The 49616-nt window shown below is 70.4% G+C and carries 41 protein-coding genes, 1 tRNA gene and 2 pseudogenes; 15 read left to right on the forward strand and 29 right to left on the reverse strand.

Annotated elements, in window-relative coordinates:
* Positions 1–169: DUF2510 domain-containing protein (locus tag ACVNF4_RS03785; protein WP_461801241.1), on the reverse strand; the 169-nt coding region annotated here is incomplete at its 3' end.
* A gap of 276 nt (positions 170–445) precedes the next feature.
* On the opposite strand from ACVNF4_RS03785, the gene ACVNF4_RS03790 reads away from it, so the two are divergent.
* Complete coding sequence (locus ACVNF4_RS03790; protein ID WP_461801206.1) at positions 446–922, forward strand: SsgA family sporulation/cell division regulator; 477 nt, start codon at positions 446–448, stop codon at positions 920–922.
* A gap of 206 nt (positions 923–1128) precedes the next feature.
* On the opposite strand, the gene ACVNF4_RS03795 is transcribed toward ACVNF4_RS03790, so the two are convergent.
* Positions 1129–2505 (reverse strand): FAD-binding oxidoreductase, encoded by a 1377-nt coding sequence (locus tag ACVNF4_RS03795; RefSeq protein ID WP_461801207.1) that lies wholly within the window; start codon positions 2503–2505, stop codon positions 1129–1131.
* Between the two features lie 96 nt (positions 2506–2601).
* On the opposite strand from ACVNF4_RS03795, the gene ACVNF4_RS03800 reads away from it, so the two are divergent.
* Positions 2602–4113 (forward strand): tetratricopeptide repeat protein, encoded by a 1512-nt coding sequence (locus ACVNF4_RS03800; protein WP_461801208.1) that lies wholly within the window; start codon positions 2602–2604, stop codon positions 4111–4113.
* 46 nt (positions 4114–4159) lie between these two features.
* Here ACVNF4_RS03800 and hppD read toward each other — a convergent pair whose 3' ends face one another.
* The gene (gene hppD / locus ACVNF4_RS03805) at positions 4160–5305 is read right to left on the reverse strand and encodes a 4-hydroxyphenylpyruvate dioxygenase (protein ID WP_461801209.1); all 1146 of its coding nucleotides are present in this window, start codon (positions 5303–5305) and stop codon (positions 4160–4162) included.
* A 125-nt stretch (positions 5306–5430) separates the two neighbouring features.
* On the opposite strand from hppD, the gene ACVNF4_RS03810 reads away from it, so the two are divergent.
* From ACVNF4_RS03810 to ACVNF4_RS03840, 7 genes are all read left to right on the forward strand, one after another.
* Complete coding sequence (locus ACVNF4_RS03810; protein WP_461801210.1) at positions 5431–5898, forward strand: Lrp/AsnC family transcriptional regulator; 468 nt, start codon at positions 5431–5433, stop codon at positions 5896–5898.
* A gap of 16 nt (positions 5899–5914) precedes the next feature.
* A complete protein-coding gene (locus ACVNF4_RS03815) occupies positions 5915–6562 on the forward strand; it encodes an ABC transporter permease (protein ID WP_461801211.1) in 648 nt (215 codons plus the stop codon).
* Positions 6555–7814 carry a betaine/proline/choline family ABC transporter ATP-binding protein gene (locus tag ACVNF4_RS03820; protein WP_461801212.1) on the forward strand — a complete coding sequence of 420 codons (1260 nt, stop codon included), beginning with the start codon at positions 6555–6557 and terminating at the stop codon, positions 7812–7814. Before ACVNF4_RS03815 ends, ACVNF4_RS03820 begins: the two co-directional genes overlap by 8 nt.
* 32 nt (positions 7815–7846) lie before the next feature.
* A complete protein-coding gene (locus ACVNF4_RS03825; RefSeq protein WP_461801242.1) occupies positions 7847–8638 on the forward strand; it encodes an ABC transporter permease in 792 nt (263 codons plus the stop codon).
* The gene (locus tag ACVNF4_RS03830; protein ID WP_461801213.1) at positions 8635–9588 is read left to right on the forward strand and encodes a glycine betaine ABC transporter substrate-binding protein; all 954 of its coding nucleotides are present in this window, start codon (positions 8635–8637) and stop codon (positions 9586–9588) included. Before ACVNF4_RS03825 ends, ACVNF4_RS03830 begins: the two co-directional genes overlap by 4 nt.
* 80 nt (positions 9589–9668) lie before the next feature.
* On the forward strand, positions 9669–10247 hold the full coding sequence (locus tag ACVNF4_RS03835) for an ArsR/SmtB family transcription factor (RefSeq protein ID WP_461801214.1): 579 nt from the start codon (positions 9669–9671) through the stop codon (positions 10245–10247).
* Positions 10248–10258: 11 nt separating this feature from the next.
* On the forward strand, positions 10259–10444 hold the full coding sequence (locus tag ACVNF4_RS03840) for a hypothetical protein (protein WP_461801215.1): 186 nt from the start codon (positions 10259–10261) through the stop codon (positions 10442–10444).
* Here ACVNF4_RS03840 and ACVNF4_RS03845 read toward each other — a convergent pair.
* The 5 genes from ACVNF4_RS03845 to ACVNF4_RS03865 all read right to left on the reverse strand — a co-directional run bounded on the left by ACVNF4_RS03845 (position 10434) and on the right by ACVNF4_RS03865 (position 15174).
* The gene (locus tag ACVNF4_RS03845) at positions 10434–11225 is read right to left on the reverse strand and encodes a S16 family serine protease (RefSeq protein ID WP_461801216.1); all 792 of its coding nucleotides are present in this window, start codon (positions 11223–11225) and stop codon (positions 10434–10436) included. The genes ACVNF4_RS03840 and ACVNF4_RS03845 overlap by 11 nt on opposite strands.
* 124 nt (positions 11226–11349) lie before the next feature.
* Complete coding sequence (locus tag ACVNF4_RS03850; RefSeq protein WP_461801217.1) at positions 11350–11991, reverse strand: IclR family transcriptional regulator; 642 nt, start codon at positions 11989–11991, stop codon at positions 11350–11352.
* Positions 11992–12178: 187 nt separating this feature from the next.
* Positions 12179–13975 carry a DEAD/DEAH box helicase gene (locus ACVNF4_RS03855; RefSeq protein ID WP_461801218.1) on the reverse strand — a complete coding sequence of 599 codons (1797 nt, stop codon included), beginning with the start codon at positions 13973–13975 and terminating at the stop codon, positions 12179–12181.
* Positions 13976–14601: 626 nt separating this feature from the next.
* A complete protein-coding gene (locus ACVNF4_RS03860; protein ID WP_461801219.1) occupies positions 14602–14976 on the reverse strand; it encodes a type II toxin-antitoxin system death-on-curing family toxin in 375 nt (124 codons plus the stop codon).
* Positions 14977–14979: 3 nt separating this feature from the next.
* The gene (locus tag ACVNF4_RS03865) at positions 14980–15174 is read right to left on the reverse strand and encodes a ribbon-helix-helix domain-containing protein (protein ID WP_461801220.1); all 195 of its coding nucleotides are present in this window, start codon (positions 15172–15174) and stop codon (positions 14980–14982) included.
* Positions 15175–15283: 109 nt separating this feature from the next.
* Between ACVNF4_RS03865 and ACVNF4_RS03870 the strand changes: the two genes are divergently transcribed.
* A tRNA-Cys gene (locus tag ACVNF4_RS03870) sits at positions 15284–15355 on the forward strand.
* A gap of 79 nt (positions 15356–15434) precedes the next feature.
* On the opposite strand, the gene ACVNF4_RS03875 is transcribed toward ACVNF4_RS03870, so the two are convergent.
* The 7 genes and pseudogenes from ACVNF4_RS03875 to ACVNF4_RS03905 all read right to left on the reverse strand — a co-directional run bounded on the left by ACVNF4_RS03875 (position 15435) and on the right by ACVNF4_RS03905 (position 23812).
* The gene (locus ACVNF4_RS03875) at positions 15435–16592 is read right to left on the reverse strand and encodes an SUKH-4 family immunity protein (RefSeq protein WP_461801221.1); all 1158 of its coding nucleotides are present in this window, start codon (positions 16590–16592) and stop codon (positions 15435–15437) included.
* 123 nt (positions 16593–16715) lie between these two features.
* A pseudogene (locus ACVNF4_RS03880) lies at positions 16716–17172 on the reverse strand (phosphotransferase).
* A gap of 48 nt (positions 17173–17220) precedes the next feature.
* Positions 17221–19527 (reverse strand): xanthine dehydrogenase family protein molybdopterin-binding subunit, encoded by a 2307-nt coding sequence (locus tag ACVNF4_RS03885; protein ID WP_461801222.1) that lies wholly within the window; start codon positions 19525–19527, stop codon positions 17221–17223.
* Positions 19528–19600: 73 nt separating this feature from the next.
* Positions 19601–21733, reverse strand: coding sequence for a 2Fe-2S iron-sulfur cluster-binding protein (locus ACVNF4_RS03890; RefSeq protein WP_461801223.1), 2133 nt, complete (start codon positions 21731–21733; stop codon positions 19601–19603).
* The gene (locus ACVNF4_RS03895) at positions 21730–22623 is read right to left on the reverse strand and encodes an FAD binding domain-containing protein (RefSeq protein ID WP_461801224.1); all 894 of its coding nucleotides are present in this window, start codon (positions 22621–22623) and stop codon (positions 21730–21732) included. The genes ACVNF4_RS03890 and ACVNF4_RS03895 overlap by 4 nt, the downstream gene beginning before the upstream one ends.
* 312 nt (positions 22624–22935) lie before the next feature.
* Positions 22936–23214: a DUF3039 domain-containing protein gene (locus tag ACVNF4_RS03900; RefSeq protein WP_461801225.1), complete on the reverse strand. Its 279-nt coding sequence runs from the start codon at positions 23212–23214 to the stop codon at positions 22936–22938.
* Positions 23215–23242: 28 nt separating this feature from the next.
* Complete coding sequence (locus tag ACVNF4_RS03905) at positions 23243–23812, reverse strand: YqgE/AlgH family protein (RefSeq protein ID WP_461801226.1); 570 nt, start codon at positions 23810–23812, stop codon at positions 23243–23245.
* Between the two features lie 257 nt (positions 23813–24069).
* On the opposite strand from ACVNF4_RS03905, the gene murA reads away from it, so the two are divergent.
* Positions 24070–25416 carry a UDP-N-acetylglucosamine 1-carboxyvinyltransferase gene (gene murA / locus ACVNF4_RS03910; protein WP_461801227.1) on the forward strand — a complete coding sequence of 449 codons (1347 nt, stop codon included), beginning with the start codon at positions 24070–24072 and terminating at the stop codon, positions 25414–25416.
* Positions 25417–25523: 107 nt separating this feature from the next.
* On the opposite strand, the gene ACVNF4_RS03915 is transcribed toward murA, so the two are convergent.
* From ACVNF4_RS03915 to ACVNF4_RS03945, 7 genes are all read right to left on the reverse strand, one after another.
* On the reverse strand, positions 25524–25805 hold the full coding sequence (locus tag ACVNF4_RS03915) for an HU family DNA-binding protein (protein ID WP_005486790.1): 282 nt from the start codon (positions 25803–25805) through the stop codon (positions 25524–25526).
* 303 nt (positions 25806–26108) lie between these two features.
* Positions 26109–27527 carry a malic enzyme-like NAD(P)-binding protein gene (locus ACVNF4_RS03920; RefSeq protein ID WP_461801228.1) on the reverse strand — a complete coding sequence of 473 codons (1419 nt, stop codon included), beginning with the start codon at positions 27525–27527 and terminating at the stop codon, positions 26109–26111.
* A gap of 320 nt (positions 27528–27847) precedes the next feature.
* Positions 27848–30271: a HelD family protein gene (locus tag ACVNF4_RS03925; protein ID WP_461801229.1), complete on the reverse strand. Its 2424-nt coding sequence runs from the start codon at positions 30269–30271 to the stop codon at positions 27848–27850.
* 74 nt (positions 30272–30345) lie between these two features.
* Positions 30346–31122, reverse strand: a complete 777-nt coding sequence (locus ACVNF4_RS03930) for an anti-sigma factor family protein (RefSeq protein WP_461801230.1) — start codon at positions 31120–31122, stop codon at positions 30346–30348.
* 62 nt (positions 31123–31184) lie between these two features.
* Complete coding sequence (locus ACVNF4_RS03935) at positions 31185–31706, reverse strand: sigma-70 family RNA polymerase sigma factor (RefSeq protein WP_010039908.1); 522 nt, start codon at positions 31704–31706, stop codon at positions 31185–31187.
* Between the two features lie 276 nt (positions 31707–31982).
* The gene (locus ACVNF4_RS03940) at positions 31983–32126 is read right to left on the reverse strand and encodes a hypothetical protein (protein ID WP_461801231.1); all 144 of its coding nucleotides are present in this window, start codon (positions 32124–32126) and stop codon (positions 31983–31985) included.
* Positions 32123–32821 carry a CGNR zinc finger domain-containing protein gene (locus ACVNF4_RS03945; protein WP_461801232.1) on the reverse strand — a complete coding sequence of 233 codons (699 nt, stop codon included), beginning with the start codon at positions 32819–32821 and terminating at the stop codon, positions 32123–32125. Before ACVNF4_RS03945 ends, ACVNF4_RS03940 begins: the two co-directional genes overlap by 4 nt.
* Before the next feature lie 251 nt (positions 32822–33072).
* Between ACVNF4_RS03945 and ACVNF4_RS03950 the strand changes: the two genes are divergently transcribed.
* The 3 genes from ACVNF4_RS03950 (at position 33073) to ACVNF4_RS03960 (ending at position 37063) form a co-directional block, all read left to right on the forward strand.
* Positions 33073–34443: a nitrate/nitrite transporter gene (locus ACVNF4_RS03950; protein WP_461801233.1), complete on the forward strand. Its 1371-nt coding sequence runs from the start codon at positions 33073–33075 to the stop codon at positions 34441–34443.
* 95 nt (positions 34444–34538) lie between these two features.
* A complete protein-coding gene (locus tag ACVNF4_RS03955) occupies positions 34539–35705 on the forward strand; it encodes a uroporphyrinogen-III synthase (RefSeq protein ID WP_461801234.1) in 1167 nt (388 codons plus the stop codon).
* Between the two features lie 590 nt (positions 35706–36295).
* Positions 36296–37063, forward strand: coding sequence for a hypothetical protein (locus ACVNF4_RS03960; RefSeq protein WP_461801235.1), 768 nt, complete (start codon positions 36296–36298; stop codon positions 37061–37063).
* 422 nt (positions 37064–37485) lie between these two features.
* On the opposite strand, the gene ACVNF4_RS03965 is transcribed toward ACVNF4_RS03960, so the two are convergent.
* From ACVNF4_RS03965 to ACVNF4_RS03995, 7 genes are all read right to left on the reverse strand, one after another.
* Complete coding sequence (locus ACVNF4_RS03965) at positions 37486–37881, reverse strand: hypothetical protein (RefSeq protein ID WP_461801236.1); 396 nt, start codon at positions 37879–37881, stop codon at positions 37486–37488.
* 722 nt (positions 37882–38603) lie between these two features.
* Positions 38604–39029, reverse strand: a complete 426-nt coding sequence (locus ACVNF4_RS03970) for a hypothetical protein (RefSeq protein ID WP_461801237.1) — start codon at positions 39027–39029, stop codon at positions 38604–38606.
* Positions 39029–43810, reverse strand: coding sequence for a putative T7SS-secreted protein (locus ACVNF4_RS03975; protein WP_461801238.1), 4782 nt, complete (start codon positions 43808–43810; stop codon positions 39029–39031). The genes ACVNF4_RS03970 and ACVNF4_RS03975 overlap by 1 nt, the downstream gene beginning before the upstream one ends.
* The gene (locus ACVNF4_RS03980; RefSeq protein WP_461801239.1) at positions 43810–44523 is read right to left on the reverse strand and encodes a hypothetical protein; all 714 of its coding nucleotides are present in this window, start codon (positions 44521–44523) and stop codon (positions 43810–43812) included. Before ACVNF4_RS03980 ends, ACVNF4_RS03975 begins: the two co-directional genes overlap by 1 nt.
* On the reverse strand, positions 44520–45164 hold the full coding sequence (locus ACVNF4_RS03985) for a hypothetical protein (RefSeq protein ID WP_461801240.1): 645 nt from the start codon (positions 45162–45164) through the stop codon (positions 44520–44522). Before ACVNF4_RS03985 ends, ACVNF4_RS03980 begins: the two co-directional genes overlap by 4 nt.
* 68 nt (positions 45165–45232) lie before the next feature.
* Positions 45233–46456, reverse strand: coding sequence for an acyltransferase family protein (locus ACVNF4_RS03990; RefSeq protein ID WP_461801243.1), 1224 nt, complete (start codon positions 46454–46456; stop codon positions 45233–45235).
* A gap of 164 nt (positions 46457–46620) precedes the next feature.
* The gene (locus ACVNF4_RS03995; protein WP_461801244.1) at positions 46621–48732 is read right to left on the reverse strand and encodes a polysaccharide deacetylase family protein; all 2112 of its coding nucleotides are present in this window, start codon (positions 48730–48732) and stop codon (positions 46621–46623) included.
* Positions 48733–49014: 282 nt separating this feature from the next.
* On the opposite strand from ACVNF4_RS03995, the pseudogene ACVNF4_RS04000 reads away from it, so the two are divergent.
* A pseudogene (locus ACVNF4_RS04000) lies at positions 49015–49616 on the forward strand (hypothetical protein); the annotation flags it as partial.

Below are 49616 nucleotides of genomic sequence, written 5' to 3' on the forward strand. Positions count from 1 at the left end.
CGGCGCCCGGCGGGGGCGTGAGCGGGCGGCCGTCGGACGGGGCCGGGCGGCTGGTGCCCGGTACCCAGGCGGCACCGTTCCAGTACCGGACGTATCCGGGGATGGACGGGTCCGGGTAGTAGCCCTCGCGGGGCCTGTCGTCGCCGGGGGCCGGGGTGGGGGCGCTCATGTCCGTCGTCCCGCTATCTGCTCGGAGGTGGGCTGGGGGCCGTCCAACCATCTTCCTGGACGGGTCGTCCGCGAAGACGGATGGGGGCGTCCACATCTACCAGACCCGCGCGCGGCCCAGTACCAGTCCGTCCGTACCGGTCCCATTCCGGCCGGGGTCGCGCAGCGTCTTCACCCGTTCGGAAAAAACTTCTCCGAACCCGCGTAATGCTCCGCCGGGAAGCCGCTCTCTCCTCGCGCGGGCCCACTCCGGGGCCGCACAGAGAGGAGTACGGACATGCACCCCACCGTGGTCGAGCGGGAGCTGGAACTCAAGCTGATCCTGTCGCCGGAGCGCAGCATCCCGGTACCGGCGCGGCTGAGCTACCGCTCGGACGACCCCTTCGCGATCCACGTCACCTTCCACATCAACTCCACCCAGCCGGTCAACTGGACCTTCGCCCGCGAGCTGCTGGTGGAGGGCGTCTTCCGGCCGTGCGGCCACGGGGACGTCCGGGTCTGGCCGACGAAGGTGGACGGCCGCAGCGTCGTCCTGATGGCGCTCAGCTCCCCCGACGGCGACGCCCTCCTCGAAGCGCCCGCCGCCCAGATCTCCGCCTGGCTGGAGCGCACCCTGCGGGTGGTCCCGCCGGGCTCTGAGGGCGAGCGGCTCGGCCTCGACGACGGCCTCGCCGAGCTGCTCGCCGTCACTCCGGCCGACGACCTGTGGCTGCGCGACCCGTGGCCGTCGGACGAGTCGAAGGACGGCGAGTGAGCGGAGGTACTACGGGTTGTACGGGATGTTCCGGGGCGGCCGGAGGTACTACGGGTATGACAGGGTCCCGCAGGTACTACGGGTACTACGGGTACTACGGGGTCCGGCAGGTACTACGGGTACGACGGGGACGACGACGTCCCGCAGGCCCCTACGGGTACTACGGGTACCGCCGCACCCCCGGGTACCCCCTCCCCGCCGCCCCCTCAGAACAGCTTGCCCGGGTTCAGGATGCCCAGCGGATCGAAGACCTCCTTGATCCGCCGCTGCATCTCCAGTCCTACGGGTCCCAGTTCCCGGGCCAGCCACTCCTTCTTCAGCACGCCCACCCCGTGCTCCCCGGTGATCGTCCCCCCGAGCTCCAGGCCGAGGGCCATGATCGCGTCGAAGGACTCACGGGCACGCCGGGACTCGTCGGGGTCGCCCGCGTCGAAGCAGACGGTGGGGTGGGTGTTGCCGTCGCCGGCGTGGGCGCAGACGCCGATGGTGAGCTTGTGCTCCTCGGCGATCCGCTCGACCCCTTCGAGCATGTCGCCGAGTCGGGAGCGCGGCACGCAGACGTCGTCGATCATCGTCGTGCCCTTGACGGCCTCCAGCGCGTTGAGCGACAACCGGCGTGCCTGGAGGAGGAGTTCGGACTCGGCGGCGTCGTCGGCGGGGACGACCTGGGTGGCCCCGGCGGCCTCGCAGAGCGCGCCCACGGCGGCGAGGTCGGCGACGGGGTCGGCGGTGTCGAAGGCGCACAGCAGCAGCGCCTCGGTGGTCTCCGGCAGGCCCATGTGGGCGAGGTCGTTGACGGCTTTGACGGTCGTACGGTCCATCAGTTCGAGGAGGGAGGGCAGGTGCCCGGCCTCCATGATCGCGCAGACGGCGTCGCAGGCGGCCCGCGCGGAGCCGAACTCGGCGGCGAGCACGAGCTGCTGCGGCGGCTGGGGTTTCAGCGCGAGGGTGGCGCCCACCACGATCCCGAGCGACCCCTCGGACCCGACGAACAGCCGCGTCAGGTCGTACCCCGCCACCCCCTTGGCGGTACGCCGTCCGGTGGACATCAGACGGCCGTCCGCGAGGACGACGTCGAGGCCGAGGACGTACTCTGCGGTGACCCCGTACTTCACGCAGCACAGGCCGCCGGAGGCCGTGCCGATGTTGCCGCCGATCGTGCACATCTCCCAGCTGGAGGGGTCCGGCGGGTAGTAGAGGCCGTGTTCGTTCACGGCGCGGGAGAGAGTCGCGTTGATGACGCCGGGTTCGACGACGGCGATGCGGTCGACCGGGTCGATCTCCAGGATGCGGTCCATCTTGACGAGGGAGAGCACCACGCAGCCCTCGGAGGCGTTGGCTCCGCCGGAGAGTCCGGTTCTGGCCCCCTGGGGTACTACGGGTACCCCCAGCTCGGTCGCGACCCGCATGACGTGCTGGACCTGTTCGACGGTCCGGGGCAAGGCGACGGCCGTCGGAGTGCCTGCCGGACAGAAGCTGGCCATGTCGTTGGCGTAGGAGATCGTGACGTCGGGGTCGGTGAGGAGCGCTTCGGCCGGGAGGCCGTCGCGGAGTCGGGCGAGGAGACCTTCGGAACGGCTCATGATCACAGCGTCGCACCCGGGGCCATCGGTGTGAACCCCGCCGCACAGGCCATCGGGTGACGTGATGTGTTCGTCGTATGGACGCACAGTAAGCGCATGCACAACCCTCGCGTCGCGGAAAACGTTGCGGAGAACCCCGTACCCCCCGTACCCCCTGCACCTCCCGCACCTCCCGTACTCCCCGAGCACGACCAGCAGCCCCCCTACCTCGGAGCCACCACTCCCAGCCGTCTCCGCCCCCGCCTCCTCAAGGCCCTCGCCGCCGGCCTGGCCCTCACCGGCGGAGTCCTCCTCTTCCTCCCAGGCGAGTCCGCGAAGGTCCACCGTGCCCCCGCCCCGGCCCCCGGCGCCCAGGCGCACGCGGCCGTGACGGCCGGGACGCCCGCCGCCCTCCCCGACCTGACGGCGCTCATCGGCGAGCGGGAGGCGTTCGTGCGACGGCACCCGCAGGACGCCCCCGCGTGGGCGGTGCTGGGGGCCGCGTACATCGAGCGGGGACGGCGGACGGGCGACGCGACCGTCTACTACCCGAAGGCCGAACACGCCCTGCGCACCTCCCTGCACGCGGCGCGCACAGCGGACGCCCTCACCGGACTCGCCCAACTCGCGGCGGCCCGACGGGACTTCCGGGGAGCGAAGGAATGGGGCGAGGCCGCGGTGCGGGCGGCGCCGAAGCGCTGGCCGGCGTACGGCCCGCTGATCGACGCCTACACGGGGCTCGGCGACTACAAGAAGGCCCGCGCCACCCTGGAGAAGCTGATGGAGCTGCACTCCGGTCCGGCCGTGCACGCGAAGGCGTCGGCGGTGTACCGGGACCGCGGCTGGCGCGAGGACGCGGCGGCCGTGCTGTACGACGCGTCGGCGAACGCCGACTCCCCCGCCGAACAGGCGGCGTTGCTGGAGCAGGCCGGTCAACTCGCCTGGGAGCGCGGCGATCTCCCGGAGGCGCTGCGCCACTTCCAGGAGGCTGTCCGCCTCGACCCCGACCAGCGTGCGGCGCAGGCCGGCCAGGGCAGGACGCTGGCCGCGCTGGGCCGCACCACCGAGGCGCCGGCCGCCTACAAGTCGGCGCTAGCCGGCCAGCCGCTGCCCGAATACGCCCTGGAGCTGGGCGAGTTGTACGAATCGCTGGGCCTCACCGAACCCGCCCGCGCCGAGTACGAGGTGCTACGCGCCCGCATCCGCCAGGACAGCGCGGCCGGGGTCGACAACGCGTTGCTGCTCGGCCGGTTCGAGGCCGACCACGGCGATCCGGAGGCCGCCGTGACGCTGCTGCGCGCCGAGTGGCGCCGCCAGCCGGGCATCGCGGTCGCGGACGCGCTGGGCTGGGCCCTGTACCGGGCGGGTGAGCACAAGGAGGCGCTCAGGTACGTGTCGATCGCGACGGACGGCACCAAGGGCGGCGGGGTGCGCAGCGCGTCGTACCTGTTCCACCGGGGCTTCGTGGAGCGGGAGTTGGGGAGGGATGCGTCCGCCCGGCGGCATCTGGGGGACGCGCTGCGGATCAACCCGCGGTTCTCCCCGCTGTGGGCCCCGCAGGCCCGCGCGGCGCTGGAGGCGCTGGGCGAGCCCGCGGACGTGCCTGTGCCGAAGTCCCGTAAGAGGTAGCCGACTTACAGGCTCCCTCAACGGCTTACAGGCTCCCCCGCACGGCTTACAGGTTCCCCCTCTTCTCCTGCTCCCTCTCGATGGCTTCGAAGAGCGCCTTGAAGTTCCCCTTGCCGAAGCCCATCGAGCCGTGGCGTTCGATGAGTTCGAAGAACACGGTCGGCCGGTCCTGGACCGGCTTGGTGAAGATCTGGAGCAGATAGCCGTCCTCGTCGCGGTCGGCGAGGATCTTCAGCTCCCGCAGGGTGTCGACGGGGACGCGGGTGTCGCCGACCCACTCGCCGAGGGTGTCGTAGTAGGAGTCGGGGGTGTCGAGGAACTGAACTCCCGCCGCCCGCATGGCTTTCACCGTCGCGACGATGTCGTTGGTGTTGAGCGCGATGTGCTGGACTCCGGCGCCGCCGTAGAACTCCAGGTACTCGTCGATCTGGGACTTCTTCTTGGCCAAGGCCGGTTCGTTGATGGGGAACTTGACCTTCAGGGTGCCGTCCGCGACGACCTTCGACATGAGGGCGCTGTACTCGGTGGCGATGTCGTCGCCGACGAACTCCTTCATGTTGGTGAAGCCCATGACGCGGTTGTAGAAGCCGACCCACTCGTTCATCCGGCCGAGTTCGACGTTCCCGACGCAGTGGTCGATCGCCTGGAACGTGCGCTGTGCGGGCGGCTGGACGAGCGGGGCGGCGGCTGTGTACCCCGGGAGGTAGGGCCCGTCGTAGTCCTGGCGTTCTACGAGGGTGTGCCGGGTCTCCCCGTAGGTGGCGATCGCGGCGAGGACGACGGTGCCGTGTTCGTCCTTCACCTCGTGCGGCTCGGCGAGGGAGCGGGCGCCGTGTGCGACCGCGTAGGCGTGGGCGCGGCGGACGTCGGGGACCTCGATGGCGAGGTCGACCACGCCGTCGCCGTGCGTGGCGACGTGGGCGGCGAGGAAGCGGCCCCACTCGGTCGCCGGGCGGATGACGGAGGTGAACACGAAGCGGGCGGAGCCGCTCTCCAGGACGTAGCTCGCGGTCTCGCGGCTGCCGTTCTCCGGTCCGGAGTAGGCGACCAGGCGCATGCCGAAGGCGGTGGAGTAGTAGTGCGCCGCCTGCTTGGCGTTGCCGACGGCGAAGACGACCGCGTCCATCCCCTTGACCGGGAAGGGGTCGGCCTGCCGGGCGGTGTCGGGGATGTGGTGTGTGGTCTGCGTCATACCGAAAGGGTCACTCCGGGTTCGCAAGGTGCGCAACGGTTCGCGTGCGGGCTGGGCAAGATGTACAGCGCGAGAGCGGTTTCCGCGGACTTTCTGTACAGGATGACCATCGAAGGGACCGGGCCATGGGGATCGACCGGCTGGACGGGCGGATCATCGTGCTGCTGGCGCGCGAGCCGCGGCTCGGGGTGCTGGAGATGTCCCGGCGGCTCGGGGTGGCGCGCGGGACGGTGCAGGCGCGGCTGGACCGGCTTACGTCGAATGGAGTCATCCGCGGGTTCGGCCCGGAGGTCGATCCGGCGGCCCTCGGCTACCCGGTGACGGCGTTTGCGACGCTCCAGATCCGCCAGGGCCAAGGGCCCGCGATCCGGGCGCACTTGAGCACTGTGCCGGAGGTCCTCGAACTGCACACCACGACCGGCAGCGGGGACATGCTGTGCCGGCTGGTCGCACGGTCGAACGCGGATCTCCAGCGGGTGATCGACCTGGTTGTCGGTTTTGATGGGATCGTCCGGGCCTCCACCGCGATCGTGATGGAGAACCCGGTGCCGCTGCGGATCATCCCGTTGGTGGAGGAGGCGTCGCGCGAGTGAGCTGAGGTGAACGTGTGTGAGCTTCTGGGAGTATCTCGACAACCGGCACCAGCAACTTCTCAGCGACGCGTTGCAGCATGCGAGCGCCGTCTTGCAGTGCATGCTGCTGGCGACCGTCTTCGGGGTCCTGATCGGGGTTCTCACCTACCGCAGTGACTGGGCGGGCAACCTCGCGACGACCGCGACCTCGACGATCCTGACGATCCCCTCGCTGGCCATGATCGGCCTGCTGGTACCCGTGGTCGGTCTCGGGGTTCCCCCTACGGTGATCGCTCTCACGTTGTACGGGTTGCTGCCCGTCGTGCGGAACGCGATCGTCGGGCTGCGCGGTGTCGACCCCGCGCTGGTGGACGCCGCGAAGGGCATCGGGATGTCCCGGTCGGCCCGGCTGGTGAAGGTCGAGCTGCCGCTGGCGTGGCCGCCGATCCTGACCGGCATCCGGGTCGCGACGCAGATGCTGATGGGGATCGCCGCCATCGCCGCGTACGCCTCGGGACCGGGTCTCGGGAACGAGATCTTCCGCGGGATCGCCTCCCTGGGCAGCAAGAACGCGCTCAACCAGGTGCTCGCCGGGACGCTCGGGATCGTCGTCCTGGCGCTGCTGTTCGACGCCGTGTACGTCCTGATCGGGCGGCTGACGATTCCGAGGGGGATCCGTGTCTGAGAATTCCGCGCAGACGGCACCGGCTGAATCGCTGGGTGCCTCCATCGAGCTGGAGAACCTCAGCAAACGTTATCCGGGCAACCCGAACCCGTCCGTCGACGACGTGAACATGGAGATCAAGGCGGGCGAGACGGTCATCTTCGTCGGCCCCTCCGGCTGCGGGAAGTCGACGACGCTGAAGATGATCAACCGGCTGATCGAGCCGTCCGGCGGCCGGATCAGGATCGGCGGCGAGGACGTCACCGACATCGACCCGGTGAAGCTGCGCCGCAAGGTCGGGTACGCGATCCAGTCGTCCGGCCTCTTCCCGCACATGACGGTCGCTCAGAACATCGCGCTGGTACCGAAGATGGTGGGCTGGCCGAAGAGCCGGATCAAGGGACGGGTGGAGGAGATGCTGGACCTCGTCGGGCTCGACCCGGGCGAGTTCCACGACCGCTATCCACGCCAGTTGTCCGGCGGCCAGCAGCAACGCGTGGGCGTGGCACGGGCGTTGGCCGCAGATCCGCCGGTGCTGCTGATGGACGAGCCGTTCGGTGCCGTCGACCCGATCACCCGGGACCACCTCCAGGACGAACTCATCAGGCTCCAGCACGAGTTGCACAAGACGATCGTCTTCGTCACGCACGACTTCGACGAGGCGATCAAGCTCGGTGACCGGATCGCGGTGCTGCGCGAGCGGTCCCGCATCGCGCAGTTCGACACCCCGGAGGCGATCCTCACCAACCCCGCCGACGACTTCGTGTCCGGGTTCGTCGGCGCGGGCGCGGCGCTGAAGCGGCTCAACCTGACGCGTGTGCGGGACGTGCCGATCACCGACTACCCGACGGTGACCGTCGACGATCCGCTCCAGGTCATCTTCAACAGGCTGCGCGACAGCGGGACCAACGAGATCCTGCTCCTCGACAAGCGGCGCCGGCCCTACAAGTGGCTGCGGCGCGGCGACTTGATGCGGGCGCGCGGTTCGCTGGCCCGCGCCGGGACGCTGGTGGGCGACACGGTGACGCGGGACGCGACGCTGCGGGACGCGCTGGAGGCCGTCCTCACCGACAGTTCGGGGCGGACGGCCGTCACCGGCAGGCGCGGGGAGTACACGGGTGTCGTCGACATGGAGACGCTGATGAACTCCGTGCACGAACTCCTGGAGGCCGACCGGCTCGAAGCGATGGAGCACCAGCACGAGTTGGAGGAGACGCAGGCGGCACGGACGCACGCGGAGCAGGAGGGCGACGGCGGGGAGGGGAAGACGTGAGCACTCCCGAAGTGGACTCCCCAGAAGCCGACTTGGCCGACAACTCGCCGGACGGACCGACCCCCGATTCCCCCACCAAGGCCCGACCCCGCATCGGCTGGCCGAAGTTGACCGTCCTGCCCGGCTTCCTCGTCGCCCTCCTGCTCGGCACCTGGCTCTGGTTCCAGCAGGCCGACCTGGACCCGATCTCCGAGAACGCCCTCTCCGGCGGCCAGGTCTCCAAGGCGCTGTGGCAGCACGTCGAACTCACCGCGATCTCCACGTTCTTCGTGCTGGTCATCGCGATCCCGCTCGGCGTCCTGCTCACCCGGGGCGTGGCCCGCAAGGCCGCGCCGGTCGTCATGGCGGTCGCCAACATCGGCCAAGCCACCCCGGCGATCGGCCTGTTGGCGCTGCTCGTGATCTGGCTCGGCATCGGGAAGAAGGCCGCGCTGATCGGCATCATCGCCTACGCCGTCCTGCCGGTCCTCTCCAACACGATCGCGGGCCTGCGCGCGAACGATCCGACGCTCCTGGAGGCCGCCCGGGGCATCGGCATGTCCCCTGTCGGCGTCCTGGCCCGCGTCGAACTCCCCCTCGCCGTACCGCTGATCCTCGCGGGTGTCCGCACGGCGCTCGTCCTCAACGTCGGGACGGCGGCGCTGGCGGCGTTCGGCGGGGGCGGCGGGCTCGGGGTGCTGATCACCGCCGGGATCACCAACCAGCGTATGCCCGTACTGGTGTTGGGCTCGATCCTCACGGTGGCGCTCGCGCTGCTCGTGGACTGGCTGGCGTCGATCGCCGAACTCCTGTTGCGGCCCGGGGGATTGGAGACCGGCCGATGAAACGCTGGATCACCCTCCTCACCGCCGTCTCCCTGCTGGCCGCCTGCGGGCTGACGTCCGGCTCCCCCATGGCCGACGACGTCGAGCCCGGCACCATCGGGCAGGGCAAGCCCCTCAAGGGGGCGGACCTCACGGTGACTTCGAAGTCCTTCACCGAGAACCTCGTCCTCGGCGCGATGATGGGCATCGCCTTCCAGGCGGCCGGCGCGAGTGTCGTCGACCGGACCGGCATCCAGGGGTCCATCGGGGCCCGGGAAGCGGTCAAGAAGGGTGACGCGGACGGGATGTACGAGTACACCGGGACCGCCTGGATCACCTACCTCGGCAACAGCGAGCCGATCGCCGATCCGCGGGCCCAGTGGGAGGCCGTCCGCAAGGCCGACGTCCGCAATGGGCTGGCCTGGCTGCCGCAGTCGCGGCTCGACAACACGTACGCGCTCGCCATGAACCGGGCCGCCTTCGAGAAGTACGGCACGAAGACGCTCTCCCAGGTGGCAGCCCTCGCGAAGTCCGACCCCAAGGCCGTATCGCTGTGCGTGGAGGGCGAGTTCGCGAACCGGGCGGACGGGTTGCCGGGGATGCAGAAGGCGTACGGGATGAGTGTGCCGTCGTCCCGGATCACGCAGATGGACTCCGGGATCATCTACACGCAGACGCAGAAGGGGAGTTGCACGTACGGCGAGGTGTACACCACCGACGGGCGCATCAAGGCGATGGACCTCGTCGTGATGGAGGACGACCGGCACTTCTTCCCCAACTACAACGCGGCACCCGAGATCAACGCCGAGACGATGCGCAAGTGGCCCGCGATCGCCGGGGTGTTGGACCCGATCTCGGCTCGGCTGGACAACTCGGTGGCGCGGGAGTTGAACGCGAAGGTGGATGTCGACGGGGAGGATCCGCACCAGGTGGCGCTGGAGTGGATGAAGGAGCAGGGGTTCGTGAAGTAGGGATGCGAAGGACCACTTACAAAGGTAGCGTTGCAAAGAAAAGCTTGCATAGATTTCTTTGCAACGCTACCTTTGTACACGTGACCGAGTCTCAGCACCCCCGGGTGCGCAAGATCGACGCCCGTTCCCTCCGGGGCCTGGCCCACCCGCTACGCATCCAACTGCTCGACGCCCTCCGCCTCACCGGTTCGGCGACCGCCTCCCAACTCGCCGAGAGACTCGGCGAGTCCAGCGGCGCCACGAGTTACCACCTGCGGCAGCTCGCCGAGTACGGCTTCATCGAGGACGACCCCGAGCAGGGCAAGGGACGCGAACGCTGGTGGAAGGCCACGTACACCGGCCTGGAGTTCGACGACGCCCTCCTCACCGACGCCGACCCGGCCGTACGGGGAGCCGCCGACCTCTACATGCACGAGATCGCGACCACCCACACCCGCGACCTGTCGACCTGGCTGGGCAACCGCGCCTCCTGGCCCGAGGAATGGAGCCGCACCTGGGACATGAGCAGTACGACCCTTCGGCTAACCCCGGAACAGACACGGGAGTTCATCGCCGACGTCCTCCGCGTCTACGAGGAGTACCGGAGCCGCTCCGCCGCCGAGGGCACCCCCGGAACCGAGCAGATCCGCGCCCACAGCCACGTCTTCCCCCTCACCTGAGAGGAACCCTCGTGCACCACCCCGACGTCCACCTCCGCCTCCACCACCAGCGCACCGCCGAACTCCAGGCCCAGGCCACCCCGCACCGCCTCGCCCGCACCCCCACCCCGCCCTTGAGGGTCCGCGCCGGCTGGACCCTCGTAGAGCTCGGCCTCCGTCTGGCCACCACCCCCCGCCGCCCGGCGATCAGCAGCTAGGGACGCTCCCCTTGCCGTCCTTCAGCGCCTTCAGCGCCCCCACGGCTCCCTTGAGGTCGGTCACCGGGATCAGCCGCAGCCCCGAGGGCAGTTCGGCCTTCGCGTCGGAGCACTCGTCCTTGGGGACGAGGAACACCGTCGCCCCGTCCCTGCGCGCCGCCTGAGTCTTCAGCGACACCCCGCCCACGGCCCCCACAGCGCCGTCCGCCCCGATCGTCCCGGTCCCGGCGACGACGCGCCCGCCCGTGAGGTCGCCCCCGCCCCCGTCGCCGTCCAGCTTGTCGATGATCCCCAGCGTGAACAGCAGACCCGCGCTGGGCCCGCCCACGTCCGACAGCTTCAGACTCACCTCGACGTCCTTCGACGACCGTCCCAGATACTTCAACGCCGCCTCGGTGGCGGCGTCCTGAGACTGTGTCATCTGCTCGGTGTTGTGCTTCTCGATCTCCTTGAGGGAGTCCCCGCTGGGGTAGACGGAGTCGCGCGGCATCACAGCGGAGTCCGTCCGGAACCACCCGTCGATCACGTCACCCAGGGACACGTCGGTGTCGGGGCCGGTCGCGACGATCGTCGTCATGCGCAGTTCCCCGGACGTCTTGCGGACAGGTGCCCCCGACACGGTGATCACCGGCGTCCCCTTGTTCTCCCCCAGCACATCGGCGGTCATCCCGGGCTGGGCGATGGCGAAGGGCAGGGGCGCGAAGGCGGCGACCCCGAGCAGCGCGACAAGGGGAACGCCGCAGACGGCAACGGCCTGGAAACGCGTGAGACGAGAGAGCACGCCCTCAATCTAACGTGACCGCATGCCGTCAAAGGGCGCGGGACCGTGTCCGATATGCGGCTCCGCCGCGTGGGCACGACCAGCCACAACGCACCCGCGCCCGCCGACGAACCCGAACCGCCCCCTACCGAAGCGCCTCCGCCACCTCCCGAGCCGCATCCACCACCCGCGGCCCCACCCTCTCCGGCACCGCGTCGGCCAGCATCACCACCCCCACGCTTCCCTCCACCCCGGTGACCCCCAGCAACGGCGCGGCAGCCCCACTGGCCCCCACCTCAAGCTCCCCCTGCATCAGGCAGAACCCGGGATCCCCCGCCCCCTTCCGCCGCCCGGCGAGTATCGCCATCCCCGCGGCCCCCCGGTCCAGCGGATGCCGGAACCCGGCCCGGTAGGCGACGTGATAATCCGTCCACGTCGGCTCCACCACGGCAACGGCCAGCGCCTCGGCCCCGTCCACCAGCGTCAGATGAGCGGTCGCCCCGATGTCCTCGGCCAGCGCTCGCAGCGCGGGCAACGCGGCCTCCCGTACCAGCGGATGCACCTGCCGCCCCAGCCGCAGCACCCCGAGCCCCACCCGGGCCCGCCCCCCGAGATCCCGCCGGACCAGCGCGTGCTGCTCCAGCGTCGCGAGCAACCGGTACACGACGGTCCGGTTGACGCCCAGCTTGGCGGACAACTCGGTCACGGTCAGCCCGTGGTCCGTGTCGGCCAGCAGCTTCAGAACCCTGAGTCCCCTGTCGAGCGTCTGGGAGGTCTCCGCGGTCACGACGCCCACTCCTTACGGTGAAGAGGCACAGCCCTGCACGGCTGCGCTCTGCGGCGGCACTGCCACAGGGCGTGTGCGTAGCGGGACAGTAACGGGGAGGGTCCGCTGAGCGGAAGACTCCGTCCAGAATCCGGTCAATGACCGGTATGGACTACTTGCAATTGTCCCGATACGCGCGCCTCACCGCTCACTTCATCCGCGTCGCCCACTCCTGGACCTTCGCGATGCGCTGCCGCAGCTGCCCCCCGGTCGCCTCGGCGCTGGGCGGCCCCCCGCACACCCGCCGCAGCTCGGTGTGGATCACCCCGTGCGGCTTCCCGCTCTGATGGACGTACGCGCTGACCATCGTGTTGAGCTGCTTCCGCAGCTCCATCAGCTCCTTGTGCGAGACGACGGGGCGCCGCTCGGCGGGGAGTTCGAGGAGGTCGGCCTCGGCGTCCGGCCGCTTCTTGCTGTGGGCGATCTGCTTGGCCTGGCGTTTCTGGAGGAGAAGCTGCACCTGATCGGGTTCGAGGAGACCCGGAATACCCAGGTAGTCCTGCTCCTCCTCACTCCCGGGGTGGGCCTGCATGCCGAACTCGGCGCCGTTGTACATGACCCGGTCGAAGACGGCCTCCGACTCCAGCGCCTCGAACTTGAACTGCTCCTGTTCGCCGGTGTCCTCGTCCTGCTGCTTCTCCGCCTCGGCGAGGAGCTTGTCCTCCTCGGCGTACGGGTCCTCCTCGCCGCCCTTCTTGGGCTTGTCGAGGGCGTGGTCGCGCTCGACCTCCATCTCGTTGGCGAAGGTCAGCAGGTCGGGGACCGTCGGCAGGAACACGGACGCGGTCTCGCCGCGCCGCCTCGACCGCACGAAGCGCCCGACGGCCTGGGCGAAGAACAGCGGCGTCGAGATCGTCGTCGCGTACACGCCGACCGCGAGGCGGGGGACGTCGACGCCCTCCGACACCATGCGGACGGCGACCATCCAGCGGTCGGTGCTCTCGCTGAAGTCGTCGATGCGTTTGGAGGCGCCGGTGTCGTCGGAGAGGACGACGGTCGCCTTCGTGCCGGTCAGTTCGCGGATCAGCTTCGCGTACGCGCGCGCCGAGTCCTGGTCGGTGGCGATGACGAGCGCGCCGGCGTCCGGGATGGCCTTCCTGACCTCGGTCAGCCGCTGATCCGCCGCCCGCAGCACGCTCGGCATCCACTCGCCGCGCGGATCCAGCGCCGTCCGCCACGCCTGGCTGACGGCGTCCTTCGTCATCGGCTCGCCGAGACGGGCCGCGATCTCGTCGCCCGCCTTCGTGCGCCAGCGCATGTTGCCGCTGTACGACAAGAAGATCACCGGGCGGACGACGTGGTCGGCGAGGGCCGATCCATAGCCGTAGGTGTAGTCGGCCGACGACCGTCTGATCCCGTCCGTGCCCTCCTCGTACGTCACGAAGGGGATCGGGTTCGTGTCCGAGCGGAACGGTGTACCGGTGAGCGCGAGGCGTCTGGTCGCCGGTTCGAACGCCTCCAGACAGGCCTCGCCCCACGACTTGGAGTCGCCGGCGTGGTGGATCTCGTCCAGGATCACCAGCGTCTTGCGCTGCTCGCTGCGGTTGCGGTGCAGCATGGGGCGGACGCCGACACCCGCGTACGTCACGGCGACGCCGTCGTACTCCTTGCTGAGCGGGCCCGCGCTGTACTCCGGGTCCAGCTTGATCCCGACGCGGGCCGCCGCGTCCGCCCACTGCTTCTTCAAGTGCTCGGTCGGTGCGACGACGGTGACCTGTTGGACGACGTGGTGGTGCAGCAGCCAGGACGCCAGCGTCAGCGCGAACGTCGTCTTGCCGGCGCCGGGGGTGGCGACGGCGAGGAAGTCCCTCGGCTGCTCCTGGATGTACCTCTCCATCGCCCCCTGCTGCCAGGCCCGCAGCTTGCTCGCGGTACCCCAGGGCGCGCGGCCCGGGAAGGCCGGGGAGAGGTGGTGGGAGGGGGAAGAGGCGGCGGTGGTAGTCACGGTCTCCGGTTCGGGGGGTGGGTGGTGGGGTGGGGGCGGGGGTTGGGGGCCGGTTCGGTTCCGGGCCGGACGGGTCTGGGTTCCGGTGCCGGGTCCTGTCCGGACGGAGCCGGTACCGGTTCCGGGCCGGACGAGTCCGGGTTTCCGGTACCGGGGGTTCCGGTGCCCGGATCTGTCCGGCCCGAGCCGGTGCCGGGTCCGACCTGGACGGCTTCGGTGCCGGGTCCCTTTCCGACGGGGCCGGCTTCCGGGTCCGGCTCCGGACGGGGCCGGGCTCCAGATCCGGCTCCGGACGGGGCCGGGTGCCGGGTCCGGTGGTTTTGGTACCGGCACCCGAAGGTTCCAGTACCGGTTCCGGCGTCCGGATCCGGGGTACCGGGCCCGGCAGGTTCCGGTGCCGGGTAGGCCCCGGGCTCCGGGAGGTCCGGGTCCGAGAGGCTCGGGGTTCAGGTCCCGGTTCCGGGAGGGTCCCGTTGTTCTGGGGTCACGGTTCCGGGGGGATCACGTGTTCCGGTGTCTCCGTTCCGGGTGGGTCTCGGCTACGTATGACAACCGGGCCACCCTACCGGCGCGGGCTCCCGAGGGAGGGCCGGACAAGGCCGTGGCACCCCCGGTTGGGACTCACGTCACAACGCCCTCAGGCGCCCCGCGATCACGTCCACGTCCCCTTCCACCCCGGCCGCCACATCCACGACCAGCGCATACGCCGCTTCCTGGTCGCACTCGGCCAGGTCGACCCCGTTCATCCCGAGGAACGTGACCGCCGCGAGCCAGGCCGTGCGCTTGTTGCCGTCGACGAGGGGGTGATTGACGGCGAGGGCGTGCAGGAGGGCGGCAGCCTGCTCGTACACCCCCTGATACGCCTCCTCCCCGAACATCCGTGCGCGGGGTCTGTGCACGGCCGACTCCAGCAACCCGGCGTCCCTGGCCTCGGGCGCCCGCCCCCCAAAGGCGACCCGGGCAACCTGCTCCACCTCGGCAACGGTGAGAAACCTGACCACCCTCTACTCCCCCAACTTCTCCAACAACCCGGCATGCGCGCCCCCGAGCCGCCCGGCGACCTCCAGCACCCGCCCCTCTTCCCCCTCCACATAACGCCGGACGGCCTCCTCCACGAGGCCCTCCACCGTGCGTCCGGTGGCATCGGCAAGATCCTCCAACGCCTGCTGAAGATCCGTCTCCAAGCTGAGCTGCTTCATGAGAGCCGAGGCTAACAAGCTGCTTCATGAACACGGTGTGGCAGTCACATTGCGGCCCCACCGATGCACTTGAGCCGGCCGATCGGCCCGTCATACGGTTTCTTCACAAGGCCGTGTGCCCGAGTGGTTTAGGGGCTCGCCTGCAAAGCGAGTTACGTGGGTTCGATTCCCGCCACGGCCTCTGGTTGCTCTTTACCGAGCGGCACGAAAGGGCGGCACCTTGAATATGGTGCCGCCTTTTTGGCTTTCCGTCGGTCGCGCTACGCGTACAACCCACCCCCCGCCTCATCCGCGAACACCTCCGGCCAATACCGCCAGTCCTCCCCCGGCGACAGCGTCACGGCCGTGGGGTCGAGGGTGGCGAGGGTGTGGTTCATGGCCTCGGTCAGGTGGTCGTAGGTGGCGGTGAGGTCGTGGAGGGCGTCGAGGGTGCGTTCGCGGTGGATGAGCCAGAGGGTGAAGGCGAGGGTGGAGAGGTCGGCGTTGAGGGGGCGGAGGGTTTGGTCGGGGAAGGTGTAGGAGAGGATGGCGCCTGTTGTGCCGTCCAGGAGGAGGGCCGTGTCCTCCAAGAGGGCGCCCAGGCGGATCAGGCGGGCGGCGTGGGGCGGGAGGTCGTGGGTGGGGGACTCGTCCGCGCAGTAGTCGGCGAGGGTGCGCAGGGGCGCGTCCGTGTCGAGCGTGAACCAGACCGTTTCCTCGGGGAGGCCGGTGGAGGCCAGGAAGTGGCGGGACGGCAGGTGTGTGAGGGCCGGCGGGAAGTCCATCTCCTCGAAGCGGACGATCTCGCCCTGGCCGTACTCGTCGTCCAGGAGGCGCGGGGGGAGGTCCAGGGCCAGTCCGGACGTCGTGCCGGGGCCGGCGATCAGGGAGAGGGGGCGGATCACCGCGACGGTCTTCCAGTAGGGGGCCACCTCGCCGTCCGTCTCGCCCTCGTACAGGGACAGCAGATGCTTCGTCGCCTCCGCGACCGCCTGCGCGCCGAAGCGGCCCGCGTACGACGCGAACTGGCCGCGCAGGGCCGCCAGTTCGTCCGCCGCCGTGGCGAAGCGGAGCAGCTTCTCCAGGGAGGGGGCCAGGGGGCGGACGTCCATCAGGTCGGGGCGGTCGTGGAGGAAGTACGCCGTGGAGACCGCGCCTGTCGCGCCGTCGAGAAGGACGGACTCCGTCTCCTGGCCGCGCGCGCCGAGGAGCCCGCCGATGACCAGCTGGTCCCGGATGTCGGCGGCCAGCTCTCCGCGCGGGTCACCGGTCGAGTCCCCCACCGTCCGCAGGCCGTCCCGGCGCAGCGCCTCGAAGGTCAGCAACCCGCCGACTCCGGGGAGCCCGGGGCCCGTCAGCCAGCGCCGGGTCGGCGCGTGCGTCACGTACGGGTCGAGCGCGTCTTCCGTGAAAGTGATCGTCGTCGCCGTGCCGTTCATCGCTGCCCCCGTGCCTCAACATGGTCCCTCACCAGGCGGAACGCCCCGCTCGCACCCCGAGCCGCCCCACTGCCCAGAACACTACGCCGCCCCACTGACAACGCCCCGTCACCAGCCAAGACGTCACTCCACCCACGCGAGTTGCCTCTCCGCAAGGATTTTCTCGGCCGTCTCGCCGGGGGTCATCTCGGACGTGTCCAGCCACAGCCCGACCCGCGGGGTCAGCTCCCGCAGCCACCGGTCCAGCTCCGCCACGGACCAGCCCCCGCCGTACCCCGTCTTCGCCCGCCCCGCCTCCCGCACGGCCACCACCCCCGCGTCCGGCCCACCCCGCGAGGTCCTCCCCGAGGACCACGTCCTGAACGACAGCGGTGAACCCGGCGTCGGCGTACGCGTCGGCCGTCGCGGCGGCCAACCGGTAGCGCAGCAGGAGTTGTTCACGTGCCTCACCAGAAGCGCCGGGCTCGTACTCCACCCGCCCCGACACCACCATCCGCCGGAACACGTCCCCACGCACGTGTGCGGCACGCGGCAGCCTCTCCGCCAGCGCCTGCGCGACAGTGGACTTGCCGGACGCCATCACTCCGGTGATCAGATAAACGCCACCCGAGGGCGCCGGACGCCCCCCCTACTGCGTCACCACCGCCGCCTGAGGCCGTATCGGCAGCCGATTCACCGGCCGCCCCGTAGCCGCCCGCACAGCCGACGCCACCGCCGCCGGCGACGTCACCACGGGCACCGCGCTGACCGCCTTGGCCCCGAACGGCGCGACGACGTCCCGCTCCTCGACGAGCTTCACGATGCTGATCTCCGGCGCGTCGAGGGACGTCGGCAGCGAGTACCCGGTGAGATCGGGATGCCGGATCAACCCGCGCGGGGTGCGCAGGTTCTCGGTGAGGGCGATCCCGACCCCTTGGGTGACCCCCGCCTCGATCCGCGCGGCGAGCTGCGCGGGGTTCAGCACCCGCCCGACGTCCTGGGCGACGGCGAGTTCGACGACCCGCACGGACCCCAGCTCGATGTCGACGTCGACGACCGCGCGGACGGCGCAGAACGCGAGCCCGACAAAGGCGTCCCCCTGCCCGGCACCGTCGAGCGGCTCGGTGGGATGCGGGCGGCACTGCGCGGTGGCCCACAGTTCCTTGCCGTGGAGTTCCTCGGCGACGGTGGTGGACAGCACGCCGTCGTAGGACGTGATCTTCCCGTCGGTGATCTGGAGCAGCTCGGTGGACATGCCGAACTTGTGCGCCAGGGGTTGCAGCAACTGCGTGCGGACCATCTTGGCGGCCCGCTCGACGGCACCCCCGGACACCCAGGTGTGCCGTCCCCGGCAACCGGGCCCGGCGGGCGGCTGGTCGGTGTCGACGGGTGCGACGTGCACCTCGTCGATCCCGAGGGTCTCCTGGACGATCTGGCGCGCGAGCGTGGTGAAACCCTGCCCGGACTCGACGGCGGCGCACAGGACGGTCGCGACACCGCCCTGGACCTTGACGGTGGCCGTGGAGACCTCGTCGGCCCCCTCCGCGCCGAGCATGTGGACCATCCCGAGCCCGTACCCGACGCCCCGGCGGACGGCTCCGGGCTCCCCGGCGCCCTCAGGGCCGCCGGGGAGGAGCCACTCGTCCTCCGGCGTGTCCTTGGGGAGGGCCGGCAGGGGGTGCTCCTGGACGGCCTGGAGGAGCTCGGCGACGGGCGCGGGACAGGTGACGGTCTGGCCGGTCGGCAGGACGTCCCCGGTCGCCATGACGTTGCGCAGGCGCAGCTCGGCGGGGTCGAGGCCGAGCTTCTTGGCGAGCTTGTCCATCTGCGCCTCGTAGGCCGCGCAGACCTGCATCGCGCCCTCCCCGCGCACGTGCCCGGAGGGCGGGTTGTTCGTGCGGACGGCCCACCCCTCGATGAACGCGTTCGGGACGACGTACGGGCCGCAGGCGAACGACACGGCGGCGGCGAGCGCCTCGGACGACGTGTCGGCGTACGCGCCCCCGTCGAGCAGGATCTGCGCCTCGACCTTGACGAGCCTGCCCTCGGCGTCGGCGTGGTGCCGGTAGCGCAGCAGCGTGGGGTGCCGGTGGGCGTGCCCGAGGAACGACTCCTCGCGCGTGGCGGTGAGTTTCACCGGGCAGCCGGTCTTCAGCGCGAGCAGCCCGAGCGGCAGCTGGAAGCCCTGGTCCTCACGGTCGGCGGTGGCCCCGGGGACGCCGGTGACGACGATCTTGACGCGGTCGGCGGGCAGTCCGTAGACGGCGGCGGCGGTGTCGCGGTCGGTGTGCGGGTCGGTGGAGGCGAGGTACAGCTCGACGCCGCCGTCGGGGCGCGGGACGGCGAGTCCGGCCTCGGCGCCGATCGGGGCGGGGTCCGCGCGGCCGATGCGGTACTGGCCCTCGACGACGATCTCGCCGACCGCCTCCGGGTCGCCGTGGCGCAGCGGGATGTGCCGGATCAGGTTGCCGTCCGGGTGCAGCGGTTCGGCCTCGAACGCCTGCTCCGGGTCGGTGACCGGGTCGAGGAGTTCGTACTCGACGATGACGGCGGCGGCGGCCATCCGCGCGGTGTCGGGGTGGTCGGCGGCGACGGCCGCGAGGGGTTCGCCGTGGTGGCGGACGACCTCGGAGGCGAACACCGGCCGGTCGACGACGCCCCGGCCGTGCCGGGGGGTGCCGGGGACGTCCTCGTGCGTGATGACCGCGCGGACGCCGGGCATCTCCCGTGCGTGGGACGTGTCGATCGACACCACGCGCGCGCGGGGGTGCGGCGAGCGCAGGACGGCCGCCCAGAGCAGCCCCTCCGCCCACAGGTCGGCGGCGTAGGGGAAGGTCCCCTCGGTCTTCGCGCGCGCGTCCGCCGGGTGCAGCGACGCCCCCAGCCCGTGCGAGACCGCCTCGGGCACGGGCACGGCCTCCGTCACGACCGGCGCGGCAACGGCATCCTGGCTCACGCCGCACCTCCGTCGCGACCGGACCCACACAGCACAGCGCGCGCGTACGACACGTCGTACGGAACCGGCCCGCTCACGCCTGGCCTCCGTCCTGGCCGAACACCTGGCCCTGACCTCCCAAGGTCCCCGTGTCGAAGACCGACGGGCTCGCCCCGCCGGCCCCCGGGCCCGCCTGATGCGGAATACGTGCCCCGTCGGCGTCCGACTCAGCCTCGGCGGCGGCGAACGCCTCACGTTCCTCGACGACTTCCTGGACGGCGTTCAGGACGCCCCGGTAGCCGGAGCAGCGGCACAGGTTGCCGCACAGGGCCTGACGCGCCTCCAGTTCGGTGGGCGCCGGGTTGCCCTCCAGCAGGTCGTGCACGGTCATCGCCATGCCGGGGACGCAGAAGCCGCACTGCACGGCGCCGCACCGCGCGAGCGCGCGCTGGACGTCGGACGGCTGTCCGTCGACGGCGAGGCCCTCGACCGTGCGGACCTCGCTCCCGGCGGCCGTCACGGCGGGCACCAGGCAGGAGGCGACGAGCCGCCCGTCCACCTGGACGTTGCAGGCGCCGCACTCGCCCTGCGAGCAGCCGTCCTTGGCGCCCGCGAGACCGAGCCGCTCACGCAGGACGTAGAGCAGCGACTCGCCGATCCATGCGTCGGTGACGGGCCGGTCGGCGCCGTTGACGGCCAGGACGTAGGAGGCGAGGGGGTGTTCCTCGGCGGGCGGCGGGACGACGTCCGGGGCGTCCTCGGCCTCGTCCGCCTCCGCGCCCCCCTGAGCCCCTTCCAGGCCCTCTACGGCACCTCGACCGCCCGTGGGGCCCTCGTCGCCCTCCGAGGCGCTCTCAGCGGCCTCCACGGGCTCCGACGGGGCTTCGTACGACGGTTCGACGGCCGATTCGACGACGGCACTCTCGGCGGCGCCACCGGAACCGGCCGCCACACCCTGCCCGGACGGCACACCCTCACCGGTGTCCGACGCCTCCCCGGCCTCCGGCGCGAGCCGCTGACCGGCGCCCAGCGTCAGCCGGTTGATGGCAGCGGCGGCGGCATCGGGCTCGGCGACCGCACGGCCGCCCGCACCACCCCCGACGGCCCCCGACTCGGCAGGGGCATGACCAGCCACCTCACCGGCTCCGGCCGCGCCATCCGGCCCCGGCGTCCCGTCCAGCCCCGTCGCCCCGGCGAGATCGGTCGCACCGCCAAGATCCGTCGCCCCGCCGAGACCCACCGCCTCGACGGAACCGGAACCGGAACCGACACCGGCACCCCCGTCCAGCCCCGCCGACACGCCCGGCCCGGCACCACCGTCCACCTCGCCCGCACGCTCCGACACGCCGGGCAGCCCGGGAAGTTCGACCCCGCGCCCGTCCGTGTGCGCACCCGCGCCACCCACCCCGTCGACGTACCCGGCACCCGGCCCACCGGCCGGATCCGCGCCACGCCCCTCGGAGTGCCCCGCCGGGTCTCCGCCGTGCGTCTCGGGATAGCCGACCCCGTGCCCGGCGGTGTACCCGTCGGCCGGTTCGCCGCCCAGCCCGTCCGGCAGCCCGGCGGCGGCGAAATCGACGCCCCGCCCGTCCGAGGCGCCCGCGTAGTCGACCCCGCGCCCGTCCGAGTACCCGGACAGCCCGGGGAGTTCGACCCCGCGCCCGTCGGAGTGCCCGGCCGCGCCGGCGAGGTCGACACCGTGGCCCTGGCTGTGCTGGTCCCACCCGGAGTCGGCCCAGGGTGCGGCGGCGCCGCCCGGCAGGGTGGTCCCCCACTGCTGCTCGGCCAGCGCGGAGGCGGTGAACTCCCCCGACTCGTCCGGGAGATCGCCCCCGGCGACGGGGATGGACCACTGTCCGGTCACATCGTGCGCGGGCGCGGCGGGCGGCGGTTCCTCGTAGGTCCACTGACCGGAGTGCTGCTGACCGGCGTAGGTGAACCGGTCGTCGCCGGAACCCGCGCCGGTGACGTCGGGCGCGGGCCACTCCACGCCGTCCGCGGGTGCGGCCCAGTTCTCCGCCCCCGGTGTCGGCGCTATCGGCGGCGGGACGTACCCGTGGCCCGGCGCGGCGAGGGGGCTGTGGCGCGCGAGGAGCGCGTCCACGCCTCCCTCGGGCAGCTTGACGAAGGCGGTCGCGCCGTCGTCGTAGTCGCCCTGGGGCAACGGGTCCCAGCGGCTGACGCCCTGGGGCGTGCCGTGTTCCTGACTGTGCTGCTCGTCGGTCACGACAGCGCCCTCCCCAGTGCTCGTCGGGCCAGCGCGGCGACGGTGCGCCGCAGGTGCAGTACGGCGGGCGGCAACGGCGTGACGCTGCCGTCCACTTCGGGGACCGGGTCGGGGATGCAGGCGGCGGCGACGTACTCGCCGAAGGCGGTGAGCGCCTCGGGGACGAGCCGCCGGTTGTCGTCCCAGTCGATGAGCCGGGCGACCCACGCCTCGGCGTCCAGCGGGCGCAGCGGCATCGGGGCGATGGCGCCGACGGCGCACCGCACACCACGCCGCGCGGGGTCGAGGACGAGGGCGACGGAGGCGACGGCGCGGCCCGGTCCGGTGCGGCCGGTCGCCTTGAGGAAGACCTGGGGGGCGTGCAGCAGCGGCACGCGCACGTACCCGATGAGTTCGCCGCCGCGCAGCATCTCCATGCCGGCCAGCAGGTGGGAGACCGGGATCTCGCGGCGGGCGCCGCCGGGGCCCGCGATGACGAGGGTGGCCTCCAGGGCGGCGAGCACGGGAAGCGCGTCCCCGGTGGGCGCGGCGGTGGCGATGTTGCCGCCCAGGGTGCCCGCGTTGCGGATCTGCGGGGGGCCTGCCGCGCGCGCGGAGGCGGCGAGGGCGGGGATGAGGGCGGCGAACTCGGGCCGCCCCATGCGCGCGTGCGTGAGGCCCGCGCCGAGGAGGGCGTGGCCGTCCTGGTACTGCCAGCCGCGGATCTCGCTGATGCGGCCGAGGCCGACGAGCGCGGCGGGCCTGAGCTGGCCGGAGTTGACGGCGGCCATCAGGTCGGTGCCGCCCGCCACGGGGACGGCCGTGGGCATCGCCGCGAGGGCCGCTACGGCCTCGTCCAGAGTCGTGGGCAGCGTCACGGACTGCGCCGCCTGCGGTGCGTGCGTGGTCAAAACCGGCTGCCCCTTCCCGCTGCCCCACCTGGTCCCACCTGTTGCGCCGTACGGTACGTGCTGACAGGGCGGACGTGGCAACTCTGGCACATGTTCGCAACACCCGAGGACAGGGGTCCACTTGGGACTGTTCGCCCACCTCAGACCGGTTTTCCCCGACCATCCCCGGTCTGCTCGAATTGCCCCTCTTCGGTGACCCTGGGGGCTTTTCCCCTTACATGCCTACAAGGCCCTTTACATACCGACGTCCTGAGCGCACAGAAGCCTCCGGTACGCGCACGCACACGCGCGTACCGGAGGCTTCGCGGAAAGTTACTTGTCCCCGTCCTTGTCGTCCCCTGAGCCCATGGACTCGTAGATGTCCTTGCACATGGGACAGACCGGGTACTTCTTGGGGTCGCGGCCGGGCACCCAGACCTTGCCGCAGAGCGCGACGACGGGCGTCCCGTCGAGGGCGCTCGCCATGATCTTGTCCTTCTGGACGTAATGCGCGAACCGCTCGTGGTCGCCGTCGCCGTGCGACACCTGGGGCGTCGGCTCGACGAGGGTTCCCGTACCTGTTCCGCGCTCTGGTTCGGGGAGAGTGCTCATGCGCCCAGGGTACTGAAGCTCACACCCGTCAGTTGAGCGAAGGGTCGTCCGGGTACGTGGCCACCATCGCGAGCTGGCTGCGCTGGCGGCGCAGAACCCCGCGCCAGAGTCTCTCGGGAGCCGGCGAGGAGACGTCTCCGGGTTCCGACTCGACGACGTACCAGGCGCCGTCCCCCAGCTCGTCCTCCAGTTGCCCGGGGCCCCAGCCGGCGTACCCGGCGAAGATGCGCAGCGAGCCGAGCGCCTTCGCGAGCAGTTCGGGCGGGGTCTCCAGGTCGACGAGGCCGATCGCGCCGTGCACCCGCCGCCAGCCGAGCGGCGCGCGCTCGCCGGAGCCGCCGGGGACGACGGCGACGCCGAGCGCGGAGTCGAGGGAGACGGGGCCACCCCGGAAGACGACGCCGGGTTCACCGGCGAGGTCGGCCCAGCCCTCCAGGATGTCGCCCACCTCTACGGGCGTCGGGCGGTTGAGGACCACACCGAGTGAGCCCTTCTCGTCGTGGTCGAGGAGGAGCACCACCGCGCGGTCGAAGTTCGGGTCCGCCAGGGCGGGCGTGGCCACGAGCAGCCGCCCTGTGAGCGAGGACACCTCGGTCATGCCAGACATGATCCCGCATCTTCCCCGCGCGTGGGGAGGCAATCCGCGCAGAGCGATCCGGCCAGCTCCGGGACGTATTCGTCGGCCACGCGCGCGTGGAGCGTCAGTGACCGCAAGTACCCGACACCACACCGATCGTGTTGTGACACAGCTATGACAGTCCTGAGCACCTCTCAGGCTTACGGGAGGGGGGTGAACGGCGATTACCCTTTCCCTTCTGGCCCCTGACCCAACCCACTCCACGGAACGCGAGATTCATGACCGTCAACGGCTCTGACGACGTACTGATTGTCCACGGCGGGACTCCGCTGGAGGGGGAGATCCGTGTCCGCGGTGCGAAGAACCTCGTACCGAAGGCCATGGTCGCCGCCCTGCTGGGCAGCGAGCCGAGTCGGCTGCGCAACGTTCCGGACATCCGTGACGTGCGTGTCGTACGCGGGCTGCTGCAACTGCACGGGGTGACGGTCCGTCCGGGCGAGGAGCCCGGCGAGCTGGTCATGGACCCGACGTACGTGGAGAGCGCCAACGTCGCGGACATCGACGCGCACGCGGGCTCCAGCCGGATCCCGATCCTGTTCTGCGGTCCGCTGCTGCACCGCCTCGGGCACGCGTTCATCCCCGGGCTCGGGGGCTGCGACATCGGCGGCCGGCCGATCGACTTCCACTTCGACGTGCTGCGGCAGTTCGGCGCGACGATCGAGAAGCGGGCGGACGGCCAGTACCTGGAGGCCCCGCAGCGGCTGCGCGGCACGAAGATACGGCTGCCGTACCCGTCGGTCGGCGCGACCGAGCAGGTGCTGCTGACGGCGGTGCTCGCCGAGGGCGTCACCGAGCTGTCCAACGCGGCCGTCGAGCCGGAGATCGAGGACCTCATCTGCGTGCTGCAGAAGATGGGCGCGATCATCGCGATGGACACCGACCGCACGATCCGCATCACCGGCGTCGACAAGCTCGGCGGCTACAACCACGCGGCCCTCTCAGACCGCCTGGAGGCCGCCTCCTGGGCCTCCGCAGCGCTCGCGACCAACGGGAACATCTACGTCCGCGGCGCCCAGCAGCGCTCGATGATGACGTTCCTGAACACGTACCGGAAGGTCGGCGGCGCCTTCCAGATCGACGACGAGGGCATCCGCTTCTGGCACCCCGGTGGCCGCCTCAAGTCCATCGCGCTGGAGACGGACGTGCACCCCGGCTTCCAGACGGACTGGCAGCAGCCGCTCGTGGTGGCCCTCACGCAGGCCACGGGCCTGTCGATCGTCCACGAGACGGTCTACGAGTCCCGCCTCGGCTTCACCTCCGCCCTCAACCAGATGGGCGCGCACATCCAGCTCTACCGCGAGTGCCTCGGCGGTTCCGACTGCCGCTTCGGGCAGCGCAACTTCCTCCACTCGGCGGTCGTCTCCGGCCCCACGAAGCTCCAGGGCGCCGACCTCGTCATCCCCGACCTCCGGGGCGGCTTCTCCTACCTCATCGCGGCTCTCGCCGCCGAGGGCACGTCCCGCGTCCACGGCATCGACCTGATCAACCGGGGCTACGAGAACTTCATGGAGAAGCTCGTGGAGCTGGGCGCGAAGGTGGAGCTGCCGGGCAAGGCGCTGGGCTAGGCCCCCTAGGGGTTGCGGACACGACGATGGGGCGGGCCTTCTTCGGAAGGCCCGCCCCATCGTTTGTTTCAGGGGCCGTCCGGCCCCCGGCGCTCACTGCGGAGCGACTACTTGCCCTTGGCCGCTTCCTTCAGCTTGCTGCCCGCGGAGACCTTGACGGAGTAGCCCGCCGGGATCTGGATGGGGTCGCCGGTCTGCGGGTTGCGCGCGGTGCGAGCGGCACGGTGGGTGCGCTCGAAGGTCAGGAAGCCGGGGATGGTGACCTTCTCGTCGCCCTTGGCGACGATGTCGCCGACGACCTCGGCGAACGCGGCCAGCACGGCGTCGGCGTCCTTACGGGTCACCTCGGCGCGGTCGGCCAGCGCGGCCACCAGCTCACTGCGGTTCATGTTGTTACTCCCGTGTTCATCTTGCTGTTGGGGCGTGCCCTGCGGCAAAGCCTCGGGCACAGCGAAGCCGATACGCTCGCGCCCAGGGTCGCATCCTGCCCCTACCTGCGGCGCGAAAGCCAATCCGGCACCCGTAGGGGTCGTGAGAACCCCCCTGGGAGGCACACGAAAGGCGCCTGTTCGGCCGCAACCCTAGAGTCACGGCCGACCGGGCCGGTTCCGCGACGCGCCGGGCACCGACCGTGGGAAGTCTCACAACCACAAGGCGGTCACGAAGGCGACCGCCTCTGGGCATCGATAAGGTTACGACGCCGAAGCGCCGGCCGCTTTCGCCGCCTCCCGCACCGCCCCGGCCACGGCTCCCGCGACCTTGTCGTTGAAGACGCTCGGGATGATGTAGTTCGGGTTCAGCTCGCCCTCGGTGACGACATCCGCCAGCGCCTTCGCGGCAGCAAGCATCATCTCCGTGTTGACGGTCCGGGACTGCGCGTCCAGGAGGCCTCGGAAGACACCCGGGAAGACCAGCACGTTGTTGATCTGGTTCGGGAAGTCGGAGCGCCCGGTGGCGACGACGGCGGCGGTCTGCCGGGCGACACCCGGGTCGACCTCGGGGTCGGGGTTCGCGAGCGCGAACACGATCGCGTTCTCGGCCATCGCGGCGACGTCGTCCCCGTCGATGACGTTCGGGGCGGAGACCCCGATGAAGACGTCCGCGCCGCGCACGGCCTCCTTCAGCGTGCCGGTGAGGCCCTCGTGGTTGGTGTTGTCGGCGATCCAGCGCAGCGGCGAGTCCGCGGGGGCGTCCACGAGGTCCGTGCGGGCGGCGTGGACCACGCCGTGGATGTCGGCGACGACGGCCTGCTTGACGCCTGCCGCGAGGAGCAGCTTGAGGATCGCGGTGCCGGCCGCGCCCGCGCCGGACATGACGACCCTCACATCGGAGACGTCCTTGCCGACGACCCGCAGCGCGTTGGTGAGCGCGGCGAGGACGACGATGGCGGTGCCGTGCTGGTCGTCGTGGAAGACGGGGATGTCGAGGGCCTCGCGCAGCCGGGCCTCGATCTCGAAGCAGCGCGGCGCGGAGATGTCCTCCAGGTTGATGCCGGCGAACCCGGGCGCGATGGCCTTGACGATCGCGACGATCTCGTCGGTGTCCTGCGTGTCGAGGCACAGCGGCCAGGCGTCGATGCCGGCGAACCGCTTGAAGAGGGCCGCCTTGCCCTCCATGACCGGCAGGGCGGCCTTGGGGCCGATGTTGCCGAGGCCGAGGACCGCGGAGCCGTCCGTGACGACCGCGACGGAGTTGCGCTTGATGGTGAGGCGGCGGGCGTCCTCGGGGTTCTCGGCGATCGCCATGCACACGCGGGCGACGCCCGGGGTGTAGATCATCGAGAGGTCGTCGCGGTTGCGGATGGGGTGCTTGGACGCCATCTCGATCTTGCCGCCGAGGTGCATCAGGAACGTACGGTCCGAGACCTTGCCGAGGGTGACGCCCTCGACGCCGCGGAGCTTCTCGACGATCTCCTCGGCGTGCACGGTCGAGGTGGCCGCGATGGTGACGTCGATACGGAGGCGCTCGTGGCCGGACGCGGTCACGTCGAGGCCGGTGACGGAGCCGCCGGAGGACTCCACGACGGAGGTGAGGGCCGATACGGCGGTCCCGCCGGCGGGCACCTCCAGCCGGATCGTCATCGAGTAGGAGACGCTGGGCGCCGTTGCCATGGCCGACTTCCTCTTTCACCGTAAAACTTCGCCGTGAGGCTGAATCTTGTCGTCCGATCGTCGCACCTACCGCCGGGTAGGCGTTAGCCGGGCCAGCATTGCGAACCTTTTGTTCACGATGCGGAAAGAGGCCCCCGTCCACTGGGGACGGGGGCCTCTTTCCGCGAGTCTGTGACACCGGCCCGCCATGCTCGCCTCGCGGCAAGTGGTCGCTCGAAGCGACTAAGGTTGGGCCCGGGGGCTTGGATCGAGCCGGTGTCACAGCAAGGCTAACAAACACCCGCCACGGAACCATTCCCGTCCGGGCAGTTCACAGAAAACTAGTCCCGCAGCAGGTCCGGGACTCCCTCTCCGTCCGGCTGGTCCCGGTCCGTCGAGACGACCGTGAGCTGCTGGGTCGCCCGGGTCAGGGCGACGTACAGGACACGCAGTCCCGCCGGGGACTCGTCCGCGATCTCCGCCGGGGAGACGACCACCGTCGCGTCGTACTCCAGCCCCTTCGCCTCCAGGCTGCCGAGGGCCACCGCGCGGTCCCCGAGCCCGTCGAGCCAGCGGCGGGCCTCCTCGCGGCGGTTCATCGCGACGACGACGCCGACGGTGCCGTCGACCTGTCCGAGGAGCCGCGCGGTCTCCTCGCGGACCGTCTCCGCGAGCGCGCCTCGTGCCGCGCCCTTGTCCGTCGTCACGAAGCGGGGGACGACGCCGGTGGAGCGGACCGCTCTCGGGGACTCGGCGCCGGGCAGGGCCAGGGCCAGGACCTTCGCGGCGAGGTCGGCGATCTCGGCGGGGTTGCGGTAGTTGACGGTGAGGGTGAAGCGGCGGCGCGGACGGCTGCCGAGGGCCTCGTCGCGGGCCTCGGCGGCCTCGTCCGGGTCGGACCAGGAGGACTGGGCGGGGTCGCCGACGACCGTCCACGTGGCGTGCCGGCCCCGGCGGCCGACCATCCGCCACTGCATCGGCGTGAGGTCCTGCGCCTCGTCCACGATGACGTGCGCGTACTCCACGCGCTCCTGGGCCAGCCGCTCGGCGCGCTCGCGCTGGGTCTCCTCGCGGACCGGCATCAGTTCGTCGAGGCCGGTGAGCTGGTCCAGGGGGTCGAGTTCGCGCTTCTTCTTCGGGCGGGCCGGGGTGCCGAGGATCGCCTGGAGCTCGTCCAGCATCGCGATGTCGTGCACGGACCAGCCGTCCCGCTTCAGGGAGCGCGCGACCCGGCGCACCTCTCCGGGGTTCAGGATCCGCCGCGCCCAGCGGCCGAGGCGGCGTTCGTCGGCCATCGCCGCGAGGACACCCTTGGGGGTCAGCTCGGGCCACCAGGCGTTCAGGAACTCGATGAAAGCGTCTTCTGTCGACACGTCCTCGTCGAAGGACAGGCGCAGTTCGGCGGCGAGTTCCGGGTCGCTGTGCCGGGTCGCCGCGCCCGACCGCTCCCACAACGCGTCCAGCAGCAGCTTCCGCGCGCGGGGGCGCAGCAGGTTGACGGGCGCGGTGCCGCTGAGCGCCGTGCGGCGGACGTGGTCCAGCGTGTCCGCCTCCAGCTCCAGGCGCCGGTTGAAGGCGACGACGCGGAGGCGGGTGGGGGGACCGGAGGGGAGGGGTACGGGGGTGACGGGGGTGGTGTCGGGGTCGTCGCCGAACGTGAGCTGGCCCGTAGTACCCGTAGTACCCCCGGCGTCCACCTCCAGCGCTCCCCGCGCCGCCTTCCGCAGGACCTTCAGCATGCGGTACGAGCCCTTGGCGCGGGCGACGGCCGGGGAGTCGTAGAGGGTGGCCTCCGCGCCGTCGACGAGGGAGCCGATGGCGCGGATGGCGACCTGGCCCTCCTCGCCGAGGGAGGGCAGGACGCCCTCCGTGTAGGCGACCAGGAGGGGGGTCGGGGAGACGATCAGGATGCCGCCCGCGTACCGGCGGCGGTCCTGGTAGAGGAGGTAGGCCGCGCGGTGCAGGGCGACGGCCGTCTTGCCCGTCCCCGGGCCCCCCTCGACGTACGCCACCGACGCGGCGGGCGCGCGGATGACCAGGTCCTGTTCGGCCTGGATGGAGGAGACGATGTCCCGCATGGAGTGCGTGCGGGCCTGGCCGAGGGCGGCCATGAGGGCGCCGTCGCCGATCGCGGGCAGCGTCTCGCCGTCCAGGTACGCCGTCAGCTCGGGGCGCATCAGGTCGTCCTCGACGCCGAGGACCCGGCGGCCCTTGGAGCGGATGACCCGGCGGCGCACGACGCGGCCGGGGTCGACCGGGGTGGAGCGGTAGAACGGCGCGGCGGCGGGCGCGCGCCAGTCGATGACGAGGGGCGCGTACTCCTCGTCGAGGACGCCGATCCGGCCGATGTGGAGCGTCTCGGCGATGTCGGCGGTGTTGTCGTCCCGGATGACGCCCTCGGCGGGTTCGACGGCGGTGTAGGCGCCGTCGGGGCCCTTCTTGCCGTCCTTGCCGAGGAGCAGGTCGATCCGGCCGAAGAGGAAGTCCTCGAACTCGTTGTTCAGCCGGTTGAGATGGATACCGGCCCGGAAGACCTGGGCGTCACGCTCGGCGAGCGCGCCGGGCGTACCGACCTGACCGCGCTGTGACGCGTCGTGGAGCAGGAACTCCGCCTGGTGGATCTTCTCCTCCAGGCGCCGGTAGACCCGGTCGAGATGTTCCTGTTCGACGCAGATCTCGCGCTCGCGTACGGAGTCCTGGACCGGGTCCTGGGCCGTTGTCGACGCTGATCTGAGCGCGGTTTCCTGTTGAGCCTGAGCGGCCACCGGGCCCCCTTCTGACGTGCTGGGCAGCCGTCAACCGTACGCGAAGGGGACCCGTGCGCGGAAGCCACGCGCGCTCAGGCGTCGATCTGGACCAGCTTCTTGCCGCCCAGGGTGGCGACCTCGAAGTGGTCGATCTGGTCGGGTGTCATGGACGTGCCGCCCATGACGTAGAGCGGGTTGCGGGCCTGCTCGGTCGTCGCGCCAGGGAGGCCGTAGCCCCACTCCGGGACCGCCCAGGTGGAGACGGTCTCCCGCTCGCCGTTCTTGCCGACGGCGATCAGGGAGCACTTCTCCGGGCCGGCCACGTTCTTCAGTTCGACGACGGCCTCGGTGCCCCACGCCTTCTTGGCGTAGGCGACGGTGCCGGTGACCTTGGTGTTCGCGTCGGTCGCGGTCTTCTTGTCGGAGAGCGTGCCGAAGACGTCCTTCGCGGGGTTCGCGGAGGCCACGACGCCTGTCTTGGCGCCGCTGTCGCTGCCGCCGGTCGCCGCCATGACGCCGAGCGGGCCGCCGATGATGAGCGCCGCGGCTGCCGCGATCAGGAAGAAGGAGCGCCGGCGTTTGACGGCGCGGCGGTCGGCGACCTCGTCGACCAGCTTCTCGACCAGGCGCGGGCTGGGCTTGGCGGAGAGCGACTCGCCGATGGCGGGGGTGCCGGTGCCCGGGAGGTCCGCGAGGGCCGCCAGCATCGGTTCCATGCCGGCCAGCTCGTCCAGTTGCTGGGCGCACCATTCGCAGCCGGCGAGGTGGGCCTCGAAAGCGGTGGCCTCGGCGTCGTCCAGGATGCCGAGGGCGTAGGCGCCGACGGTCTCGTGCTCGTTGGGAGCGGGGGTTCCCTGCCTGGGGCTCATGGGTCCAGACATACCCGGACCACCCGTACCGAATCCGCCGCCCTGTCCCCCGTACACACTCATCACGCCGTCACCCCCCGCTCCTCCAGAGCCAGCTTCATCGACCGCAGGGCGTAGAACACCCTGGAGCGGACGGTGCCGCTGGGTATGCCCAGGGTTTCCGCCGCCTCGTTGACGGTACGCCCCTTGAAGTACGTCTCGACGAGCACCTCCCGGTGGGCCGGGGTCAGGTCGTCGAGCGCGTCCGACAGGGTCATCAGCCACAGCGCCTTGTCGATCTCGTCCTCCGCGGGGATGACCTCCAGCGGTGACGGGTCGACCTCCTGCGGCCGGGCCTGCCGGCTGCGGTGTCCGTCGATGACGATGCGCCGGGCGACCGTCACCAGCCAGGGGCGTACCGATCCGGTGGCTCGATTGAGCTGTCCGGCGTTCTTCCAGGCACGGATGAGTGTCTCTTGTACGACGTCCTCGGCGCGTTGGCGGTCTCCGGCGACCAGGCGCAGGACATATGCGAGGAGGGGTCCGGCGTGCTCCCGGTACAGGGCACGCATCAGCTCCTCATCAGGCTCCGAGGGCTGGGACATGCGATGTCGGGCCCTCGATCCACGTTCATTGGCCACGACGGAATCCTTGCGCACGCCCACCTCCGATGTCCGGGGGTTCCCCCAGTCGGTCGCTCCGCCACGAGTACGGGCGGGGTGTTCGCAGCGTTCAAGATCCCCGACAACTTTCCTTCCGGCGCCATGACGAGATGGACATGGGCGCACATTCCCACCCGGACTCCTTTACATTTCCGCCACATCGACAAGATCGCGTCACGTGCCCGGCGTCCGCACAAGTGAAACGAGGTGTTGTCGAAATCACTTCAACCAACTTCCGCGGGCGATACGGCGTTTCGCGGCGAAGTGGGCCATCCGGGACACCAACTCCCCCGCGCGGAGCGCCGTCACACACCCCGCCCACCCGAACAGAAGCTCCCGCCAGGCGACTTCACTCCCGCTCAAACCCTCCCCACCGCCGCCCGCCGCCGATGCCGGGCCACCCTCTCCCTGTTCCCGCAGATCTCGCTGGAGCACCACCGGCGCCGGCGCCCCCGGGAGGTGTCGAGGTAGACGACGGGACAGTTGTCGCCCTCGCACTGCCGGAGGGCCTCGCGGGAGGCGGGGTCCGTGAGGAGGTCGAGGGCGTCGCGGGCGAGGGCGGAGAGGAGGGCGGCGCAAGTGGGGGGTTCGGCAAGGCGGTTCGTGAGGTGACCGTCGTCCAGGAGAACCGCGTGCGGCACCGGCGGCGCGGGCCGGGCGGCGTCGTTGAGAACGGCGAGGGGGCGATCGTACGGATGCGCCTCGTGGGCGACGGTGTCGCAGGCAGCGGTGTCGTGGGCAGCCGTGTCGTGGGCAGCCGTGTCGTGGGCGACGGACTCGTGCGGGACCGGCTCCGGTTGCAGTGTCGACTCGATCAACCGGCCGATCACACCCCGGAGTTCACGGAACGCCGTGAGCCAGTCCGGGTCGGGGGCGGGGAGGGTCGTGCCCGGTGGGACCAGGCCGGATGCGGTGATCCAGTGGGTGAGGGACGCGGCGTCGGGGAGGCGTTCACAGGGGTGCGTGGTCGCGAGGAGGTCCAGGCAGAGCCGTCCGGCGTCGAAGCGGGGGGATCGGGGAGGGTGGATCTCCGGGGCCGTCGCCGTACGTGTCGTCATGAGCCTGCCACCACCCGGGGGAGGACGGAGAAGGACGGAGCGAGGCCGGTCCCGGCTGTGCGGGGGCGCTCTTTCCCACAGTGCCTGCCCAGGCCCGTCCACCGGAACCCCCGCGTACGCGGACCTCTCACCCCGTCCCCCCGTGAGGTGAGCCCAACGTTCCCTTCCGGTCACCGCCGGGCACAACCCGGAAACGCGTGATCCCTACCTTCGGGACAGCAGCGGACCCCAGGACCCACCGTGGAGGCGTCATGACATCCCCCGGCACACTTCCCGTAGTACCTGAGAGGGGCCGCTGGATAGCGGACTGGGACCCGGAGGACGAGGCGTTCTGGAACGCGGGCGGCGAAAAGATCGCCCGCCGCAACCTGCTCTTCTCCGTCCTCTCGGAACACATCGGCTTCTCGATCTGGACCCTGTGGTCGGTGCTGGTCCTGTTCATGGGCCCGGAGTACGGCCTCACCCCGGCGGACAAGTTCCTGCTCACCTCGATGGTGACCCTGGTCGGCGCCGTGGTCCGTGTCCCCTACACCTTCGCCGTCGCGATCTTCGGCGGCCGGAACTGGACGATCGTCTCCGCGGCCCTCCTCCTCGTCCCCACGATCGCCGCGTTCACGGTGATGGAACCCGGCACGTCGTTCGGGACGTTCCTCCTGGTCGGCCTGCTCGCCGGCATCGGCGGCGGCAACTTCGCCTCGTCGATGACGAACATCAACGCCTTCTTCCCGCTCCGCAAGAAGGGCTGGGCGCTCGGCCTGAACGCGGGCGGCGGCAACATCGGCGTCCCGGTGATCCAGCTGGCAGCGCTCGCGGTGATCGGCGCGAGCGGCGGCCCGAGGGTACTGCTCGGCATCTACATCCCGCTGATCGTCGTCGCCGCGACCCTCGCCGCGCTGTACATGGACAACCTGACGTCCGTGAAGAACGACACCGGCGCCGCGATCGACGCGGCGAAGGACGGCCACACCTGGATCATGTCGTTCCTCTACATCGGCACGTTCGGCTCGTTCATCGGCTACTCGTTCGCCTTCGGGCAGGTCCTGACGAACCAGTTCGGCCGCACCCCGCTCCAGGCGGCGTATCTGACGTTCATCGGTCCCCTGCTGGGTTCCCTGATCCGTCCCGTAGGGGGCTGGCTCGCGGACCGCTACGGCGGCGCGAAGATCACCCTGTACAACTACGTCGGCATGGCGGCGGCGACGGCCGCACTGGTCGTGGCGAGCATGCAGAAATCGCTTCCCTTCTTCGTTTCCGTCTTCATCGTCCTGTTCGTCCTGACCGGCCTCGGCAACGGCTCGACGTACAAGATGATCCCCGGCATCTTCCAGGCGAAGGCGCAGGCCAAGGGGTTGACGGGTGAGACCGCCGCAGCCTACGGACGGCGCCTGTCGGGCGCGTCGATGGGGCTCATCGGGGCGGTCGGCGCCCTCGGCGGCGTCGGCATCAACATGGCGTTCCGCCAGTCGTTCCTGTCGTACGGCTCCGGCACCGGCGCGTTCGTCGCGTTCCTCGCCTTCTACGCCGTCTGCTTCGCGGTGACCTGGGCCGTATACCTTCGGAAGCCAGCCCCGACGATCACCGCCACGGAGTCGAAGCCGCAGCTCAGCTACGCCGAGGTGTGACGTAACACCGCCGACACCGACCGGAACCGAGCCTGTCACGCGCCGTTGACAGGCTCGTCGGTCATGCGGCCTCAGTAACCGGGACGAGAGTGACTATGTACGACGAACAGCAGCGATCCACCGGCGCCTCCGGCGAGGGGCACGCTCCCCTCGCCGGGTTCACCGTCGGCGTCACCGCCGCCCGCCGCGCCGAGGAGCTGGGCGCCCTGCTCCAGCGCCGGGGTGCGGCGGTCGTCCACGCGCCCGCGCTGCGGATCGTGCCGCTGTCCGACGACAGCGAGCTGCTCGCCGCGACGAAGCACCTTCTCGACCAGGCACCCGACATCGTCGTGGCGACGACAGCGATCGGTTTCCGCGGCTGGATCGAGGCGGCGGACGGCTGGGGTCTCGGCGAACCCCTGCTCGCCCGGCTCGCCTCGGTGGAGGTGCTGGCACGCGGCCCCAAGGTGAAGGGCGCGATCCGCGCGGCGGGCCTCACCGAGGAGTGGTCCCCGTCCAGCGAGTCCATGGCGGAGGTTCTCGACCGGCTCCTGGAGCAGGGGGTGGAGGGAGTGCGCATCGCCGTCCAGCTCCACGGCGAGCCGCTGCCCGGGTTCGTGGAGGCGCTGCGTGAAGCGGGCGCGGACGTCGTGGGGGTGCCGGTGTACCGGTGGATGCCGCCCGAGGATCTCGCCCCGCTGGACCGGCTGTTGGACGCCGCTGTCTCCCGGGGCCTGGACGCGGTGACGTTCACGAGCGCACCGGCTGCCGCCTCGCTGCTGTCCCGGGCCGAGCAACGGGGTCTGCTGGGCGAGCTTCTGACGGCCCTTCAGCACGACGTCCTCCCGGCGTGTGTCGGTCCGGTGACCGCACTTCCCCTCCAAGCGGCGGGAGTTGACACGGTCCAGCCCGAACGCTTCCGTCTCGGCCCACTGGTTCAGCTCCTGTGCCAGGAACTTCCCTCCCGTGCACGGGCATTGCCCATCGCCGGGCGCCGGGTCGAGATCCGGGGGCACGCGGTGCTGGTGGACGGGGAGTTGAGGCCGGTACCGCCCGCCGGGATGTCGCTGCTGCGGGCGCTGTCCCGGCGGCCCGGGTGGGTGGTGTCCCGGTCCGATCTGCTGCGGGCGTTGCCGGGGGCGGGGCGGGACGAGCATGCGGTGGAGACGGCTATGGCTCGGCTGCGGGTGGCGCTTGGGGCGCCGAAGTTGATTCAGACGGTGGTGAAGCGGGGGTATCGGTTGGCGGTGGATGGGGCGGTGGATGCGAAGTATGGGGTGTAGGGGGGTGGGGTGAGGGGGGTGGGGCGTGGGGCTTCAGGGCGAGGGGGTTCGGAGTGGGAGGCCCTGGATCGCAGGGGTTCGGGGCGGGGGCTCAGGGCGAGGAGGTTGGGGTGGGGTAAGGGGCGCGGGGCTCAGGGCGAAGGGGTTCGGAGCAGGCGGCCTTGAATCGCGGGGGTTCGGGGCAAGGGCGTTCGGGACGAGGGGCCCAGGGCGAGGAAGTTGGGGAGAGGAGGGGTGAGGGGGCGCGGGGCTCAGGGCGAAGGGGTTCGGAGCAGGCGGCCCTGGATCGCGGGGGTTCGGGGCAAGGGCGTTCGGGACGAGGGGCCCAGGGCGAGGAGATTGGGGAGAGGCCGGGCTCGGGCCGAGGGGCCGAGGGGCCGAGGGGCCGAGGGGCCGAGGGTAAGGGTGTTCAGGGTGCGCGGCCCACGGCGTTCGGGGTGGTGACGAACGTCCGTGGGGCGTCCGGCGTCTCAGTGTCGTGATGCTGAGCCGCTGGAGGACCTGTGCGCCGCTTGTCTGTGTCATCCGTGTTGGCCGTCGTGGTCGGGACGATGTTGTTGGGGGCCTGCGGGGAAGGTCCCGGGAATCGGGTGGACGGTCAGGGGGTCGCGCCGGTCTATCCGTCCCCTGAACGTGCCCGGCAGGTGGCCGCCGCCTGGAACGGCTCGAAGTCGGCGGCGAGTTGGCAGGCGGGATACCACCCGACGGGCGACTGGACCCGGTACCCCCGGGGCGCCGAGAACGCGGCCCTCACCCTGCGAACGACGGCCCTCCCCACGCCCTCTCCTGCCTCCGCCCACATCAAGTGGCCCGACGGCACGTCAATCACCCGCCCGCTACAACCGGCGGCCACGGCGTACGACTTCCTGAACCGCTACGCCGGACAAGGCCCCCAACTCACGGTCACCTCAGTGAAGTTGGGCGAAATGACGCTACCGACAACCCGGGGTCCCGCGACGGTCCCGGCATGGCAGTTCACCGTCGACGGCTACGACGCCCCGGTCGCCCGGGCAGCCTCCGTCCCCTCGGAACTCCCCCCAGGCCCTCTCCCGAGCCGCGCCGCCCAGTGGACGGCCAGCCGCCTGGTGACGGCACAGGGCTCCACGGTGACCGTCATCGTGCCCCACGGCACGTGCGACGCCGGAGCCGGCGTGAAGGTACTGGAGACACCGGGGAGTGTCGTGCTGACCGCGTACGTCCGGGCCCCCAAGTCCGGTCCGTGCAGGGCGGACTTGAAGATGGAACCGGTGAGGGTACGGCTGGCTGCGCCGCTGGGGACGCGGGCCCTGCTGGACGCGTCGACGGCCCTCCCGATCCCCTACGACCTCCCGAAGGGGGCGTCGCCGTCCTGGAGTTGAGGGGGGCACGCGGGATCGGGGGGTGTGGGCGTGGGCAGTTCGGTGAGTGTGGACGTGGACGTGGGCAGCCCGGCGGACGTTTGCGGTTCGGCGGGCATCCGCATCTCGAACCACACGGCCTTCCCAATCCCGTAAGGCCGAGGCTCGGCCCCCGCTTGTCCGCGATCGCGGCGACGAGCGCGAGCCCCCACCCGCCCTCGTCGAGCGGCCCGGCGTCCCGGGGCAGGGGCAGCGTGTTGTCCGTTCAAGTCGAGCTACAGCGACTCCGAGGGCGGCGCCTGCCTCGAAGTAGACACCGAAACGTGGACGTCGTTCCTCACGTACGCCACCACCCCCCACGCCTGACGGGAGGGGCGGCCCCTGGGAACCCCAGGCAGCCGCCCCTTTCCGTCTCACCGCCGGCGTGACCTCAGCGGCACCGATCAGATGATGCGCCTCGGCGCGTCGAACTGGTCCACCGGCGCCACGGGGCACGCGGCCGACGGCCCACCGAGAACGTTCCCGCCGACACCCTCCGCGTTCGGAACGGCACACCGCAGGTCGACGTTGACGAGCGGCGCCCCGTACGTGTTGAGGATCCCGCTGGCGTCACCGCCGATCGCCGTGTCCCCGTTACGCGTGGCGAAGTCGGACGCGGTCCCGCTGCCGCTCGCCGTCTCCCCGTAGGCGACGCGCGCCGCGTGGTTCATCTCCCCCGCGTTGGTGGCGGTGTGGTTCTCCGCACCCGGCCCAGCAGTCGTCGTCGCCGAAGCAACCCCAGTAGCCGCCATCGTCGCCGCCGACGCCAGCGCCGCCCCAGCCAGAACCTTCTTGATCACGAACTTCTCCTGTTCGATCGACTCGAAAAATAACGATCAATATCAATCACTCGATCGTCACCAAACAAAAGAACCCGGCCATCAGGGGTCACGCAGATTCATCTTCCCGAGCTACCCCCACACCTCCAATCAGCCCAACCCCCGCCCAACTACCCAGCTCACCGCTCGCCATTAAGATAAGAAGACAACTCCCTCATCATCTCATTCCGCACACGCAAGACAAACTCGCGCCTCCTCCAGAACAACCGAACCAGCTCGAAACCTGATCCTGGAAACTCTCCTAAACAACAGAGATAATCCCGTCCACCTGAAACACCACATCAAACTGGGCAGCTCGACAAAACTCCAAAGCATTGCAAACCATATCCAGCCAAGCATCAGCAGAACGCGATGGCATGACTCCATAGAACAACCCAGCCAGAGGCACTCAAAGTGAACCTTTCCGCGAATTCCGGAGCAGGCCGGGGTAGTGACGGAAAGCTGGCGCGGGGCGCGACCACAGCCCCCGATCACACGAGTGTGGCCGCGCCTGGCCCAGATGCATGCGATCGGCGGCGCCATCGAGAGGCCGGAGACTCCGGCCGCCCGACACCGCACACGATCTCCCGTCCAGCACCAACGCCGCATCCGGTTCCCTCAACCTGCTTCACACTCATATCCATCAGCACGACCGGACAACGATCAGCACCGATCATCAGCCATACGATCTGAGGCTGTAGCACCTATCGGGCGGGGCGGGGCCCGGCACCCGGGTCGGCACGGAACCCGAGCTCATTTTCCACGGCGAGGGAGATCTCGATCAGCCGCTCCCTTTTCACAGTCGGCACGGAATATTCGCACTCCGCCGCGAATTCAAGGAAATCTTGAGGCAGAGCGATCACATGATGCTGGACGTAGGAAGCAAGGTCCAGCCGCCATACGAAGTGCCCGTCAGTCAGGACAGACGACCCACCAGGGCAGCGGAAGGAACCATCGATTGCGTCCTCTGTCACTTCCATCACGTCCAGGACGGGATGGCCTGAGGTCAGATATCGACTCACTTCATGAAGTGGATAAAGAAGAACACCACTGTGCGGGGTGGGGATTTTCTCCGCATACAGTTCCGAATCGCCAGGGCTCATCTCCCGATAGAAACCGATAAAACGCATCAACTTCCTCCAATGATCGGCAGGAAAATTCTCCAGTATCCGCCGCCATCGATTCTGGGAACCTGCCCAGAACCTAGTACCGGATTCGTTCCGACCCTATCGGTCGGAGCGCGAACTGTCACACCAAGCTCATTTGCGATCTGTTGCCCTATCCCTGAGCTGTCCGCGCCGGAGTGACACACCAGGAGCCGCAGAGGACCTCCGTCGTAATGCGGATTATTGGTGATGGCATCCACGATCTGCCCACCGTTCGCTTTTTTCTTATCTCTCAACTCCAGAAAGCCGTCCGGAGATCCGTGGGCAACCACATCATGCTCACCAGCATTGAGCACGTTCTGGAAGTTCCGGACACTTGAACCGTCTTCCCCGATCAACGTTCCGGTCGGTCCATGTGTGACAGGAGCACCAGCGGGGATTCCACTGTCCTCCATGTAATCACCGGATTGCCCACGAGACCCACAGGGAGAAAGGCCGAGCGGATCACCCCAGGAGTGCGGATTATCCACATAGCCAACCGGGTTCAACGCCGGCTTCAAACCAAGAGGATCGGCAGTGAGATAGCGCGCGGCTTCAGGGTCGTAGTGGCGGAAACAGTTGTAGTGAAGGCCGGTCTCGGAGTCGTAGTACTGCCCGGGAAAACGCAGGGGTGTGTAAGTCGTGCTGCTGCCGGCCCATGCCGTGGCACCCCACAGGGTCGACCGAGTACGCCAGGCCACTCCTCCCTGCTCATCAACGAGCTCGGTCGGCGCACCGACGAGATCCGTGACGATCGCGAAGAAACGGGAGTCGATCTCGCGCTGTGGAGCCTCTGCTGCGGTGATGCGTTCTGTCTGGGAAATCGGATAGAGGCCGCGGTGATCCCAGGTGATGGTCACCGGGTTCGGTAGATCAGGAGATGTCGTGATCTGCTCACAGAGGGTGGCGCCGTCCCAGGTGAACATGACGCGTTCCACGACGGTTTCGCCGTCTTCTGCCAGGCGGAGTTTCGATGTGCGGCGGCCGAGGGGGTCGTAGGTGTAGCGCCAGAGGGTGCCGTCGGGAGTGGTGACCGAGGTCAGGCGGTCTTCCGGGTCCCAGGTGTAGCGCCAGGTGTCCGGCTTGCGGGAGAGACGGCTCTTCCGGCGGAGGGTGACGCGGCCGAGGGCGTCGTGTGCGTAGCGGACCTGGCCGGCGCGGGTGATGCGGGTGCCGGTGTAGGTGCGGTCGCCGGTTGCCTCGTGGCCGGGGTGGGTGGAGGGCCAGTTCGCCTCGGTCTGGTTGCCCGCCGCGTCGTAGGCGTACGCCTCCGTCCAGTCGGCCGCGTGGACGGCCGTCACGCGGCCCGCCGCGTCGAGGTCGAAGCGGCGGGGGCCGGTCGACTGGTCGTCGATACCGGTGAGGTTGCCGTCGGCGCGGTAGGTGTACGCACGGTGTTGGATCGGGCGGGCCGCGGGGCCGGTCACCGACTGGGTTGTCAGGCGGCCGAGTTGGTCGAAGGTGTGGGTCAGGGTGACCGACTCGCCGATGTGGCGGGTGAGTTCGCGGCCGGCTTCGTCGTAGGTGAAGTCGATGGGGCGGCCGGAGGCGCGCATCTCCGTGCGGCGGCCTGCCGCGTCGTAGGACCACGTGGTGGTGGCGCCGGTCGGGGTGGTGCGGCCGGTGCGGCGGCCGAGGTCGTCGTGGGTGTAGGTGACCGTGCGGCCGTCGACCGTCTCCGAGCGGACTCGGCCGAAGCGGTCGCGGAGGACGGTGAGGGTGGTGCCGTAAGGGCCGGTCGCCAGGGCGAGGTTGTCGGTCAAGTCGTAGGCATAGGTGGTGACTTGGCCTGCGGCGTCCTTGCGGGTCGGCTGGCCCAGGTGGTTGCGCTCGAAGGTGGTGGTCTCGCCGAGGGTGTTCGTGCGGGAGGCCAGGCGGCCGGCGGGGTCGTACGCGTACGTCAGGACACGGTCGTCGAAGTCCGTCTCCGTGGTGAGGTTGCCCGCCGCGTCGTAGGCGTAAGTCCAGGTCAGGCCCTGGGGGTTGGTGACCTTGGTGAGGCGGAGTTCGGTGTCGTGGTCGAACTCGTAGCGGACGCCGTCGGGGCCGGTGCGGGCGGTGAGGAGGTCGAAGTGGGTGTACTCGAAACGGGAGACGCCGCCCAACTGATCCGTGTGGGTGGTGCAGTTGCCCTCGCCGTCGTACGTCCACGACTCCGTGGTGCCGTCCGCTGCCGTGCGGCGGGTGAGGCGGCCCTCGGTCGTCCACTCCAGGTGGGTCGTCGCGCCGGTGGGGTCGGTGATCGTCGTGGGGCGGCCGTGGGGGTCCCGGAGGTAGTGGGTGGTTGCCCCTAGGGGGTCGGTGACGCGGAGGGGCAGGCCCATGCGGTCGGGGACGATCGTCGTCGTGTTGCCGTCGGGGTCGGTGACGGCGGTGAGGTGACCGGCCTCGTCGTGGGTGAAGCGGGTGGTGCGGCCCGTAGGGGGTGTCACCGAGGTGCGGTTGCCTCTCGGGTCGTACGTCTGGCGGGTCGTCGTGCCGTCGGGGCCGGTGAACTTCACAGGCAGGCCGAGGTCGTCGTACTCCGCCTTCGACTCCCGTCCGTCGGGGCGGACCATCGAGGTGACGTTGCCCCGCTCGTCGTAGGTGAACGACGTGGTGTGGCCCAGGGGGTCCGTGTGGGAGAGCAGGCGATTGTAGCGGTCGCGCCGGTAACGGGTGACGGCGCCCAACGGGTCGATGTCCGCGACGACTTGGAGGCCGTCGTTGACGAGGAAGCGGCGGGTGCGGCCCTCGCCGGTCGTCGTGGTGGTGACTTTGAGTCCGGTCTCGGGGTCGGTGTCGTCGTACGTGACGCGCAGGGCCATGTGGCCCGCCGCGCCGGTCTCGGCCACACAGCGGTCCTGGTCGTCGTACTCGTAGGTGTAACCGCGGTCGTTGGTGTCGGTCCAGGAGGTGACCCGGCCCGCCTCGTCGTACGTGAAACGCAGGGGCAGCCCCGAGGAGTTGACGACCTCGGTGAGGTTGCCGTCCGTGTAGCCGTAGCTCTTGAGTACCTCGTACGTGGGAGCCAGACGGAGGGCCGTGATGCGGCCGTCGGTCGTGGTGACCCGGATGTCGTGGCCGGAGCTGGAGGCGACGCCCTGAGGGATGCCCCCGGCGTCGTACTCAAGAGTGATCCAGTTGCCGTTGCGGTCGTCGATCTGTTCCAGGACCGCCAGGTCGGCTCCCCTGTCGCCGAAGTGGCGGACCCAGCCGGTGAGCGGGTCGGTGACGGTGTAACCGCCGTCCTCTCGATCCAACGGCCAGCGGGGGCCGTGACTGGGGAGAGTGGGAACACCGGGCGCGGGATGAGGATAGGCGAGGAGCAGGCCGTCCTCGGTGACGAGGACGACGCCCTCGGCGTCGATCTCCAGACGCTGGTCGAACGTGGAGGACCAGGAGGGGCCGAACCAGCGGCCGAGACGGTAGCCGGACTCCACGCGCCTCTTGAGTACTACGGGTAGGAGGCCGGGGAGGGTGACGTCCGTCTGCGGCAGGTACATCTTCCCGCTGGCGAGGTCGATGGGGTCCGAGCCCTTGCTCTCGACGCTGTCGCTCTCGCGGGACGCCTTGCTGGGGCCGTCCGAGACGGTGTCCCGTGCGGAAGCCTCGCCCGCGTCCTTCGCCCCGCTGCGCATCGCCGCCCGTTCAGCGGCTCCCTCCGCTCCTTCCCGTGCTACCCGTACTACCCCCTTCATCTCCCCCAGCCCCTTGGAACCGGCAAGGTCCAGGATGAAGCGGCCCGTTCCTTCGGCGGGATCCTTCTTGAAGTTGTCCCACATGGCGTTGAGGGTGCGGCCGGGGTGGGCGCTCGCGGAGACCAGGCCGGAGAGGGTGAGGTTGAAGTTCTGGACGTAGTCGGCGGGGTGGGTGAGGTTGTAGGGGTCTACGGGGTTGAGGCCGCGGGCGAAGTTGACGAGGTCGCCGGTGCCTTTGGTCACCCCGCCGATCACGTGCAGGAGTTCGGTGTTGGCGGCCAGGAGGCCGTCGGAGACGTCGGCCTTGAGGCGGTCCAGGGGCGGGGGTTCCTGCGGGGCGTGGGCCAGGGCCGCGCGTACGCTGCCGGCAGCCGTCGCACCCGCGGTGTTGCGCTGGCGCCGGGCCTCCGCGAGGACTGCGCGGGCGCGGGTGATCAGGGAGGTGCCGGGGTCTTTGAAAGAGGCTGGGCGCGGGCCGGGGTCCTGGTCGGCGGCGAGCTTCGCGTTGTAGGCGTCGGCCTTCTTGTTGTACGCATCCCTAGCCTGCTCGGACGCCTTCTTGCCCTGCGCGTAGAGGTCGATGGCCTCCTGTGCCTGGCCCTGCGCCCAGGTCACCGTTCCGGCGTAACTCTCCAGAGCCTCGGCAGCCTGCTCGCAGGCCGCGGCAGCGTTGCGCCACTGCTCGGGGTGGCGGACGAACTTCTCGCGGAAGGTCTCGGCCGCCTCGCCCTTCCAGGGGGAGGAGTCGACCTTCTTCAGCCCCGAGGCGACCGTGTCGAACGCCTTGTGGAAATCCCTCAGGTGCTTCGCGGAGGCAGTGATCGCCTTCGGGTTGCCGTGGATCAGCTCGTTCGCCTGCTCGGTCGAACCGAGGTCCTGCTCGCCCGGCGTAGCTCCCAGGTCTGATGCGAGTTGGTCACCGAAGTCCTCGACCTTCTCGGCGAGGGCGCCTGCGCCGATCCTCTCCAGGCCGTCGCCGACGAGTTCGCTGCCCTTGTCGATGCCCTCGCCGAGCATCCTCTTGCCCGTGTTCCAGCCCTCTTCCAGCTTACCGAGGCCGGAGTTGACCAGGTCGTCGAAGCCCATCAGTCTGACTTCTCTTCCTGCTGGGCCTGTTGGGCCTGCCGCTGGGCGCGTTCCTCGGGCGAGGGGCCGAAGATGTGGTCCAACGCCTGCTCGTACTCGCTGTCACTCACCCCGGCCGCACGGTGCAGGCTCTCCGGGGTCGGACCGAACACCCCCATCGGGCCCGGCATCTCGGACGTCATCATGTCCCGGCCCGCGTCCTTCCAGCCCTGTTTCGCGGTCTGAACCGCCTTCACCATGGACACGTCGCTGTAGTCGGGGTTGTCCAACGCCTCGTACCCAGCGAACACGATGTCGTTCCAGCTCTTGTCCGCCACCTCCTCTTCGGATGCGTAAGGGTTGCCTCCCAGAAGGGAGTTGGCGAGCACCTTCATCGATCCGCTCACGTAGTGGTCCGTCTCGTACAGCAACCCGGCGGCGAGGCCGACGGATTGGGCGAACGCGTTCGCCTGGATCACCAGCGTGCGCACGCCCCAGTCCCAGCGCTCGCAGAACGCGGAGAGCTGGGAGCAAAGATCTTCGTGACCCAACTCCAGCCCGGTTAGGGAGAGTTCGGAGAAACCTCTGCCTGCACCGGCGAGGCTGTCGACGCCGATCTCCCGGAGTTCGTCCAGGGTCAGGGTGATGCCCTTCGCGACCTCGGCCATCCCCGCCGTGTCCAGGTCCTTGCCCGCGCCACCGGCCGGGTTCTGCTCCATCGGATCGGTGCTCACCGTCGTCCCTCCCCGTCCGTCTCCGCGTCCACGGCCGCCTCGTCCGGCACGATCCCCGTCACGGGCGGGAACAGCACACCCTCACCCTCACTGCCGACGTCCAGCGCAACTCCGCACGGCACCCCGGCGACCACCGTCCCGACGTCCAGCAGTCGGGCGCCGAGCACACGCCGGTACGACTGTTCGCTCGACACCTCTCCCCTCGCGATCGCGAACCTGGCGAGAGCTTCCTCGTTCGAGAAGGCGTAGATCCAGCGGATTCCGCCGAGGTCGGCGACCAAGGGGACATCGTCCTCGGCAAGTGGTAGGAGGACAGGCGCACGGCGGAACTCACCGAGCAGGGCGGCGAATTCACGTCGGCGACGGGCGGCTTCGGAGAGGGCTGGTGCGTTCCGGGATGACGGGGACGGAAGTTCGGCAGCCGCCCCGGCAGCGGTCCCGGCCTCTCCGCCGGGCACGGCCTCCGCTCCAGGCGCGGCCCCCGCGCCGGGCAGCGGCTCCAGAGCGCGCACCGACTTTGGCACGGACTGCGGCTCCGAGGCCGACGGCGGCTCCAGCGCGGGCAGCGGTGGGTCCATATAGTCGCGCAGACGGGACGGACGCACCGGTCCCGCCGTCTCCTCGCCCCCGATTTCGGCCATGCCCGAAATCATCACACCTGCGTATCGCGAACCGCAACGCAGGTGTGAAATGGAGCCCGGGTGGTGGGTCAGTGGGCGTGGTCGCGGGGGCGGCCGGGGGTGTTTCGGTGGCCTCTGGGCTTGCCGTTCGGCCAGAGGGTGGGACGTCGGCCCGCCGCCAAGTCCTCCACCCACCCGAACGACAGCACGCACAGGGCCGTGAGGAACCAGGTCAACGGGAGGACGGGCCAAGGGGAGTTGAGGAGGCCGGGGGTGTGCTGTTCGAGGAAGGGGATGCTCCAGGCGCGATCCCAGAGGGGTTCGGCGATGACGATGCAGAGGTTGTGCCAGAGGTAGATGGTGACGGCACGGGAGTTGAGGAGGGTGATCAGGCCGTCCCAGCGGCGCAGTGCGCGGGGCCAGGCCTGCCAGCTGGGGCTGAGGTGGAGGAGGAGCAGGACCGTCGCGAAGGACCAGAGGCACTGGGCGAAGGGCATGTCGTCCAGGTCGTGGTCCTGGTGGAGATCGTGCGCGAGGGCGTACCAGAGAGCTACGGCGGCGACGGCCGGGGCCAGGGAGGGGACGGTGTACCGGGGCAGCTTCTGGAGGATGCCCTGATGGTGGGCCATACCCAGGAGCCAGCAGGAGCAGAACGTCGCGAAGTCGGTGACCGTGGAGTCGAGGCGCCAGCTCGTGGTGGTGGCCGAGGTGAACTCCAGGACGGCCGAAAGTACTAGGGGGGCCAGGATCGTGGGCCAGGGGGCCGCGCGCAGGGCCCGGCGCAGGAGCGGGGAGAGGAGGACGAACCAGAGGTAGGCCCTGATGTACCAGAGGGGTACGCCGAGGGCGGTGGGCCAGTCGTCCGCCACGAGCCCCTGAATGCCGTGCGAGACATCGGCGTACGGGGGATCGCTGAGCGGGAGGACCCAGTACCCGAGATGGAGCCACCACCACACCGGGTGCCCCTCCGCGCCGGGTCCCCAGCCCGCGAGGATCATGCCGGGCACCCCGATCGCTCCCAGGAGCCACAGGGGTGGCAGCAGCCGTCGCAGCCGGCCCCGGATGACCTCGGACGCGGGACGCCTGTCCAGGGAGCGGGACATCAGGTTCCCCGCGAGGGCGAACATCACGCCCATCGAGGGGAAGACGATGGGCAGCCAGGCCCACCCCATGAGGTGGTAGAGGACGACGCGGAAGAGGGCGATGGCCCGCAGAAGGTCGAAGTACCGGTCCCGGCCGCCCTTCCGCGCGGCCGGAGGGGCCGGCGACTCCACAACTCCCGCAACCGGCACGGCGTCCGAGACCGACGACATGTCCAGAGGCGCCGTCGTGTCCAAGCCCGAGGCCGTCTCCGGCTTCCCCGTCGTGGACGACGCCGGCTCCCCCTGCGTCCGCTGCCCGGGTATCTTCGGCGCCCGCCGCCTGCCGGAACCGGGCACCGGCGAGGCCCCCGGCTCCGGCGTCCCGAAGGTGCCGCTCATCCCCGCCCTCCACTCTCCGTGGCCAACTGCCCTGGTGGCGCCGAGACTTGGCCCACCCGGCGCAGCTTCTGCCAGCGCAGCCGGCCGCCCGTGAGCGCCGTGATCCAGGACTGGAGCAGGACGATGTACATCAGCTGCCGGTAGAGGATCTGCTGGAGCGGCAGGGAGATCAGCGGGGTGAGGCGCTCCTTGTCGAGGGCGAACGCGTAGGCGGCGCAGGCCCCTTGGATCGCGAGGACGCCGAACCAGGCCGCGACGGTCTTGCCGGTCGGGCCGAAGACCAGGCCGTAGATCAGGAACAGGTCGATCAGCGGCGCCAGGAGCGGCGCGACGACCATGAACAGCGAGACGAGCGGCAGACCCACCCGGCCGAAGCGACCCGACGGCCCCCGTTCGACCACCGCGCGGCGGTGCTTCCAGATGGCCTGCATCGTGCCGTAGCACCAGCGGTACCGCTGCGACCAGAGCTGCTGCACCGACTCCGGCGCCTCGGTCCACGCGCGCGCGTTCTCGGCGTACACGACCCGCCATCCGTCGCGGTGCAACGCCATGGTGATGTCGGTGTCCTCGGCGAGCGTGTCGTCGCTCATCCCGCCGACCCGCTCCAGCGCGGTACGCCGAAATGCCCCCACGGCGCCGGGAATTGTCGGCATACAGCGCAGCACGTCGTACATCCGCCGGTCGAGGTTGAAGCCCATGACGTACTCGATGTGCTGCCAGGCCCCGATGAGGGTGTCCTTGTTGCCGACCTTGGCGTTCCCGGCGACGGCCCCGACACGCGGGTCGGCGAAGGGCTGGACCAACTCCCTTACGGTGGAGGCCTCGAAGACCGTGTCGCCGTCCATCATGACGATGATGTCGTGCGACGCGTTCGCCAGTCCCCGGTTGAGTGCGGCCGGTTTGCCCGCGTTGAGCTGACGGACCACCCGTACGCCGGGCAGGGCGAGTTCCTCGACGATGCGGGCGGTGCCGTCGCTGGAGCCGTCGTCAACCACCAGGATTTCTATGGGGTGTTCACTCCTGACCAGTGAACGCACCGTGTTCTCGATGCACTTGGCCTCGTTGTACGCCGGAACCAGGACCGTCACCGGTTCGGTGACCGGGGCGTCCGGGCCCCAGGTGAAGCCCCGGCGCCGGGTGCGGCGGGTGTGCGCGGCGGACAGGAGCAGCATCAGGCCGAAGCGGGCGAAGACGAGGAAGCCGATCACCGCGAGGCCGACGACGAGGACGCCGGTGAGCTCGTCGGAGGCTGTGACGAGGGCCGTCCACGCCTTACCCTTCCACAACTCGGCGCCGGTGACCGGGATATGGGCGCTCGGGGCGTTGAGGGCCTCGGTGAGGTTCTGGAACTTGTAGCCCCGCGCCTGGAGTTGAGGGAGGTAGCGGTCGAGAGCCTGGACCGTCTCGTGCCGGTCGCCGCCGGAGTCGTGCATCAGGACGATGCCGCCCTTGCCCTTCGGTGGCGTGGAGTTGGCAATGATCCGGGCGACTCCCGGCTTCTGCCAGTCCTCGCTGTCGACGCTCGTGAGAACCGTGAGGTAGCCCCGGCTGCCGACGTACCGCACGACCGGCCACGAGTTGTCGTCCAGCGCGTCGGCCGTCGAGGAGTAGGGCGGCCGGAAGAGCGAGGTGCGGATACCGGCCGCGCCCGCCAACGCCAGCTGGTTCTGGGTGAGTTCCCAGTCGATGCGGGACCTGGACTGGTAGGAGAGGTCGGGGTGGTTGAAGGTGTGCAGGCCGATCTCGTGGCCCTCGTCGGCCATCCGCCGGACCAGGTCGGGGTAGCGGGACGCCATGGTGCCGGTGATGAAGAAGACGGCGTGCGCGTGGTGCTTCTTCAGGACGTCCAGGACCTCGGGCGTCCAGCGCGGGTCGGGGCCGTCGTCGAAGGTCAGGACGATCTTGCGGTCGGGGATGTCCATGCTGGTCGCCTGACCTCCCCGGGTGTCGACGACCGGGCCGCCGTTCAGGATCTTCTCCGGCACCTTGTCCGAGGCGGCCTCCGGGCGGATGCGGTAGTCCGCGAGAATCTCGCTGTGCACATAGCCCCGCAGCATCAGCATCGCCATCACCGCGCAGAGCAGGAGGAGCGGGAGCAGGTGACGCATGGGGAGGAAACGGCGGCGGGGGGTGGCCGGGGGCGAGGGAGGCGGGGCACCCGTAGTACCCGTAGCCCCCGTAGTACCCACAGCGCCCGCAGTACCCGTAGTACCCACAGCGTCCGAGGCACCCGCACCCGTAGTGCCCGTAGTACCCGTAAGGGCTGCGGCACCCGCGCCGTCCGCCCCCTTCCGCCTCCGGCCCGTCACCCCCCTACGACCTGAGGAGGACCCCTGAGACCGGTGCGAGGGTAGAGCTGAGGAACCAGCCGGCCCCTGTACGGACCGCCGGTGTGGACGTGGTGCCATCAGAAGACGCCCTCCGAGGAGGAGAGCGGCGCGGCGGAGGCGAGCGCCTTGCTCGCGACGAGCACCCCGCCCCCGGAACCCGGGGCGCTCACCGGCGCGTCGATGTTCGCGGCCAGGACAGACCCGGGCGTACCGGCCCCGGACGACGAACCACCCGACGCGCCTCCCGGTGACCCGGACGACGAACCGCCCGATGCCCCGGTCGACGACCCCCCGGAGACCGCGCCTCCCGCCCCTCCCGTCCCCGTCCCCGACGCCGACGCGGGCGCCACCTTGCCCGAAGCGGGCGACGACACGGGCGAGGCCCCCGCAGCGGCCGGCCCGGGACTCCCCGCAGTCGTACCCCCGCCACCCGAGGACCCCGACGGCCCCGACGCCTGCCGCTTCTCCGTCACCCCTTGCGAGGCCGACGCGTCCGGCGACGGATCCGGCGAGGGCGCCGCCGAGGAGGGCGACGGCGACGACACCGCCGGGCTGCTGCCGGCCGGCGACGGACTGCCGCTGCCGATACCCGGCCCGGGACCCGTCCCCGGCTTGGTCGCACCGGCGCTCGGCGAGGGCGCGGCCGAGGAGGACGGCCCGGG

This window comes from Streptomyces sp. S6, assembly GCF_054880855.1.

Excerpts from the sequence above, each read along its gene's own strand:
- ACVNF4_RS03790 (WP_461801206.1), top strand. The coding sequence starts at position 446 with ATGCACCCCACCGTGGTCGAGCGGGAGCTGGAACTCAAGCTGATCCTG.
- ACVNF4_RS03795 (WP_461801207.1), bottom strand. The coding sequence starts at position 2,505 with ATGAGCCGTTCCGAAGGTCTCCTCGCCCGACTCCGCGACGGCCTCCCG.
- ACVNF4_RS03800 (WP_461801208.1), top strand. The coding sequence starts at position 2,602 with ATGCACAACCCTCGCGTCGCGGAAAACGTTGCGGAGAACCCCGTACCC.
- hppD (WP_461801209.1), bottom strand. The coding sequence starts at position 5,305 with ATGACGCAGACCACACACCACATCCCCGACACCGCCCGGCAGGCCGAC.
- ACVNF4_RS03810 (WP_461801210.1), top strand. The coding sequence starts at position 5,431 with ATGGGGATCGACCGGCTGGACGGGCGGATCATCGTGCTGCTGGCGCGC.
- ACVNF4_RS03830 (WP_461801213.1), top strand. The coding sequence starts at position 8,635 with ATGAAACGCTGGATCACCCTCCTCACCGCCGTCTCCCTGCTGGCCGCC.
- ACVNF4_RS03865 (WP_461801220.1), bottom strand. The coding sequence starts at position 15,174 with ATGAAGCAGCTCAGCTTGGAGACGGATCTTCAGCAGGCGTTGGAGGAT.
- ACVNF4_RS03875 (WP_461801221.1), bottom strand. The coding sequence starts at position 16,592 with ATGAACGGCACGGCGACGACGATCACTTTCACGGAAGACGCGCTCGAC.
- ACVNF4_RS03900 (WP_461801225.1), bottom strand. The coding sequence starts at position 23,214 with ATGAGCACTCTCCCCGAACCAGAGCGCGGAACAGGTACGGGAACCCTC.
- ACVNF4_RS03905 (WP_461801226.1), bottom strand. The coding sequence starts at position 23,812 with ATGACCGAGGTGTCCTCGCTCACAGGGCGGCTGCTCGTGGCCACGCCC.
- murA (WP_461801227.1), top strand. The coding sequence starts at position 24,070 with ATGACCGTCAACGGCTCTGACGACGTACTGATTGTCCACGGCGGGACT.
- ACVNF4_RS03915 (WP_005486790.1), bottom strand. The coding sequence starts at position 25,805 with ATGAACCGCAGTGAGCTGGTGGCCGCGCTGGCCGACCGCGCCGAGGTG.
- ACVNF4_RS03920 (WP_461801228.1), bottom strand. The coding sequence starts at position 27,527 with ATGGCAACGGCGCCCAGCGTCTCCTACTCGATGACGATCCGGCTGGAG.
- ACVNF4_RS03930 (WP_461801230.1), bottom strand. The coding sequence starts at position 31,122 with ATGAGCCCCAGGCAGGGAACCCCCGCTCCCAACGAGCACGAGACCGTC.
- ACVNF4_RS03935 (WP_010039908.1), bottom strand. The coding sequence starts at position 31,706 with ATGTCCCAGCCCTCGGAGCCTGATGAGGAGCTGATGCGTGCCCTGTAC.
- ACVNF4_RS03945 (WP_461801232.1), bottom strand. The coding sequence starts at position 32,821 with ATGACGACACGTACGGCGACGGCCCCGGAGATCCACCCTCCCCGATCC.
- ACVNF4_RS03950 (WP_461801233.1), top strand. The coding sequence starts at position 33,073 with ATGACATCCCCCGGCACACTTCCCGTAGTACCTGAGAGGGGCCGCTGG.
- ACVNF4_RS03955 (WP_461801234.1), top strand. The coding sequence starts at position 34,539 with ATGTACGACGAACAGCAGCGATCCACCGGCGCCTCCGGCGAGGGGCAC.
- ACVNF4_RS03970 (WP_461801237.1), bottom strand. The coding sequence starts at position 39,029 with ATGCGTTTTATCGGTTTCTATCGGGAGATGAGCCCTGGCGATTCGGAA.
- ACVNF4_RS03975 (WP_461801238.1), bottom strand. The coding sequence starts at position 43,810 with ATGGGCTTCGACGACCTGGTCAACTCCGGCCTCGGTAAGCTGGAAGAG.
- ACVNF4_RS03985 (WP_461801240.1), bottom strand. The coding sequence starts at position 45,164 with ATGGCCGAAATCGGGGGCGAGGAGACGGCGGGACCGGTGCGTCCGTCC.
- ACVNF4_RS03990 (WP_461801243.1), bottom strand. The coding sequence starts at position 46,456 with ATGTCGTCGGTCTCGGACGCCGTGCCGGTTGCGGGAGTTGTGGAGTCG.
- ACVNF4_RS03995 (WP_461801244.1), bottom strand. The coding sequence starts at position 48,732 with ATGCGTCACCTGCTCCCGCTCCTCCTGCTCTGCGCGGTGATGGCGATG.